The 57,671-nt window shown below is 68.6% G+C and carries 53 protein-coding genes (2 of these 53 running past the window's edge); 50 read left to right on the plus strand and 3 right to left on the minus strand.

Annotated elements, in window-relative coordinates:
• The 8 genes from ACP699_RS02210 to ACP699_RS02245 form a co-directional block, all read left to right on the plus strand.
• A protein-coding gene (locus tag ACP699_RS02210; RefSeq protein ID WP_017830533.1) for a YebC/PmpR family DNA-binding transcriptional regulator crosses the window boundary here: on the plus strand, positions 1–575 show its 3' portion. 187 nt of this gene lie to the left of the window's left edge; only the last 575 of its 762 coding nucleotides appear in the window; the start codon falls outside the window, past its left edge; it ends in the stop codon at positions 573–575.
• Between the two features lie 45 nt (positions 576–620).
• Positions 621–1,208, plus strand: coding sequence for a crossover junction endodeoxyribonuclease RuvC (gene ruvC, locus ACP699_RS02215; RefSeq protein WP_055868053.1), 588 nt, complete (start codon positions 621–623; stop codon positions 1,206–1,208).
• Positions 1,209–1,217: 9 nt separating this feature from the next.
• Entirely contained in the window at positions 1,218–1,838 is a 621-nt protein-coding gene (ruvA, locus tag ACP699_RS02220) for a Holliday junction branch migration protein RuvA (RefSeq protein ID WP_426168826.1), read from the plus strand.
• A complete protein-coding gene (gene ruvB, locus ACP699_RS02225; RefSeq protein ID WP_017830536.1) occupies positions 1,831–2,856 on the plus strand; it encodes a Holliday junction branch migration DNA helicase RuvB in 1,026 nt (341 codons plus the stop codon). Before ruvA ends, ruvB begins: the two co-directional genes overlap by 8 nt.
• 78 nt (positions 2,857–2,934) lie before the next feature.
• On the plus strand, positions 2,935–3,333 hold the full coding sequence (locus ACP699_RS02230) for a preprotein translocase subunit YajC (protein WP_017830537.1): 399 nt from the start codon (positions 2,935–2,937) through the stop codon (positions 3,331–3,333).
• 55 nt (positions 3,334–3,388) lie between these two features.
• The gene (gene secD, locus ACP699_RS02235) at positions 3,389–5,137 is read left to right on the plus strand and encodes a protein translocase subunit SecD (protein WP_426168830.1); all 1,749 of its coding nucleotides are present in this window, start codon (positions 3,389–3,391) and stop codon (positions 5,135–5,137) included.
• Positions 5,137–6,126, plus strand: a complete 990-nt coding sequence (secF, locus tag ACP699_RS02240) for a protein translocase subunit SecF (RefSeq protein ID WP_055872480.1) — start codon at positions 5,137–5,139, stop codon at positions 6,124–6,126. The genes secD and secF overlap by 1 nt, the downstream gene beginning before the upstream one ends.
• A gap of 67 nt (positions 6,127–6,193) precedes the next feature.
• Positions 6,194–8,446, plus strand: a complete 2,253-nt coding sequence (locus ACP699_RS02245; RefSeq protein WP_017830540.1) for a RelA/SpoT family protein — start codon at positions 6,194–6,196, stop codon at positions 8,444–8,446.
• Here the strand turns inward: ACP699_RS02245 and ACP699_RS02250 are convergent.
• Entirely contained in the window at positions 8,433–8,984 is a 552-nt protein-coding gene (locus ACP699_RS02250; protein ID WP_426168835.1) for a hypothetical protein, read from the minus strand. The genes ACP699_RS02245 and ACP699_RS02250 overlap by 14 nt on opposite strands.
• A gap of 64 nt (positions 8,985–9,048) precedes the next feature.
• The gene (locus tag ACP699_RS02255; RefSeq protein ID WP_200935128.1) at positions 9,049–10,401 is read right to left on the minus strand and encodes a DUF349 domain-containing protein; all 1,353 of its coding nucleotides are present in this window, start codon (positions 10,399–10,401) and stop codon (positions 9,049–9,051) included.
• Positions 10,402–10,615: 214 nt separating this feature from the next.
• Here ACP699_RS02255 and ACP699_RS02260 point away from each other — a divergent pair, with 214 nt between their 5' ends.
• Together ACP699_RS02260 and ACP699_RS02265 are read left to right on the plus strand one after the other, a co-directional pair.
• Positions 10,616–12,499, plus strand: coding sequence for an FAD-dependent oxidoreductase (locus ACP699_RS02260; protein ID WP_426168839.1), 1,884 nt, complete (start codon positions 10,616–10,618; stop codon positions 12,497–12,499).
• Positions 12,496–13,257 (plus strand): winged helix-turn-helix domain-containing protein, encoded by a 762-nt coding sequence (locus ACP699_RS02265; RefSeq protein ID WP_164743666.1) that lies wholly within the window; start codon positions 12,496–12,498, stop codon positions 13,255–13,257. Before ACP699_RS02260 ends, ACP699_RS02265 begins: the two co-directional genes overlap by 4 nt.
• Positions 13,258–13,299: 42 nt before the next feature.
• Here the strand turns inward: ACP699_RS02265 and ACP699_RS02270 are convergent, their stop codons facing one another.
• On the minus strand, positions 13,300–13,602 hold the full coding sequence (locus ACP699_RS02270; RefSeq protein WP_229778900.1) for a hypothetical protein: 303 nt from the start codon (positions 13,600–13,602) through the stop codon (positions 13,300–13,302).
• A 100-nt stretch (positions 13,603–13,702) separates the two neighbouring features.
• Here ACP699_RS02270 and ACP699_RS02275 point away from each other — a divergent pair, with 100 nt between their 5' ends.
• The 40 genes from ACP699_RS02275 to gltB form a co-directional block, all read left to right on the plus strand.
• Positions 13,703–15,070 carry a replication-associated recombination protein A gene (locus ACP699_RS02275; RefSeq protein ID WP_426168843.1) on the plus strand — a complete coding sequence of 456 codons (1,368 nt, stop codon included), beginning with the start codon at positions 13,703–13,705 and terminating at the stop codon, positions 15,068–15,070.
• A gap of 182 nt (positions 15,071–15,252) precedes the next feature.
• Positions 15,253–15,882, plus strand: coding sequence for a 30S ribosomal protein S4 (gene rpsD / locus ACP699_RS02280; RefSeq protein WP_017830546.1), 630 nt, complete (start codon positions 15,253–15,255; stop codon positions 15,880–15,882).
• 111 nt (positions 15,883–15,993) lie between these two features.
• Positions 15,994–16,182: a hypothetical protein gene (locus tag ACP699_RS02285; protein ID WP_017830547.1), complete on the plus strand. Its 189-nt coding sequence runs from the start codon at positions 15,994–15,996 to the stop codon at positions 16,180–16,182.
• A 52-nt stretch (positions 16,183–16,234) separates the two neighbouring features.
• Positions 16,235–18,895 carry an alanine--tRNA ligase gene (gene alaS, locus ACP699_RS02290; RefSeq protein ID WP_426168848.1) on the plus strand — a complete coding sequence of 887 codons (2,661 nt, stop codon included), beginning with the start codon at positions 16,235–16,237 and terminating at the stop codon, positions 18,893–18,895.
• The gene (ruvX, locus tag ACP699_RS02295; protein WP_055872485.1) at positions 18,892–19,365 is read left to right on the plus strand and encodes a Holliday junction resolvase RuvX; all 474 of its coding nucleotides are present in this window, start codon (positions 18,892–18,894) and stop codon (positions 19,363–19,365) included. Before alaS ends, ruvX begins: the two co-directional genes overlap by 4 nt.
• 2 nt (positions 19,366–19,367) lie before the next feature.
• Positions 19,368–20,885, plus strand: a complete 1,518-nt coding sequence (gene mltG / locus ACP699_RS02300) for an endolytic transglycosylase MltG (protein WP_151486391.1) — start codon at positions 19,368–19,370, stop codon at positions 20,883–20,885.
• Complete coding sequence (locus ACP699_RS02305; protein ID WP_426168853.1) at positions 20,872–21,702, plus strand: shikimate dehydrogenase family protein; 831 nt, start codon at positions 20,872–20,874, stop codon at positions 21,700–21,702. Before mltG ends, ACP699_RS02305 begins: the two co-directional genes overlap by 14 nt.
• A gap of 64 nt (positions 21,703–21,766) precedes the next feature.
• A complete protein-coding gene (aroC, locus tag ACP699_RS02310) occupies positions 21,767–22,996 on the plus strand; it encodes a chorismate synthase (RefSeq protein WP_055868088.1) in 1,230 nt (409 codons plus the stop codon).
• Positions 22,980–23,498, plus strand: coding sequence for a shikimate kinase (locus tag ACP699_RS02315; RefSeq protein ID WP_055872488.1), 519 nt, complete (start codon positions 22,980–22,982; stop codon positions 23,496–23,498). The genes aroC and ACP699_RS02315 overlap by 17 nt, the downstream gene beginning before the upstream one ends.
• A complete protein-coding gene (aroB, locus tag ACP699_RS02320; protein ID WP_055868093.1) occupies positions 23,495–24,583 on the plus strand; it encodes a 3-dehydroquinate synthase in 1,089 nt (362 codons plus the stop codon). Before ACP699_RS02315 ends, aroB begins: the two co-directional genes overlap by 4 nt.
• Positions 24,580–25,017 (plus strand): type II 3-dehydroquinate dehydratase, encoded by a 438-nt coding sequence (gene aroQ / locus ACP699_RS02325; protein ID WP_127482339.1) that lies wholly within the window; start codon positions 24,580–24,582, stop codon positions 25,015–25,017. The genes aroB and aroQ overlap by 4 nt, the downstream gene beginning before the upstream one ends.
• A 55-nt stretch (positions 25,018–25,072) precedes the next feature.
• Entirely contained in the window at positions 25,073–25,633 is a 561-nt protein-coding gene (gene efp / locus ACP699_RS02330) for an elongation factor P (RefSeq protein ID WP_017830556.1), read from the plus strand.
• Positions 25,634–25,636: 3 nt separating this feature from the next.
• Positions 25,637–26,047, plus strand: a complete 411-nt coding sequence (nusB, locus tag ACP699_RS02335; protein ID WP_055868103.1) for a transcription antitermination factor NusB — start codon at positions 25,637–25,639, stop codon at positions 26,045–26,047.
• Between the two features lie 62 nt (positions 26,048–26,109).
• The gene (locus tag ACP699_RS02340) at positions 26,110–29,067 is read left to right on the plus strand and encodes a DEAD/DEAH box helicase (protein WP_426168862.1); all 2,958 of its coding nucleotides are present in this window, start codon (positions 26,110–26,112) and stop codon (positions 29,065–29,067) included.
• Between the two features lie 81 nt (positions 29,068–29,148).
• Entirely contained in the window at positions 29,149–30,726 is a 1,578-nt protein-coding gene (locus tag ACP699_RS02345) for a Rieske 2Fe-2S domain-containing protein (protein ID WP_055872494.1), read from the plus strand.
• A gap of 82 nt (positions 30,727–30,808) precedes the next feature.
• Entirely contained in the window at positions 30,809–31,339 is a 531-nt protein-coding gene (gene pyrR / locus ACP699_RS02350) for a bifunctional pyr operon transcriptional regulator/uracil phosphoribosyltransferase PyrR (RefSeq protein ID WP_426168866.1), read from the plus strand.
• Complete coding sequence (locus ACP699_RS02355) at positions 31,336–32,301, plus strand: aspartate carbamoyltransferase catalytic subunit (RefSeq protein WP_017830561.1); 966 nt, start codon at positions 31,336–31,338, stop codon at positions 32,299–32,301. The genes pyrR and ACP699_RS02355 overlap by 4 nt, the downstream gene beginning before the upstream one ends.
• Positions 32,298–33,602, plus strand: coding sequence for a dihydroorotase (locus tag ACP699_RS02360; RefSeq protein ID WP_426168870.1), 1,305 nt, complete (start codon positions 32,298–32,300; stop codon positions 33,600–33,602). Before ACP699_RS02355 ends, ACP699_RS02360 begins: the two co-directional genes overlap by 4 nt.
• Entirely contained in the window at positions 33,599–34,111 is a 513-nt protein-coding gene (locus ACP699_RS02365) for a hypothetical protein (protein ID WP_055872495.1), read from the plus strand. Before ACP699_RS02360 ends, ACP699_RS02365 begins: the two co-directional genes overlap by 4 nt.
• Complete coding sequence (carA, locus tag ACP699_RS02370; RefSeq protein ID WP_055868118.1) at positions 34,108–35,286, plus strand: glutamine-hydrolyzing carbamoyl-phosphate synthase small subunit; 1,179 nt, start codon at positions 34,108–34,110, stop codon at positions 35,284–35,286. Before ACP699_RS02365 ends, carA begins: the two co-directional genes overlap by 4 nt.
• A complete protein-coding gene (gene carB / locus ACP699_RS02375; protein ID WP_055868121.1) occupies positions 35,286–38,573 on the plus strand; it encodes a carbamoyl-phosphate synthase large subunit in 3,288 nt (1,095 codons plus the stop codon). The genes carA and carB overlap by 1 nt, the downstream gene beginning before the upstream one ends.
• Positions 38,570–39,415, plus strand: coding sequence for an orotidine-5'-phosphate decarboxylase (gene pyrF, locus ACP699_RS02380; RefSeq protein ID WP_426168875.1), 846 nt, complete (start codon positions 38,570–38,572; stop codon positions 39,413–39,415). Before carB ends, pyrF begins: the two co-directional genes overlap by 4 nt.
• Positions 39,408–40,319: a guanylate kinase gene (gene gmk, locus ACP699_RS02385; RefSeq protein ID WP_288967602.1), complete on the plus strand. Its 912-nt coding sequence runs from the start codon at positions 39,408–39,410 to the stop codon at positions 40,317–40,319. The genes pyrF and gmk overlap by 8 nt, the downstream gene beginning before the upstream one ends.
• A gap of 65 nt (positions 40,320–40,384) precedes the next feature.
• Positions 40,385–40,639 (plus strand): DNA-directed RNA polymerase subunit omega, encoded by a 255-nt coding sequence (rpoZ, locus tag ACP699_RS02390; protein ID WP_017204385.1) that lies wholly within the window; start codon positions 40,385–40,387, stop codon positions 40,637–40,639.
• Between the two features lie 88 nt (positions 40,640–40,727).
• A complete protein-coding gene (gene metK, locus ACP699_RS02395) occupies positions 40,728–41,921 on the plus strand; it encodes a methionine adenosyltransferase (protein WP_141386743.1) in 1,194 nt (397 codons plus the stop codon).
• A gap of 16 nt (positions 41,922–41,937) precedes the next feature.
• Positions 41,938–43,896, plus strand: coding sequence for a hypothetical protein (locus ACP699_RS02400; RefSeq protein ID WP_055868129.1), 1,959 nt, complete (start codon positions 41,938–41,940; stop codon positions 43,894–43,896).
• An 18-nt stretch (positions 43,897–43,914) separates the two neighbouring features.
• Complete coding sequence (gene fmt, locus ACP699_RS02405; protein WP_151486379.1) at positions 43,915–44,835, plus strand: methionyl-tRNA formyltransferase; 921 nt, start codon at positions 43,915–43,917, stop codon at positions 44,833–44,835.
• Positions 44,832–46,331 (plus strand): RsmB/NOP family class I SAM-dependent RNA methyltransferase, encoded by a 1,500-nt coding sequence (locus tag ACP699_RS02410; protein ID WP_426168882.1) that lies wholly within the window; start codon positions 44,832–44,834, stop codon positions 46,329–46,331. The genes fmt and ACP699_RS02410 overlap by 4 nt, the downstream gene beginning before the upstream one ends.
• 4 nt (positions 46,332–46,335) lie before the next feature.
• Positions 46,336–47,016 (plus strand): ribulose-phosphate 3-epimerase, encoded by a 681-nt coding sequence (gene rpe, locus ACP699_RS02415; protein ID WP_426168885.1) that lies wholly within the window; start codon positions 46,336–46,338, stop codon positions 47,014–47,016.
• Complete coding sequence (locus ACP699_RS02420; RefSeq protein WP_017830573.1) at positions 47,013–47,276, plus strand: phosphoribosyl-ATP diphosphatase; 264 nt, start codon at positions 47,013–47,015, stop codon at positions 47,274–47,276. Before rpe ends, ACP699_RS02420 begins: the two co-directional genes overlap by 4 nt.
• A gap of 38 nt (positions 47,277–47,314) precedes the next feature.
• Positions 47,315–48,157, plus strand: coding sequence for an ATP phosphoribosyltransferase (gene hisG / locus ACP699_RS02425; RefSeq protein ID WP_055872502.1), 843 nt, complete (start codon positions 47,315–47,317; stop codon positions 48,155–48,157).
• On the plus strand, positions 48,157–48,918 hold the full coding sequence (hisF, locus tag ACP699_RS02430) for an imidazole glycerol phosphate synthase subunit HisF (RefSeq protein WP_055868143.1): 762 nt from the start codon (positions 48,157–48,159) through the stop codon (positions 48,916–48,918). Before hisG ends, hisF begins: the two co-directional genes overlap by 1 nt.
• A complete protein-coding gene (gene hisI, locus ACP699_RS02435) occupies positions 48,915–49,295 on the plus strand; it encodes a phosphoribosyl-AMP cyclohydrolase (protein ID WP_200942468.1) in 381 nt (126 codons plus the stop codon). The genes hisF and hisI overlap by 4 nt, the downstream gene beginning before the upstream one ends.
• Positions 49,292–49,879 carry a Trp biosynthesis-associated membrane protein gene (locus tag ACP699_RS02440; protein WP_426168891.1) on the plus strand — a complete coding sequence of 196 codons (588 nt, stop codon included), beginning with the start codon at positions 49,292–49,294 and terminating at the stop codon, positions 49,877–49,879. The genes hisI and ACP699_RS02440 overlap by 4 nt, the downstream gene beginning before the upstream one ends.
• Before the next feature lie 47 nt (positions 49,880–49,926).
• On the plus strand, positions 49,927–50,157 hold the full coding sequence (locus ACP699_RS02445) for an HGxxPAAW family protein (protein ID WP_017830578.1): 231 nt from the start codon (positions 49,927–49,929) through the stop codon (positions 50,155–50,157).
• 2 nt (positions 50,158–50,159) lie between these two features.
• Positions 50,160–50,930 (plus strand): indole-3-glycerol phosphate synthase TrpC, encoded by a 771-nt coding sequence (gene trpC, locus ACP699_RS02450; protein WP_174799579.1) that lies wholly within the window; start codon positions 50,160–50,162, stop codon positions 50,928–50,930.
• Entirely contained in the window at positions 50,930–52,198 is a 1,269-nt protein-coding gene (gene trpB / locus ACP699_RS02455) for a tryptophan synthase subunit beta (RefSeq protein WP_055868152.1), read from the plus strand. Before trpC ends, trpB begins: the two co-directional genes overlap by 1 nt.
• Positions 52,195–52,998: a tryptophan synthase subunit alpha gene (gene trpA / locus ACP699_RS02460; protein WP_426168895.1), complete on the plus strand. Its 804-nt coding sequence runs from the start codon at positions 52,195–52,197 to the stop codon at positions 52,996–52,998. The genes trpB and trpA overlap by 4 nt, the downstream gene beginning before the upstream one ends.
• A 10-nt stretch (positions 52,999–53,008) precedes the next feature.
• A complete protein-coding gene (gene lgt, locus ACP699_RS02465) occupies positions 53,009–54,034 on the plus strand; it encodes a prolipoprotein diacylglyceryl transferase (RefSeq protein ID WP_055868158.1) in 1,026 nt (341 codons plus the stop codon).
• Between the two features lie 143 nt (positions 54,035–54,177).
• On the plus strand, positions 54,178–57,671 hold the 5' portion of the coding sequence (gene gltB, locus ACP699_RS02470) for a glutamate synthase large subunit (protein ID WP_157535620.1). 1,030 nt of this gene lie beyond the right edge of the window; 3,494 of the gene's 4,524 nt are visible here — the first part of the coding sequence; the start codon lies at positions 54,178–54,180; the stop codon falls past the right edge of the window.

The following is a 57,671-nucleotide window of genomic DNA, read 5'->3' on the forward strand; positions in this document are numbered from 1 at the left end:
AGGACAACATCGATCGCGCGGTGAAGCGCGGTGCAGGTATCGGCGGCGAAGCCGTCGAGTACCTCTCGATCATGTACGAAGGCTACGGTCCCAACGGTGTCGCGCTCATGATCGAGTGTCTGACCGACAACAAGAACCGCGCGGCCGCCGAGGTGCGCACGGCTCTCAGCCGCAACGGCGGCACGCTGGCCGACCCGGGCAGCGTGGCCTACAACTTCAGCCGCAAGGGCGTCATCGTCGTCGGCTCCGAGGGCACCTCCGAGGACGACGTCATGATGGCAGCGCTCGAGGCGGGTGCCGAGGAGATCGAGCCGCACGCCGAGGGCTTCGAGGTCATCACCGAAGCGACCGACCTCGTGGCCGTGCGCAGCGCGCTCCAGGAAGCGGGGATCGACTACGAATCGGCCGACGTCGAGTTCGTCCCGAACCTCAAGGTCGAGATCGACGCCGACACGGCGCGCAAGATCTTCCGTCTGATCGACGCCCTGGAAGACAGCGAAGACGTGCAGAACGTGTTCACCAACTTCGATCTGACCCCCGAGGTCCAGGCCGAGCTGGAGAACGACGAGGCGTAGGCGCGCCGAGCGGCCGGTGTCGGTCCTGCGGCCTAGCCTGGGGGAGTGACCTCCTCTCTGCGTGTGCTCGGCATCGATCCAGGGCTCACCCGGTGCGGTGTCGGCGTCGTCGACGTCGACGGCTCGCGTCGCGGGACTCTGGTGCACGTCGGCGTGATCAGGTCATCGCCGGACGCGGAGATCGGTGATCGTCTGTCGATCGTCGCCGCCGGCATCCGCGCCGTGATCGCCGAGCACCGTCCGCACGCGGTGGCCGTCGAGCGCGTGTTCGCACAGCAGAACACCCACTCGGTCATGGGAACGGCGCAGGCCAGTGGCGTCGCGCTGCTGATCGCCTCCGAGTCGGGGCTGCCTGCCGCCACCCATACCCCGAGCGAGGTCAAGGCAGCGGTGACGGGATACGGCGCCGCAGACAAGCGACAGGTGCAGACCATGATCGCGCGCATCCTGCGCCTGGACGAGCTGCCGCAGCCGGCCGATGCCGCTGACGCCCTGGCGATCGCCCTCTGCCACGCATGGCGTCGCGGCGGAGCCGCATCATCTTCCGGCCAGGCGGCGCTGACTCCCGCGCAGCGTGCCTGGGCCGATGCCGAGAAGCGTGTCGGTCGAACATACCTACGAGCGACACCGTAGGCTGAGGGGATGATCTCCTCTCTGCACGGTGTCGTCCTGCATGCGACATCCGATCAGGTCGTCATCGACGTGGGCGGGGTCGGATTCGCCGTCGCCGTCCCCGCTGACGTCGCGCACACAGCGGTGGTGGGGGAGAAGCTCCGGCTGCACACCAGCCTCATCGTGCGGGAGGACTCCCTGTCGCTGTTCGGATTCGCCGACCGGGGGGAGCTGGAGATCTTCGGACTTCTCATCAGCGTCACCGGTGTCGGTCCGAAGTCGGCGCTGGGCGTGCTCTCGCACCTCACGGCCGATCAGATCGCCGAAGCCGTCACGGCCGAGGACGACGCCCCGTTCCGGCGCGTCTCCGGCATCGGCCCCAAGACGGCCAAGCTCATCGTCCTGCAGCTCGCCGGAAAGGTGCAGGCCTTCGCGGCGCCGTCGAAGCCGGCGGCCGCGGGCGGAACCGACGTCGTGACGCAGGTGGCCGCAGCGCTGGTCGGGCTCGGCTGGTCCGAGAAGGTCGCCGCGGAAGCCGCGACCCAGACGGCGGCGGAGGCCACGGATGCGGAGCGCGCATCGGTCGCCTCGCTCCTGCGACGCACGCTCGCCCTCCTCGGCCCGGCGCAGGGAGGCCAGGCGCGTGTCTGACCATCTCGACGCCAGCGAGCCGTCCGACGAGACCGAGCTCGCGATCGAGGGCGCGCTGCGTCCGACCAGCCTGGGGGAGTTCGTCGGACAGCAGAAGGTCCGCGGTCAGCTGCAGCTCCTTCTCGAGGCCGCACGCATCCAGAGCCGCCCGGCCGACCACATCCTGCTGGCAGGGCCTCCGGGGCTCGGCAAGACGACGCTCGCGATGATCGTGGCGCACGAGAGCGAGCGTCCGCTGCGTCTGTCCAGCGGTCCGGCGATCCAGCACGCCGGAGACCTCGCCGCTCTGCTGTCGAGCCTGGTGCCAGGCGAAGTCCTGTTCATCGATGAGATCCACCGGATGGCGCGCTCCGCGGAGGAGATGCTCTACCTCGCGATGGAGGACTACCGGATCGACATCATGGTGGGCAAGGGCGCGGGCGCGACGAGCATCCCGCTCGAGCTCTCGCCGTTCACCCTCGTCGGCGCGACGACGCGCTCCGGTCTGCTGCCGAACCCCCTGCGTGATCGCTTCGGTTTCACGGGGCATCTGGAGTTCTATGAGGAGTCGGAGCTCGAACAGGTGATCGCCCGCTCGGCCGCCGTCCTCGGCGTCGATCTGCCGACGGATTCGCTCTCCGAGATCGCCCGCCGCTCGCGCGGCACACCGCGCATCGCCAACCGTCTGCTGCGCCGTGTGCGCGACTATGCCCTGGTGCACACGGGGGGAGTGGCGACCATCCGCGAGGTCCGTGCGGCGCTGGAACTCTACGACGTCGATCCGATCGGCCTCGACCGCCTGGACCGTGCCGTGCTGGAAGCGCTGGTGCGTCGATTCCGCGGGGGTCCGGTCGGGCTCAGCACACTCGCGGTGGCGGTCGGCGAGGAGGCTGAGACGGTGGAGAGCGTGGTCGAGCCCTACCTCGTGCGCATCGGGTTCCTCGGACGCACTCCCCGTGGCCGTGTCGCGATGCCGGAGGCGTACGCGCATCTGGGCGTCGCTCATCCGGACGGGATGCTTACGTTGGATGACCTATAATCGCTGGAGACTTCCCGGTTACCTTCGCGCGCCCAAAGGCTGGAGCGTGCACCTGAGAAAGGCGCTTCCCCCATGCCCATGGAATTCCTGCTCTTCGGCCTTCTTGCCGTCCTCCTCGTCTTCATGATCTTCAACACGCGCAAGCGCACGAAGCAGATGAAGGCAGAGCAGGAGGAGAAGGCCACCAAGACTGTTCCGGGCGCCAAGGTGCTCCTGCAGGGTGGCATCTACGGGACGATCGTCGCGTACGACCCCGAAGACCTCGACACGCCGGCGCTGGTCGAGATCGCTCCCGGCACCATCATCGACGTCCACAGCCAGGCCATCCTGCGCGTCGTCGAGCCCAAGGACGCCGTCGTCGACGCGTCGGCAGATGAGATCGTCGAGGAGCAGGTCGCCGACGAGTCGATCGCTCCGGCCGTCGAGACTCCCGAGGAGACCCGCGCCCGCCTCGAGCGCGACGCCGACGACAAGTAAGCCCGGGGCCGACGCGGCCGCTCGGACCTCCGTCCTTCCAGAAAGCTGAACACACGTGGCTTCATCCTCTCCCGTCCGTCACGCCTGGCGGGTCCTTCTCGGCCTGCTCCTCGTGACGGGCGTGCTCTTCGGCATCAACGCGCTGGGCGTGTACGTCTTCAAGGACAGCAACGGGGAGGCCGCGAGCTCGTGGTCACCCGAGCTCGCCCTCGACCTCCAGGGCGGCACCCAGATCGTCCTGAGCGCGGAGACCGAGGACGGCGCCGCCCCCTCGACCGAGCAGCTCGATCAGGCCGCGGCGATCATCCGTCAGCGCGTCGACGCCTCGGGTGTCGCCGAGGCCGACATCACCACCGAGGGCGGACAGAACATCGTCGTCCAGATCCCGGGTGAGGCCGACGCGCAGACGCGGGAGCGGATCCAGTCGAGCGCTCAGCTCGAGTTCCGCCCCGTTCTGTACACCACGGCGGCGACCAACGAGTTCGTCGGCGAGGACGGCAACTCCACGCCGTACCCGAGCCCGGACCCGGGGCTCAACTCGACGCCGACGGCCGAGCCGACCGACGCGAGCGACCTCTCCTGGGTCACGGACAAGCTGGCCGCGGAGTTCCAGGCGTACGACTGCGCGAACCCCGACAACAACGCCGCGAAGGCGCCGAAGGACCAGCCGCTCATCGCCTGCTCGGCGGACGGGACGGCGAAGTACATCCTCGGACCTGCCGAGCTCGACGGAACCGCCATCACAGACGCCTCGGCCGGTCGCGATCCGAAGTCGGGCGCATGGCTCGTCCAGCTCACGATGAACGGCGACGGGGCCGACGCCTTCGGCAAGGTCAGCACCCGTCTGAACCAGAACCGCATCGACGGGCTCACGCCGCGCGATCAGTTCGCGTTCGTGCTCGACGGCAACGTGATCAGCGCGCCGCGCATGAACGGCCAGATCCTCGACGGAAAGCCGAGCATCTCGGGCAGCTTCACACAGGAGACCGCGACGACTCTCGCGGACCAGCTCAAGTTCGGTGCTCTTCCGCTCAGCTTCACGGTGCAGAGCTCCGACACGATCTCGGCCACGCTGGGCACCCAGCAGCTGCAGATCGGTCTGATCGCCGGACTCATCGGTCTCGCGTTGGTGGCGATCTACTCGCTGATCGTCTATCGCGCGCTCGGGTCGGTGATCATCGCGTCGATCGCGGTGATGGCGATCCTCACCTACATCATCATCTGCATCCTGGCGTGGCGCATCGGCTTCCGCCTGTCGCTCGCCGGTGTCGCCGGTCTGATCGTCTCCATCGGTTTCACGGCCGACTCGTTCATCGTGTACTTCGAGCGAATACGAGACGAACTCCGTGATGGAAAGTCGATCACCTCTGCGGTGGAAGACGGCTGGGGTCGCGCCAAGCGCACGATCTACATCTCGAAGTCCATCAACGTCCTCGCGGCGCTCGTGCTCTACATCCTGGCCGACGCCACGGTGAAGGGCTTCGCGTTCACGCTCGGCCTCACGACGCTCATCGACGTGTTCATCTTCGTGATCTTCACGCATCCGGTGATGCAGTTGCTCGCTCGCACGCGATTCTTCGGCGGAGGCCACAAGCTCTCCGGTCTCGACCCCGAGGCTCTGGGCGCCGTGTACCGCAGCCGCTCGCAGTATCGCGAGGTGACCACGGTATCCGCAGGGCGGGGCGCGAAGAACGCCCGCTCCCGCGGTGAGGCGGATCGCAGACAGACCATCGCCGAACGCAAGCGCGCCGAGGCCCTCGCGGGTGACAAACCCAACAACGCCGGAAGTGAGGGAGACGCCTGATGCCTTCCATGAATGAGTTCGGCAACAACCTCTACTCGGGGAAGACCTCTTTCCCGTTCGTCGGCAAGCGGCGTCTGTGGTTCATCATCGCGATCGCTCTCGTCGTCGGATCGGCACTCGTGCCCCTCATCCGCCCTATCCAGTTCTCGATCGAGTTCACCGGGGGATCGCAGTTCACCGTTCAGGCGCCGGACAGCGTCGAGCAGGACACCGCGACCACCGCGGTGCAGTCGGTCGTGCCCGGAGCGGCGACGAAGGTCGTCGTGGTCAACGGCACGGACATCCGCGTCCAGACCGACCAGATGAGCGCCGCGGAGACCCAGCAGGTCGGCGAGGCGCTGGCGAAGGCCTACAGCGTCGAGCCCTCTGCCGTCACCTCCTCCTTCATCGGCCCGGCCTGGGGCGAGAACGTCACGAAGCAGTCGCTGTGGGGTCTTGCGATCTTCCTCGCGCTGACCTTCCTGATCCTCGCGATCTACTTCCGCACGTGGAAGATGTCGGCCGCGGCCATCATCGGTCTGCTCGACGTGCTCGTGATCACGGTGGGCGTCTACGCGCTGGCCGGCTTCGAGATCTCGCCCGCGGCGGTGATCGGCTTCCTGACGATCCTCGCGTACTCGCTGTACGACACCACGGTCGTGTTCGACAAGATCCGGGAGAACACCACGGAGGACGGGGAGAAGTCCGCCCGACTGTTCGGTGAATCGGTGAACCTCGCCGTGAACCAGACGCTGGTGCGCTCCATCAACACCTCGGTGGTCGCAGCGCTGCCGGTCGGCGCCGTGCTCTTCATCGGCGCTTTCTGGCTCGGTGCGGAGTCACTCACCGACATCTCGCTGTCGATCTTCGTCGGCATCCTGGTGGCGACCTACTCGACGCTCTTCGTGGCTGCTCCGCTCTACTCGCTGTTCCGCGAGAACGAGCCGCAGCTCAAGGCACGCGACGCCCGCATCCGCGAGAGCCGCAGCAAGGCGTCGGTCGAGGTCTGACCGGTCGGCTCAGCGGGAGCTCGTCCCGCCCAGCACGCGTAGGATGAACTGATCGGGAGGTGAGTTGATGGCGGAACCGCAGACGTCATCGCAGGGTTCGAGTCTGCGACGGCTGGTTCCCCGCATCTTCTCCCGCGCGTCCAGGATCAACGACCTCGACAACCTGATCCGCACGGTGCGCGCGAATCACCCCAAGGGTGACTTCTCGGTCATCGAGAGGGCCTACGCGGTCGCCAAGGAGAAGCACGAGGGCCAGAAGCGCCAGAGCGGCGAGCCGTACATCACGCACCCGCTCGCGGTCGCGCAGATCCTCGCGGAGCTCGGCCTCGGACCGCGGGCGATCGCGGCCGCACTGCTCCACGACACGGTCGAGGACACGGGGTATGCGCTGACCGACCTCACCGCCGAGTTCGGCGACGAGGTCGCGATGCTCGTCGACGGCGTCACCAAACTCGACAAGGTCAAGTACGGCGAGAGCGCTCAGGCCGAGACCGTCCGCAAGATGATCGTCGCGATGTCGAAAGACATCCGGGTGCTGTTGATCAAGCTCGCCGACCGTCTCCACAACGCGCGCACCTGGGGTTTCGTCCCGCCCGAGAAGGCGGCGAAGAAGGCCAAGGAGACGCTGGAGATCTACGCGCCGCTGGCCAATCGCCTCGGTATCCAGGCGATCAAGTCGGAGCTCGAGGATCTCTCCTTCGCGGTGCTGCACCCGAAGATCTACAACGAGATCCACAGCCTCATCGCCCAGCGCACCCCGCAACGCGAGAAGTACCTGACCCAGGTCGTCGAGGAGATCGACGAGGATCTGCGCGATCTCCGCATCCGCGGCAAGGTGGTCGGTCGACCGAAGCAGCTCTACTCGGTGTACCAGAAGATGGTCATCCGCGGTCGCGAGTTCGATGACATCTACGACCTGATCGGCATCCGGGTGCTGGTCGCCTCGGTGCGCGACTGCTACGCCGTGCTCGGCGCGATCCACGCGCGCTGGACTCCGCTGCCCGGCCGGTTCAAGGACTACATCGCGACGCCCAAGTTCAACCTCTACCAGTCGCTGCACACCACCGTGATCGGCCCCGCCGGCCGCACTGTCGAGATCCAGATCCGCACGCACGAGATGCACCAGCAGGCCGAGTACGGTGTCGCGGCGCACTGGATGTACAAGGAGCGGATGAACGGCGGTGGCAAGACCGAGGTCCGCGCCTCCGACACCGACATGGCGTGGCTCGCGCACATCTCCGACTGGCAGGCGGAGACCGCCGACCCCGGTGAGTTCCTGGAGTCGCTCCGGTTCGAGATCGGGGCGAAAGAGGTCTACGTCTTCACCCCGAAGGGCCGCGTGATCGGACTCCCGTCGGGTGCGACGCCGGTGGACTTCGCGTACGCCGTGCACACCGAGATCGGCCACCGCACGATGGGTGCGAAGGTCAACGGTCGTCTGGTTCCGCTGGAATCCGAGCTCAAGAGCGGCGACGTCGTCGAGGTGTTCACCTCGAAGAACCCCGACGCAGGTCCCAGCCAGGACTGGCTCGGCTTCGTCGCGAGCACCCGCGCCCGCAACAAGATCCGCGGATGGTTCACGAAGGAGCGCCGCGAGGAGGCGATCGAGCAGGGCAAGGAGGCCATCGCCCGTGCGATGCGCCGACAGAACCTGCCGCTGCAGCGTCTGATGAGTCATGATTCGTTCACGGAAGTGGCGCGGGGCATGCACTACGAGGATGTGTCCGCACTCTACGCCGCCGTCGGTGAGGGGCATGTCTCCACCCAGTCGGTGCTGGAGAAGGTCACCGCTCTCGTGGCGGCGAGCGACCCCACGACGGGTGCCATCGATCTGCCTGGCAGCGCTCCGAGCCGCGAGCCACGATCCGGGGACTCCGGTGTGCTCGTTCGTGGAGCCAACGACATCCTGGTGAAGCTGGCCAAGTGCTGCACACCTGTTCCCGGGGATCAGATCGTCGGTTTCGTGACCCGTGGCAGCGGCGTCTCGGTGCATCGTGCCGACTGCGTCAACGTCAAGGCCCTCGGCAGCGAGCAGGACCGGTTCGTCGAGGTGTCCTGGGCGCCGACCACCAAGAGCGTGTTCCGCGTGCAGATCCAGGTCGAGGCCCTCGACCGCTCCGGGCTCCTCTCGGACGTCACGCGCGTTCTGAGCGAGCACCACGTCAACATCCTCTCGGCGACGGTCACGACCACCGATGAGCGCCTGGCATTGAGTCGTTTCGTGTTCGAGATGGGTGACGCCGTTCACCTGGACCGTGTGCTCAACGCGGTGCGCCGGATCGACGCCGTCTACGACGTCTACCGCGTCACCTCTTCTTGAGCGAGAGTCGCTCCAGCACGGCCATTCCGACGCGACTGCCGGGAACACGGCTCATGTCGCGCAACGCGTCTCCCGCGGCCTCGGGCGCTTCGGGGAACACGATGGCGAGACGGTCCATCCACGTGAGCACTCGGGGGTCTCGGTGCAGCGTCGTGGCGAGGTCGAGCATCGTCCGCATCGGCGTCGACACCAGCACTCCGCCGATCTGCTGAAGGTCGAACGACGGCACCACGGTGTCGTGGAAGACGAGTCGTGAACTGGTGACGGCTCTGATGCGCCTCTCGACGCAGCGCCTGATGTGATGCACGGCGGGCGGGGCGTCACCGGCGCCGTGGATCCAGGCGGCGGTCGGACCCGAGGCTGCGGTTCCGGGCCGCACCAGGGCGGCGATCGTGCTGGCCCTGACATCGGGTCCCTCGATGAGGTCAGCGGGGACGTAGGCGTCGCCCACCTCGACCACGTGGCCGTCGATCCGCGCGGCGCTCAGCTCCGACTGGCTCAACCGCTCACCGGGGACGTAGAGAAAGGCGGGGTGCATCACGCCAGTCTGGCGCAGTGCACCCCGCCTCTTCCGAGCTCGCGGGTGAGCTGTGGAGAACGGATCAGCTGCCGAGGGCGCTCAGCCAGGCGCGTCGCGCTTCGAGTGCGTCGGATGCGGCCTTGGCGGCCTTCTTGTCGCCCGCCTTCTCCGCCGCGGCGACCTCGGCCTCGAGCTTCTCGATCGCCTCGAGCAGCTGCGAACTCATGTCGTTCGCGCGTGCCTTGGTCTCCGGGTTGTTCTTCTTCCAGTCCACGTCTTCGCGGCCCTTCAGAGCCTGCTCGATCGCGCGGAGCTTGTCGTCGAGTGCACGCTCCTTCTCCCGGGGGAAGACGCGGCCGATCTCGTCCCACTGCCGCTGGATGCGCGTGAGAAGTGCACGGGCCCGCTTGATGTTCGACTCGTCCGCGACGGCCTTCGCCTCTTCGAGGAGGGCCTCACGAGCCTCGATCTTCGGCGCGGAGTCTGCCTCTTCCGCAGCGGCCTGCTCGGCACGCGCGGCGTAGAGAGCGTCGCCGGCAGCCTTGAAGCGTGCCCAGAGGGCGTCGTCGGCCTTGCGTCCGGCGCGCCCGGATGCCTTCCACTCGTCGAGGAGGTTGCGATACGCGGGGATGCCGTCCGTGCCACGGGGGGCGAGCGCCTCGGCGCGTTCGACCAGACGGGTCTTCGCGTCGCGCGCTGCCTTGTGCGCATCGTCGAGCTCGGAGTAGAACGCACGGCGCTGCTTGTCGACGATCGCACGGGCGTCGCGGAACCGCTTCCAGAGCTGCTGGGAGATTCCCTTCGACAGGCGCGGTCCGTTCTGCTGCTGCGCCTGCCAGGCGTCGAACAGCTCGCCGAGCTCGGCGGTGACCTGCTTCCACTGCACCTTGCTGAGGTCGCGGGCGGCGATCTCCTCGGCGCGCTCGACGAGGATCGTGCGCTCGGCGATCGCCTTGTCGACGAGCTCCTTGGCCTGCTGCGCCTCCTGCTCGGTGGCTTCCGACAACGACGAGGTGAGCGCGTTGAGCCGATCGCGCAGTCCTGCGAGATCGCCGACGGCGGCGGCATCGGTCGCCTCCTCGATCAGGTGCGCAGCCTGCTTGGCCAGGTCGCCGGCAGAAGCTCCGCCTGCCTGGTGGCGCTGCTCGAGCGTCTGCACCTTGAAGGCGATGTCGTCGAACTTGCGGACGAAGTAGGCGAGGGCCTCGTCGGGAGTTCCGTCGGGGTACTGGCCGACGACGCGCCAGGCATCGCCCTCCTTGACCTCGACGGTGCCGTCTTCGGACACACGACCCCATTCGGCTGAGGTCGAGGATGCGGCCGGCACCGATGCGACGGGCGCGACGGCGGCCGGTGTCGGCGCCTTTCGCGGCATCGGCACGGCGGGGGGTCCGGGGACGGGGGGAGTCGGCTTCGTGGGCTCGTTGGCAGACACGTGATTCTCCTTGCGCGGTCGGGCCGCGGGAGGCGGAAAGGACGAGGCTCAGCCTAGTACGCCGGAGCACCGCGGGTGAGGCCCCGACTTCTCGCGCGACCGTTACCGTTTCGTGACGAGAACGTTCGATCCGGGGAGCACTCCTCGTCATCTGCAGGTAACACGGTCCTCCTATCGTCGCCAGGACGACAGCCTTCCGGTCGACAGGAGCAGCATGAAGGACACCACATCGCCGCCGAGCGACATCCTGGTCGTCGGAGCGGGGATGGCGGCGCACCGCTTCGTCGAGAGTCTGCTCCGCGACCCCGGTGCGGCCGTGCGGGTCACCGTGATCGGCGATGAAACCCACGGTCCGTACGACAGGTCCGCCCTGGTCGATGTCCTCTCCGGGCGCGATGCCGCGGAGCTTCGGCTCGATCGCTCCGTCTTCCGCGACGATCGCGTGCGCCTGATCCGTGATGATCGTGTGCTGCACATCGACAGGTCGGCACGCACGGCCCGCACGCGCTCACGGCGCACGTACCCGTACGACGTGCTGGTGCTGGCCACGGGGTCTTTCGCAGCGCGTGCAGCCGTGTCGGGAGCGCGTCTTCCCGGGTGCTTCGTGCTGCGCACGATCGAGGATGCGGAATCGGTGAGGGAGTTCGTCGACACGCGATCCCGCCGCCTCGGTCGTCCGCTGCGCGGCGTCGTGATCGGCGGGGGACTGCACGGTGTCGAGACCGCCCTCGCGCTCAACGAGGCGGGTGTGGGCACGACGCTCGTGCAGTACGCGGACCGCCTGCTGCCGGGGATGCTGGACGGGGACGGCGCAGGAGTGCTGCAGGAGGGCCTCGAAGCGCGCGGCATCGCCGTGCGCACTCGAACCAGGACGACCCGCCTCGACGCCGACGACTCGGGTGCCGTCACGGCGCTGGAGTTCCAGGACGGCACCTTCCAACGCGCCGATGTCGTGGTCTTCACTGTCGGCGTGCGGCCACGGGACGAACTCGCGCGCAACGCCGGGCTCGACGTGCACCCGCTCGGCGGCGTGATCGTCGACGAGGGTTGCGCCACGTCCGATCCGCGCATCCTCGCGATCGGAGAGGTCGCGAACTTCGACGGGCGCGGCATCGATGCGGCCCCAGCAGCGCGCGCCATGGCGGAAGCGGCGGCGTCGCAGCTGTGCGGGGGAGCGGGACGCTTCTTCGGGCACGTGGACGGCGTGCATCACACCGTCGCCGGAATCGACGTCGTGAGTTTCGGGGAGTCGCAGCCCCACACCGCAGACCGGATCGAGGTCGTCACCGATCGTCGTCGTGGCGCAGGCGTGTACCGCAAGGTCGTTCTCACGGACGACGCGCGCACGCTCCTCGGCGCCGTTCTGGTGGGCGACACGAGTGGTCATGCCTCGCTTCGCCGGCTCGTCGGTGTCGCGTCGCGAGGGCGGCTGGCGGACGAGCTGCGCCGGACGACGCACGACGAAGACGCCGCGGTCTGCATCCACATCGGCATGTCACCGCGGGCGCTTCTCACGGCGCTCCGAGGGGAGGGGCTGCTCACCTTCAGCGGCGTCGGCACGCGCTTCGGTCGGGAGCCGGGGTGCGAGCGGTGCACGCTGGCCGTGGCGCGCGCCCTCACGTCGCTCGCCGGCGAGCTGATCCCGCAGCGCACGCCTCACCGGCAGGAAGAGAGCGAGCGGCCGGAGGAGCACGTCCGAGCAGACACGACTCGTGCCGTGGTCTCGCCGGTGGCAGGAGGAGCCCTCACACCCGAGCAGCTCATCGGCATCGGACGCATCGCGCAGGATCTCGGCCTGCACCCGCGGATCATCCGCTCCCGGATCGAGTTGCAGGGAGTGGGTCGGAGCCAGCTCCTCGCGCTCCGGGACCGGCTGAGCGCTGCGGGGCTCGCATGCCGCACACCCCTCCTCGACAGTGGAATGCGGATCTCCGAGGAACCGCTGCCACTGACGGAAGAGGGTGCGTCGACTGCACGGAGGGGATCCGAGGAGCCGCTCCGGGAACGGGGCGCGACCGGGGCGATCGGCTGGGGCGAGCGACAACGGGACGGTGCGCGGCATCGCCGTTCCCCGCTCCGTGCGGACAACCCCGCATGAGGACCGGGCGTTCGGGGGCGCGCCCGGTCCTCGCAGGATGCAGGATCATCGTCTCGGTCGACACGAGGGCCGCGGACGCCTCTCTCGCCGCGAGTCGTGCGGCCGGCATCGACGACCTCGAACGTGCACTCCGCGCGGGGGGAGCGGATGTGACGCGCGTGCCAGGGCGTCGTGAGGCGGCTCCGTCTCCGGCCGTGCTTCGCCGTGCCGTGCATCGCGCGGGCTTCGGCGGTGCCGACGCGGTGCTCTTCACCGCGTCCGCCGCTTCATGGGTCGGGGCGGCGGTGAGCACAGGGACCCTCGACGCGAATCGCCGAAGGGTCGAAGCGGGGCGGTTGCTCCTGATCGCGATGGACGAGGAGGAGGCGGGTCGGCTTCGGGCCGCCCGCCTGCCCGTGCGATACGTCGCGCCGTCAGCGCCCGGAGGACTGACGAGCTGTGTCCTGTCGCACTATCGAAGCGGAGCACGATCGCTTCTCACCGAGCTCGGGCGTCTCGACGTGCGCAGCGGTGGTGTGGTGCTCGACGGGTGCTTCATCCCCCTGCCCCGTGGAGCCGCCGGAGTGATCGAGGCGCTCTTCCTCGCTCGTGGACGGGTGCTGTCGAGGGCGGAGCTGGCGAGGATGCTCCCCGGCGGCGAACGCAGCGGTCATGCGGTGGAGGCCGCCGTCGCCCGACTGCGTGAGGCGCTGGGCGGGATCGACCTCGTCCAGACCGTCGTCAAGCGGGGCTATCGCCTCGCTGTGATCGAGCCGTGAGCCGGGGAGAACGGCGAGCGCAGCGGCGGAGGGCTCTGCCGATCACTCGGCGGGCGCGTCCGAGGGGACGGGGGCGGGGGTCTCCGTCGGCGCCTCGGTCGGAGCGGTGGACGGCTCGACGGACGGCGTGGGGGTGGGCTCCGGTTCCGGGGCCGTGACCTGGGCGTGCACGACCTGGCTGCCGATCGCCGCGACCACGATGAGGCTGCCGACGATGGCGGCGATCGTGTTGTCGCGGACACGACGGCGGATCTGCCCCTCGTGCCACTGGGTGCGCGCGGCGTGCAGTCGTGCGCGCTCCGCCGACGTGCGCGACTGTGCGTTCTTCGAACCGCGTGCGGCCATGCCCTGGTCTCCCATCCGAACGCCGCTCCACGGCGTCGCCTGAGAGCCTACCGGGATGGCGGAGGTTCGCCGAAGTGTCGGAGACCGCCGTTAGCCTGGGATGATGACGTCCCCTGCCGCGCTGCTCTCCGGGCAGACGCCCCTCGCCGTGCGCATGCGCCCTGTTTCCCTCGCCGAGGTCGCCGGGCAGCGTCATCTGCTGCGCGCCGGCTCTCCGATCGTCGCCCTCGCCGATCCCGAGGCGACCGCGCCCGGGGCCGTGTCGATCATCCTGTGGGGCCCGCCGGGCACCGGGAAGACGACGCTCGCGCAGGCCATCGCCCGCTCGTCGGGTCGTCGCTTCGTCGAGCTCTCCGCGATCACCGCCGGGGTGAAGGACGTGCGCGAGGTCATGCAGGAGGCCGTGACGCAGCGCGACCTCTACGGGCAGACGACGATCCTCTTCCTCGACGAGATCCATCGCTTCACGAAGGCGCAGCAGGACGCGCTCCTTCCCGGTGTCGAGAACGGCTGGGTGATCCTGATCGCCGCGACCACCGAGAACCCGTCGTTCTCGGTGATCTCGCCGCTGCTCTCGCGTTCGCTGCTGCTGACGCTGCAACCGCTCACCGACGACGACATCGGTCTGCTCGTCGACAGGGCGGTGACCGACGCCCGCGGACTCAACGGAGCAGTCGCCCTCAGCGATGAGGCCCGGTCGGCCCTCGTCCGGCTCGCTTCGGGTGATGCCCGTCGCGCCCTCACGGGTCTGGAGGCGGGCGCCGCGGTTGCGCTGTCCCACGCGACGGCCGCCGAGGCGGATGCCGAAGACGCGTCCGAGAGCCAGGGCGTGCCGGAGGTGTCCGCCGACGACATCTCGCAGGCAGTCGACAAGGCGCTGCTGCGCTATGACCGACAGGGCGACGAGCACTACGACGTCATCAGCGCGTTCATCAAGTCGATCAGGGGGTCCGACCCCGACGCCGCGCTGCACTATCTCGCCCGCATGATCGAGGCGGGCGAGGACCCGCGCTTCATCGCCCGGCGTCTGGTGATCTCCGCGTCCGAAGACGTCGGCCTCGCCGACCCGCAGGCCCTCGCCATCGCGGTCGCCGCTGCCGACGCCGTGGCGTTCATCGGCATGCCGGAAGGGCGCATCCCCCTCGCCGAAGCGACGGTCTACCTGGCGACCACCGCCAAGTCGAATGCGGCCTACGTGGGCATCGACGCGGCCATCGCCGACATCCGTGCCGGCGGTTTCGGCCGGGTGCCGCTGCACCTGCGGGATGCGCACTACCCGGGGGCCAAGCGCCTCGGGCACGGTCGGGGATACGTCTATTCGCACGACAGCGAGTTCGGGATCGTGCCGCAGCAGTATCTGCCGGACGAACTCGACGGGCGGCACTACTACGAGCCGAAGAACCTCGGGGCGGAGCGCGACATCGGTGCCCGTCTCGAGCGCATCCGCCGCATCCTCGGCGACCGCTGACCGCGCCGATCCGGCGGATGAGGGCGATCTGCTAGACTTGAGCGGCTCGAAACCGAGTTTTCGGGCATCTCCTCGTTCACACCCCACCTTGCTGGCGCCCCGGCGTGCGCTCCAAGGCAGAACGCGGACGATACGTCCGTGAGTCGTGAAAGACGCGACCACGTCATCGGAAGGAAAACTTCGTGACCACGAAGTCCCAGGACCGCCGCAAGGTGCGTCTCAGCCGCGCCCTCGGCGTCGCTCTCACCCCGAAGGCCGCCCGCTACCTCGAGAAGCGTCCCTACGCTCCGGGCGAGCACGGCCGCACCAAGCGCAAGGCAGACAGCGACTACGCCGTCCGTCTGCGTGAGAAGCAGCGTCTTCGCGAGCAGTACGGCATCCGCGAGAAGCAGATGCGCAACACCTTCAACGAGGCTCGTCGTCAGGACGGTCTGACCGGTGAGAACCTGGTCGAGCTGCTCGAGATGCGTCTCGACGCTCTCGTCGTGCGTTCGGGCTTCGCCCGCACCACCGCGCAGGCTCGCCAGCTCGTCGTGCACCGTCACATCCTGGTCGACGGACAGCTCGTCGACCGCCCGTCGTTCCGCGTGAAGCCGGGTCAGCTCATCCACGTCAAGGCCAAGAGCGAGGGCACCGAGCCCTTCCAGGTGGCAGCAGCCGGCGGTCACGCCGAGGTTCTGCCCCCCGTTCCGGGCTACCTCGAGGTCGAGCTCGACAAGCTCCAGTCGCGTCTGGTTCGTCGTCCGAAGCGCGCCGAGGTCCCCGTGACCTGTGAAGTGCAGCTCGTCGTCGAGTACTACGCAGCTCGCTGATCCAGCGATAGAGCAATCAGGCAGGAGGCGTCGGGATTCCCGACGCCTCCTGTCGTTTCCGCATACGATGGTGACACCGCGCCTTCGCGGATCAAGGGCAAGGATGACGTCATGAAGAGCATGCAGTGGTTCCTGATCGGTGTGATCGGTGGCTTCGTCGCCGCGCACTTCATGAACAAGGACCCCCGCGGCCACGACATCCTCGCCGAGGTTGATGCCCGCATCAACGGGTTCACCGCGATCATCGGCGACGCCTACCGCGAGCAGGAGGCACGGCTCACGGAGCCGGGCAAGAACTGAACCATCGCCGCGCTTCGGCGCAGCATCTTCACGCAAGGACACCCGGCACCCCATGAAAACTGCGGAGATCGCGCAGCGTTACCTCGACTTCTTCGAGAAGAACGACCACCTCATCGTCCCCTCTGCCTCCCTGGTCAGCGACGACCCGTCTCTGCTGTTCACGGTGGCCGGCATGGTGCCGATGATCCCGTATCTCACCGGCGTCGTGCCTGCGCCTCACCCGCGCATCGCCGACGTGCAGAAGTGCATCCGCACCAACGACATCGAAGAGGTGGGACGCACGGCGCGCCATGGCACGTTCTTCCAGATGCTGGGGAACTGGTCGTTCGGCGACTACTTCAAGGAAGGCGCGATCCGGTACGCCTGGGAGCTGCTCACCAGCTCCGAGTCGGACGGCGGCCTCGGCTTCGATGAGAAGGACCTCTGGGTCACGGTCTACGAGACCGACGACGAGGCCGAAGCGATCTGGCGCGACATCATCGGTTTGAAGCCCGAGCGCATCCAGCGCCTCGGACGCGCGGACAACTACTGGAACACCGGCCAGCCCGGGCCCGGCGGTCCCGACTCGGAGATCTTCTTCGACCGAGGTCCCTCGTATGGCAAGGACGGCGGTCCCGCCGTCGACGACTCGAGGTTCCTTGAGATCTGGAACCTCGTGTTCATGCAGGACTTCATCGAGAACATCCGCGGCAAGACGGAGTTCGACATCGTCGGCGAGCTGCCGATGAAGAACATCGACACCGGCATGGGTCTCGAGCGCGTCGCGTTCATCAAGCAGGGCGTCGAGAACATGTACGAGTCGGACCAGGTGCGTCCGGTGCTGGACCGCGCGATCGAGCTGTCCGGCCGCTCCTACGGCGCCCAGCACGAGGACGACGTGCGCTTCCGCGTGGTCGCCGACCATGTGCGCTCCTCGCTCATGCTCCTCTCCGATGGCGTGCGCCCCTCCAACGAAGGTCGCGGCTACATCCTGCGCCGTCTGATGCGCCGCACGGTCAGGGCGATGCGTCTGCTCGGCGTCGACGAGCCCGTGTTCCCCGAGCTGTTCGCCGCCTCGCGCGACGCGATGAAGTCGGCATACCCGGTGCTCGAGAAGGACTGGTCCGTCCTGTCGTCGTCCGCCTTCGCCGAGGAGGAGACGTTCCGTCGCACTCTCGTCGCCGGTTCGACGATCCTCGACCTCGCGCTCGACGAGACCAGGAAGGGCGGCGGGAAGACGCTCAGCGGACCCGAGGCCTTCCTGCTACACGACACCTACGGCTTCCCGATCGACCTCACTCTCGAGGTCGCAGAGGAAGCGGGCCTCGATGTCGACCGTGCCGCTTTCGACACGCTCATGCAGGAACAGCGTCAGCGTGCCAAGGACGACGCCCGCAACCGCAAGCGGCAGCTCGCCGACGTGTCGGTCTACCGTGAGCTGCGCGCCCTGGGCGAGACCGGATTCGACGGCTACACCGCGCTGGAGGTCGAGTCGCGTGTGCTCGGGCTCCTCGTCGACGGTGCTCCGGTGCGCAGCGCATCCGAGGGCCAGATCGCCGAGGTCGTGCTCGCCGAGACGACGCTGTACGCGGAGTCCGGTGGACAGGTGGCCGACAAGGGCACCATCGTCGGTCCCGGTTACGCGCTCGAGGTGATCGATGTGCAGAAGCCGGTCCCCGGCCTGATCAGCCACACCGTCGAGGTCACGCGCGGAACCGTCGCCGTCGACGACATCGCCACGACGGTCGTGGACGCCGCCAACCGCCGTGCCGCGCGTCAGGCGCACTCGGCCACGCACCTCGTGCACGCCGCACTCCGTGACACGCTCGGTCCGACCGCCACGCAGGCGGGCTCGTTGAACCGCGCCGGCTACATGCGCTTCGACTTCTCCTGGTCGCAGGCCCTCTCGGCCGACACCCGCAGCGAGATCGAGGAGATCACGAACCGCGCGGTGCAGGACTCCCTCGAGGTGACCACGCGCATCGTCTCGCTCGACGAGGCCAAGGAAGCCGGAGCAATGGCTCTGTTCGGCGAGAAGTACGGCGACGTCGTGCGCATGGTCGACATCGGCGGCCCCTGGTCGCGAGAACTCTGCGCCGGCACGCACGTGAGCACGAGCGCGGAGATCGGTCTGGTGAGCCTGGTCGGAGAGTCCTCCGTCGGAGCCTCCAACCGACGCATCGAAGCGCTCGTCGGTGCTGACGCCTTCCGCGAGCTGGCGGCGGAGCGGGCGATCGTCTCGCAGCTGACCAGCTCGCTGAAGACCCCGCGTGAGCAGCTTCCCGAGCGCATCGCCGATCTCACGGCGAGCCTGAAGGCGGCGGAGAAGCGCATCGCGCAGTTCGAGGCGAAGGAGCGCGCCGGACAGGTTCCCTCCATCGTCGAGGCGGCGACGCGCGTCGGAGCGTTCCGCCTCGCGGCGCAGAACCTCGGCGATGTCGCCTCCGCGGATGATGTGCGCGACCTCGTGAACGGCGTCCGCGATCGACTGGGTTCGGATGCTGCGGTCGTGGCATTGGGTGCCGTGGTCAACGGGCGTCCGGTCGTGGTCGTGGCCACCAACGATGCGGCACGCACGGCGGGCGCGAAGGCAGGGGCGCTGGCGAAGCGCGCCGCAGGCGTGCTCGGTGGCGGTGGCGGCGGTCGCGACGATGTCGCGCAGGGTGGTGGCGCGGATGCCGCGGCCCTTCCCGCGGCGCTCGACGCCATCTCACAGGAGCTGCACAGCGCGTGAGCGGCTTCCGCCGCGGTGTGCGGCTCGGCATCGATGTCGGCAGGGCGAGAGTCGGTGTCGCACGCTGCGATCCTGACGGGATGCTCGCCGTCCCGGTCGAGACCGTGCCGCGGGATGACGCATCGATCGATCGTCTCGTGCAGATCGCGGGGGAGTACGACCCCCTGGAATTCGTGGTCGGCCTCCCCGTGAACATGCAGGGTGCCGACACGGCATCGACCACGGACGCGCGGGAGTTCGCCGCTGCCCTTCACACGAGAAGCGGTGTTCCCGTGCGGCTGGTGGACGAGCGTCTCAGCACCGTGAGCGCCCACGCCGCTCTGCGTAGCTCGGGGAGATCTCAGAAGAACTCTCGTAGCATTGTGGATCAGGTCGCCGCCGTGGTGCTTCTGCAGCAGGCGATCGACATGGAGAAGAGCACCGGAAACCCGGCCGGTGCCACCATCTCGCCCGACGAGGAGCACGCCTGACGATGTCTGAACGCGACAGCGCCACCCCCCGGAACGACCCCGATTCCCGCCTGGGCGACCTGTTCGAGAATCTGCCCGATCCCACGAGACAGATCCCGACCGTCGACACCAGCGCCCCCGCGCCGGGGTCGCGCCGCGCCGCTCGTGAGGCCGCTGCCGGCGAGGGGAGCGCGACACCGGCCAGGGGAACGGACGGCACACCCGCTGAGCCTTCGCCCGTTCCGGTGCGTGCCTCGGCCGACGACGCGGTCGCCTCGGATGCGGAGGGTCCCTCTCCGACCCCGGTGCGCGCATCGGCCGACGCCGCAGACACCCCGACCCGCGCCATGCCGCAGGTCGCACCCGCAGCCATGCCGGCGCCCGCGACCGATGCGCCGGAACCGGTGATCGGCGGAGGACTCGACGATCTCTTCGCTCCGCACGACGACCACGTCCAGGCGAAGCCGAAGAAGAAGAAGCGCCGCAAGGGATGCCTGATCGCACTGATCATCGTGCTCGCGGTCTTCGGCGGTATCGCCGCAGGTGGCGCCTGGGCATGGAGCACCTACGGTGACAAGATCAGCGACGCCCTGGGGTGGGGCGAGTCGAAGGACTACGAGCCGGGCCTCGCGAACGGTGAGGCTCTCGTCACCATCAAGCAGGGCGACACGGGTGGGCCGGTGTCCACCGCGCTCTACGAAGCCGGTGTGACCAAGACCGAAGACGTCTTCTACGACTACATCGTCGACGAGAACCTCGCGGTCACGTTCTATCCGGGCGTGTATCGCCTGCAGAAGAAGATGACGGCGGAGGCCGCGCTCGCGGCGCTCAAGGACGATGCCAACAAGATGGCGAACGCCGTCTCGGTCGCCGAGGGCGGCACGATCGTGTCGTCGCTGCCCGACATGGCGGAGACTCTCGGGCTTCCGCTGGCCGACTTCGAGGCGGCCGTCCAGGACCCCATGGCCTATGGTGTGGACGCGCCGAGCCTGGAGGGCTGGCTCTTCCCCGCGGTGTACGAGTTCGATCCGGGAGTCACCGCGCCCCAGGTCATCCAGCGCATGGTCGATCGCACCCGCGAGTCGCTGAGTGCAGCCGGTGTGCCCGACGCCGATGCCGAACGCATCCTCACGATCGCCTCCATCATCCAGCGCGAGGGGCGTCTCGAGGACTTCCCGAAGGTGTCGCGGGTCATCCAGAACCGTCTCGACATCGACATGAAGCTGCAGATGGACTCCACCGCGCAGTACGGGTACGGATCCCTGCACGAAGGCGTCGTGTCGAGCTCCAAGGAAGCCCTCGAAGACGACAACGACTGGAACACCTACGTACGCACCGGTCTTCCCGCGACACCCATCGCCAGCCCGAGCGATGCCGCCATCAAGGCGGCGATGCAGCCCGCAGACGGTCCGTGGCTGTACTTCGTCACGATCAACCTCGCGACCGGGGAGACGCTGTTCACCCAGACGCTGGCCGAGCACGAGCAGGGGATCGAGAAGTGGCGCGAGTGGTGCCGGGCGAACCCCGATGGCGGCTGCTGAGACGGTGACGCGCTCTCGATTGGCGGTCTGGGGCGACCCGATCGCGCATTCCAAGTCCCCGGATCTGCATGCCGCCGCCTACCGCGTGCTCGGACTCGACTGGGAGTACGGACGACGCCAGGTGTCGGCCGACGACTTCGCGCCGGTGTTCGCTCAGCTCGACGACACCTGGCGCGGTCTCTCGCTGACGATGCCGCTGAAGGAACAGGCATTCCGTGCCGCGGCGACGCGGGATCGTCACGCGGAGCTCACCCGTGCCGTCAACACGCTGCTGATGGGGGAGCACCCCGCCGGGTTCAACACCGACGTGGGCGGGATCGTCGACGCCCTCGCCGAAGCGCAGGTCACCGACGTCGACCGCGTGCGGATACTCGGCGCCGGGGCCACCGCAGCGTCGGCGCTGGTCGCCGCCTCCGAGATCGGCGCGACACGCGCCGATGTGCGGGCGCGGCGTCCCGCGCCCGCGGCCGCACTGGCGGAGCTGGGGGAGAGGCTCGGCATGGTCGTCGATGTCCGATCCTTCGACGCGCCGTCGGAGACTGTCGAGCTGACCTTGGCGACCCTGCCCAGCGGAACCACGCTCCCCGCCGACACGGCGACGGCACTCGCTGCACAGGGTGGGGTGCTCTTCGACGCCGCCTACGCACCGTGGCCGTCTGCCCTCGCAGCGCGATGGGCCGACGGCGCCACGATCTCCGGGCTCGGGATGCTGCTGCACCAGGCGGTGCGCCAGATCCGTATCTTCCTGCACGGTGATCCCGCCGCCGAACTGCCGGATGAGGTCGCCGTGATCGCGGCGATGCGCGCCGCCATCTGACCCGATCGGCGTCGACGACGAAACGCGGCGCGGTGAGGGTGCGAACCCATGGGAGACTGGAGCAATGCTCCGCGTGCTCACGGCCGGCGAATCGCACGGCCCAGAACTCATCGCCGTCATGGAGGGTCTGCCCTCCGGCGTCCCTGTGTCGTCCGAGGCCATCCAGGCCGACCTCGCTCGCCGCAAGCTCGGCTACGGCCGTGGTTCGCGGATGAAGTTCGAGCAGGACGAGCTGACGATCTCCGGCGGTGTGCGCCACGGCAAGAGCCTCGGTAGCCCGATCGCCCTGCGCATCGGCAACACCGAGTGGCCGAAGTGGATCGAGGTCATGAACCCCGAGCCGGTCGAGCTCACCGACAGGTCCCGCGGACGCAGCGCTCCTCTCACGCGCCCGCGCCCGGGGCACGCCGACCTCGTGGGCATGCAGAAGTACGACTTCGACGAGGCACGTCCGATCCTCGAGCGTGCGAGCGCCCGTGAGACGGCGGCTCGCGTGGCTCTCGGCGCGATCGCCCGCTCGTTCCTCGGCGAACTCGGCATCCGTCTCGTCAGCCACACGCTCTCGATCGGTCCGGTACGCGTGCCTGAAGGCTCGCCTCTGCCCACCCCGGACGACGTGGACGCGCTCGACGCCGATCCGTTGCGCTGCTTCGACGCAGCCACCTCTGCACTGATGGTCGCCGAGGTCGACGATGCGAAGAAGGACGGCGACACGCTCGGTGGCATCGTCGAGGTTCTCGCCTACGGGCTGCCCCCGGGGCTCGGCTCGCACGTGCACTGGGACCGCCGCCTCGACGCACGTCTCGCGCAAGCGCTCATGAGCATCCAGGCGATCAAGGGCGTCGAGGTCGGCGACGGCTTCGAGACCACGCGTCGTCGCGGTTCGGCCGCGCACGACGAGCTCTTCGCCACCGCCGACGGCATCACCCGCGGCTCCGACAGGGCCGGCGGGACCGAGGGCGGCATGTCGACCGGAACCGTGCTGCGTGTGCGCGCCGGGATGAAGCCGATCGCCACCGTCCCGCATGCCCTGCGCACGATCGACGTCGCGACCGGAGACGACGCCACGGCCCACCACCAGCGCTCCGACGTGTGCGCCGTGCCGGCAGCCGGCGTCGTCGCCGAAGCGATGGTCGCGGTCGAGCTGGCCAACGCCGTGCTGGAGAAGTTCGGCGGCGACAGCATCCGCGAGACGCGTCGCAATCTCGACGGCTACCTGGCCGGCATCCCGGCCGAGCTGCGCACGACCCCTGCGTCCGAGGCGGCGCTCATCGCGCATGACGAGCGCGGCTGATCCGCTGACGCTGGTGCTGGTGGGCCCGATGGCCGCAGGCAAGACCAGCGTCGGAAGACGCGTCGCGCGTCGGCTCGGCGTCGCCTTCATCGACACCGACAAGCGCATCGTCGCCGCGCACGGGCCGATCCCCGCCATCTTCGAGGAGCACGGGGAGGCGCATTTCCGCGCCCTCGAGTGCGCCGCCGTCGCCGAGGCGCTGTCCGAGGGCGGAGTGATCTCCCTCGGCGGTGGTGCCGTGACGGAGGCGGCCACGCGAGATCTGCTCGCGGAGCATCCGGTCGTGTTCCTGACCGTCAGTCCCGATGCGGTCGCCGACCGGCTGCGCGGCAGCAATCGCCCGCTGCTGGCGGGAGAGGATCCGCTGGAGCGGTGGAAGAAGATCTTCGAGGAGCGTCGGGGGTGGTACGCCGAGGTGTCATCGGCGACCTTCGACACCTCACGTCGTCCGATGCAGAAGATCGCGGACGAGATCGTGGCATGGAGGAGAGAGCAGCGATGAGCACGACGACCATCAACGTCACCGGAAACGACGCCTACGACATCACGATCGGACGGGGGATCCTCGACCGGGTCTCCGCCGCCGTCGCGCCGGGGGTGCGCAAGATCCTCGTCGTGCACCCGCCGACGCTCGCCGCACGAGCCGCGGAACTGCGCGATCGTCTTCTCGCCGACACCTCCGACGGGCCGCGCGATGTGCTGCTCGCCGAGATCCCGGATGCGGAGCAGGGCAAACGCATCGAAGTCGCGGCCTTCTGCTGGCAGGTCATGGGCCAGGCTGATTTCACACGCAGCGACGCGGTCATCGGATACGGCGGCGGCTCTGTCACCGACCTCGCCGGTTTCGTGGCGGCCACCTGGCTCCGCGGCGTGCAGCTCATCCAGGTGCCGACCACGGTGCTCGGACTCGTCGACGCCGCCGTCGGAGGCAAGACCGGGGTGAACACGGCGGAGGGCAAGAACCTCGTCGGCGCGTTCTGGGCGCCGCGTGCGGTCATCGGCGACCTCGACGAGCTCGCCAGCCTGAGCCCGAACGAGGCGACGGCGGGCTTCGCCGAGGTCGTGAAGGCCGGGTTCATCTGGGCGCCGGAGATCCTCGACATCATCGAAGCAGACCCTGCTCGTGCTGTGGACCCCACGACCGAGGAGTTCCGTCGCGCCATCGAGCTCGCGATCGACATGAAGGCCAAGGTCGTGTCCGACGACTTCCGCGAGGCCGGCCTTCGCGAGATCCTCAACTACGGCCATACACTCGGCCACGCGATCGAGCACGCCGAGAGGTACCGCTGGCGTCACGGCGCCGCCATCTCGGTCGGGATGCTGTACGCCGCAGAGCTCTCCCGCCTCGCCGGCCGATTGTCCGACGAGGCCGCCGAGCGCCACCGCACCGTCCTCGAGTCCTTGGGACTTCCCACCTCGTACCGTGCCGGTGCCTGGCCGCAGCTGCTCGCCACGATGCAGCGCGACAAGAAGAGCCGCGGCGGGATGCTGCGCTTCATCCTGCTCGACGACATCGCCAAGCCCACCGTGCTGCAGGCTCCGGATGAGTCGCTGCTGTTCGCGGCCTACCAGGAGGTCGGGGAGTGAGCCGGCGGATCCTCCTCGTCAACGGGCCGAACCTGAATCTCCTCGGCACCCGCGAGCCCGAGGTGTACGGCACCGCGACGCTCGCAGACGTGGAACGGATCACCGGTACGGCGGCGGCCGAGCTCGGCTTCGAGGTGCGTGCAGTGCAGAGCAATCACGAAGGGGTGCTGATCGACGCGATCCACGCCGCGCGGGACGACTGCGCGGCCATCGTGATCAACCCCGGGGGACTCACCCACACCTCGGTGGTGCTCCGCGACGCGCTCACCGGAGTGTCGCTGCCGTTCGCCGAGGTGCACATCTCCGACGTCTACGCACGGGAGCAATTCCGCCACCACTCGTACCTCGACGACGTCGCCGCCGTGCGCGTCGTCGGGCGCGGTGTCGACGGCTACGCGGACGCCGTGCGACAGCTCGCAGCACTCATCCCTTAGAATCGACTGTCGGTCTCGTCCGACCCCGCAGACACACGAACGGAACTCGCAGCGCATGGCATCTACCGCAGACATCAAGAACGGCGTCGTCCTCAGCATCGACGGGCAGCTCTGGAGCGTCATCGAGTTCCAGCACGTCAAGCCCGGCAAGGGTGGTGCCTTCGTGCGCACCAAGCTGAAGAACGTCGTCTCGGGCAAGACCGTCGACCGCACCTACAACGCCGGCGCGAAGATCGAGATCGAGAACGTCGACCGCCGCGACTACACGTACCTGTACACCGACGGTGACGGCTACGTCTTCATGGACCAGACCGACTTCGACCAGATCACCGTCGGCGCCGCGACGGTCGGCGACGCGAAGCACTTCCTGCTCGAGAACCAGCAGGTGACGATCGCGATGAACAACGGCAACCCGCTGTACATCGACCTTCCCGCGTCCGTGATCCTCGAGGTCACCTACACCGAGCCGGGCCTGCAGGGCGACCGCTCCTCGGCCGGCACCAAGCCCGCCACGCTCGAGACCGGCTACGAGATCCAGGTGCCGCTGTTCCTCGAGACCGGCACCAAGGTCAAGGTCGACACCCGCACGGGTGACTACCTCGGCCGCGAGAAGTAAGGCGTGGGCGCCCGGACGAAGGCGCGCAAGCGCGCTCTCGACATTCTCTTCTCCGCCGATGTGCGCGGTGACGATCTCGCCGTGACGCTCGCCGCCGAGGCCAAGCGCGCCGCGAGCGAGCCCGCGCGTGAGGCCTCCTGGCTCTATGCGCGCGAGATCGTCGACGGCATCATCGACTCCCGTGACGAGATCGACGAGCAGATCACGACGCACAGCAGGGACTGGAAGCTGGAGCGGATGCCCGCGGTGGACCGCGCGCTGCTGCGCATCGCGGTGTGGGAGATCCTGTACAACGACGAGGTTCCGACCGCGGTCGCGATCGATGAGGCCGTCGAACTCGCGAAGGAGTTCTCGACCGACGACTCCGGTGCATTCGTGCACGGTGTCCTCGCACGGGTGGCCCGCTCCGCCTGATCCGTCCGAGACGGGGCACTGTCGGCGGTGTGATTGTCGGCGGTGCCGGAGAGGATGGCAGCATGTCCCTCTCCCGTGATCCGTCCCCTCCGGAGGGATCGGCGGCGGATTGGCGGAGCATCCTCGGTTCCGCGCGCGATGACGCCGACACGGCGCTCGCGCTCGGCGTCGAACTCCGTGTGCGCGATGGTCGCGGGGCCAACCCGTGGGCCTCGCGTCCGCAGCGCACGGCGACCGCCCGTGACGTCGGGAAGCGCACGGGCGAGATCCTGCTCGGCATCCGCCCGCTTGAGCGGAGCGCGTCGACCGGTGCCTGGGTGCAGGGCGCGGCCACGTGGGACGTGGTGCGCCGTTCCCCCACGCAGTACGGGCGCGATCGCTCGCGGTGGTTCGCTGACCTGCTCAGCATCGCTCGCGACACGCTGCTGTCGGGCACGGCCGGTGATTGGCTGGTCGCCGATCTGATCGAGTCCGGGCTCTTCTGGGGGCATCTGCGCGCTGGCGCGGAGGTCGGCATCCCCCTCGTCGCCACGCAGAAGAGCACCACTGTCGTGCTCGCCAGCGATGCCGCGATCCGGGCGACGGTCGGGAGAGACGACGGGGACGGGATCGTCGTGCGTCCCGACATCACGATCGATGGTCGCGGTGCAGAGCCCTTCGCCGTCCAGACGATCGGCCACAGCGGCGTGTACGAGATCGCGCAGCAGGGGAGCAGCATCCGGGTCACCCTCGCCGAGGTGCCGATCAGCGAGCCCGTCCATGCCCTTCTCGCCGCCAGGACCGGGCTGGCGGTGCCGGCCCGTGACGAGGCCGCCTTCTTCCGTGATGCGTATCCGCTGCTCGCGCGCCGCATCGAGGTGCGCCCTGTCGGCCGGATCGAGCTGCCGGCGCTGCCCGCACCCCGAGCGGTGATCACGCTGTCCTTCCGCCGCGGCGACACGGTCACCTACGCCCTCGAGTGGGAGTATCGCGGGTTCGGGCGGGTGCCGTTCTCTCCCAGCGGCGACGCGGTACGCGACGTCGCGGCCGAGGATGCGCTCCGGGACACGCTGCGGTCCGTCTGGAGAGAGCACCTGGGCGAGGAGCTCACCGCGACCGGCTCCTTCCACGACGTCGCCGCCGCCGAGTTCGTCACCCGCACGGTGCCTGCGCTCGAGGCCGAGGGCGTCACGGTCAGCGTCGAGGGCCGTCGCAAGAGCTACCACGAGCTCACGGGCGAGCCGGAGATCACCGTCTCGACCGTCGAGAGCAGCGATCCCGACTGGTTCGATCTGGGGATCCTGGTCAAGATCGACGGGCGCACCATCCCGTTCGAGCCGCTGTTCACGGCGCTCAGCAAGGGGCGCAAGAAGCTCCTCCTGGTCGACGGCAGCTACTTCTCGCTGAATCACCGTGCGCTCGATCGCCTCCGGGAACTGATCGACGAGTCCGGCGCGCTCGACGAGTGGGAGACCGGTCCGCGGATCAGTCGGTACCAGACCGATCTCTGGGAGGAGTTCGAAGACCTCGCCGATGAGGCGATCCCCGCCGTCTCGTGGCGTGCGACCGCCGACGGTCTGCGCGCGGCCACCTCGGTGCCCCCGGTCGCTGTGCCGTCGGGCATCACGGCCGAACTCCGCCCCTATCAGAAGGAGGGTCTCGACTGGCTCGCCTTCCTGTGGAGCCATCGCCTGGGAGGCATCCTCGCCGACGACATGGGGCTCGGCAAGACGCTCCAGCTCCTGGCCCTCATCGTGCATGCGCGAGAGGCGGGGGAGCGGCGACCCTTCCTCGCCGTCGTGCCGACATCGGTCCTCGCCACCTGGCGCAGCGAGGCCGAGCGCTTCGCGCCCACGCTCCGGGTGCGGCTCCGCGGAAACACCCAGGGTCCCTCGGTCGACGCCAGCATCCGCGACGTCGATCTCCTCATCACCACCTATGCCGTCGCCCGGCTCGACGAGGCCGAGTACGCGCGCGTCGAGTGGGCCGGACTCCTCCTGGACGAGGCGCAGTTCGTCAAGAACCCGGCGACCAAGCTGCATCGCGCCATCGCCTCGTTCCGCGCGGATGTGACGTTCGCGGTCACCGGAACGCCGATGGAGAACAGCCTGAGCGAGCTGTGGGCGCTGTTGAAGCTCACCGCTCCGGGTCTCTTCGCCTCGGCGCGGAAGTTCCGCGAGCAGTACATCCAACCCATCGAGCAGGGGAAGGTCCCCGAGAACGAGGAGGGCGGCGCCTACCGTCAGCGTCGCCTCGAGCAGCTTCGTCGGCGGATCCGGCCGCTGCTGCTGCGACGCACGAAGGAGCTCGTGGCACCCGACCTGCCGGCGAAGCAGGAGCAGATCCTCGAGGTCGAGCTCAGCTCCTCCCACCGGGCGCTCTACGACGTCGTGCTGCAGCGCGAACGGCAGAAGGTGCTCGGCCTGCTGGAAGATCTCGACCGCAACCGCTTCATCGTGTTCCGATCGCTCACCCTGATGCGCATGCTCAGCCTGGCCCCGGGGCTCATCGACGCCGCGGATGCGAAGATCGGCTCGCGCAAGCTCGATGTGCTGCTCGAGCGCGTGATCGAGTTGCAGGCCGAAGGGCATCGCGCGCTCGTGTTCAGCCAGTTCACGTCGTTCCTCGACCTCGCCGCGGCCCGCCTCGACGCCGCCGGCATCCCCTACGCGCACCTGGACGGGTCGACGCGCCACCGCCAGAAGGTCGTAGAGAGCTTCACATCGGGAGTGCAACCGGTCTTCCTGATCAGCCTCAAGGCCGGCGGATTCGGCCTCACCCTGACCGAGGCCGACTACGTCTTCCTGCTCGATCCGTGGTGGAATCCGGCGGCCGAGGCGCAGGCCGTCGATCGCACGCACCGCATCGGTCAGGACAGCCAGGTGTTCGTCTACCGGATGATCTCCACCGGCACGATCGAGGAGAAGGTGCTCGACCTGCAGCGCCGCAAAGCGCGGCTGTTCACGGCCGTGCTCGACGATGAGGCGCTGTTCGCGCAGTCGCTCTCCGCCGACGACATCCGTGGCCTGTTCGAGGACTGACCGGATTACTCACGGCCGGGTCGACCGGGCGCACAGGGAGCCGTCGGTACAATCGAACGGTTCACTTTCGGGAGGAATGCAATGCGGATCACGGGACTCGGCCACGCCGGGATGTTCATCGAGACGGTCGGCGGGAACATCATCTGCGACCCGGTCCTCGGACCCTCGTTCTACGGATCCTGGTTCCCGTTCCCCGACAACCGCGGTCTGGACTGGGAGCGCTTCGGACGCGAGGCCGATTTCCTCTGGATCTCGCACCGGCACCGCGACCACTTCGACCCGCGGCTCCTGGAGCGCTACATCCGCAAGGACATCGAGGTGCTGCTTCCGGAGTATCCGACCGACGACCTCGAGAAGGACATCCGCGCCCTCGGCTACACGAACATCACCTACGCTCCTGCCGGCCAGGTGATCCAGCGCGGTGAGCTCAAGATGATGATCACGCCGCTGCGCGCGCCCAGCGACGGCCCCATCGGCGACTCCTCCCTGAGCGTCGACGACGGCACCGGCTCGATGCTGAACCAGAACGACTCGCACCCGCTCGACCTCGAGAAGCTGCTCGACTTCGGCAAGCCCGACGCCTACTTCACCCAGGTGTCCGGTGCGATCTGGTGGCCCATGGTCTACGACCTGCCGCTGGACGCCAAGCAGAACTTCGCCCGGCTCAAGCGCGAGGCGCAGAACAAGCGGGCGATGTACTACATCGAGAAGGTCGATGCCCCGCACGTCTTCCCGATGGCAGGGCCCCCCATGTTCCTGCGTGACGACCTGTTCGACTTCAACGGTCTCGGCAAGAACGGCGAGTCGATCTTCACGGACCAGAAGCAGTTCCTCGCGCACATGAAGGAGCTCGCGCCGCAGTACGACGGTCAGCTCTTCATCCCCGGCACGGTCGTCACGATCGACGGGGGAGAGGTCACGAGTGAGCAGACGCTCTACACCGAGGCCGAGATCGCGCACATCTTCGATGAGAAGTGGGAGTACCTCGAGGAACAGCGCGCGAGCCGACAGCAGGAGATCCGCGACGAGGAGGCGTCTCGCGCCGAGATCATCCCGCCCGCAGAGATGCTCGAGGCGATCAAGACCTGGTGGGAACCGCTGCTGAAGAAGTCCCGCACCATCCGGCTCGGTGTCGGCGGTTGCGTGCGCTTCCGCATCGGCGAGCTCGACATGGTGGTCGACTTCCCCCGCGCGAAGGTCCGCGAGTACGCGGGCGAGGAGTGCGTGTACTGGTACACGATCCCCGCCGACCTGGTCTCGACGAACATCGTCGATCACGAGATCGACTGGTCCAACTCGATCTTCCTCTCGATGCAGTTCTCGGTGGGCCGCAGTGGCAAGTTCAACGAGTTCCTCACCACGTTCCTCAAGTGCCTCTCGGTCGATCGGATCGAGTACGTGGAGAACTGGTACCAGGAGCAGACCGACCAGACCGAAGATACCGAGATCGGCGACTGGGTCGTTCAGCGCCGCTGCCCGCACCTGCGCGCCGACCTCACCCGCACGGGCACGGTCGACGAGGACGGGATCCTCACGTGCAGCATGCACGACTGGAAGTGGGATCTGAAGACCGGCCGCTGCCTCTCCACCGCCGGCCACCCGATCCGCTCGTCGAAGATCGACGAGGTCACCGATCCGGTCCTGCAGGAAGCGAGCTGATCCGCCGGAGCTCGCGCTCCGATAGACTTTCGTCACAAGCAACCTTTAACACCGTCCTGTGAGGCGGAGAAGGGAGCGGCCGATGAGCATGCGCACTGTGCTGCACGAAGCCGACATCTCACGAGCGCTGACCCGTATCGCGCACGAGATCCTCGAATCCAATCGAGGTGCCGAGAACCTCGTCCTGCTGGGCATTCCGACCCGCGGCGTCACTCTCGCCCATCGCCTCGGCCGGCTGATCAGCGAGATCGCGCAGCAGTCCGTCCCGGTCGGCGCGCTCGATGTCACGCTCTTCCGCGACGACCTCGCCAAGCACCCGACGCGTTCCCCGCGGCCCACCGAGATCCCGGTGGGCGGAATCGACGGCAAGACGGTCGTGCTCGTCGATGACGTGCTCTTCTCCGGCCGCAGCATCCGTGCCGCTCTCGACGCCATCCAGTCGATCGGACGCCCCGCCGTCGTGCGCCTGGCGATCCTCGTCGACCGCGGACACCGCGAGCTCCCGATCCGCCCGGACTTCATCGGCAAGAACATCCCCTCCGCCCGCACCGAGCGGGTCAACGTGCGCCTCTTCGAGAACGACGGGGCCGAGGAGGTGACGATCGGCGAATGAGACACCTCCTCGACACCCGCACCCTCGATCGGGCGACCGCCCTGCGCATCCTCGATGTCGCCGAGGACATGTCCGACACGCAGTCGCGTGAGGTCAAGAAGCTCCCGACGCTGCGCGGCAAGACCGTGGTGAACCTCTTCTTCGAGGATTCGACACGCACCCGCATCTCGTTCGAGGCCGCCGCCAAGCGCCTCTCCGCCGATGTCATCAACTTCGCGGCGAAGGGGTCCAGCGTCTCGAAGGGCGAGAGCCTGAAGGACACCGCGCAGACGCTCGAGGCCATCGGCGCCGACGCGGTCGTGGTCCGCCACCCCGGATCCGGCGCCCCGCAGACGCTCGCCACCAGCGGCTGGATCTCCGCCGGCGTCGTCAACGCCGGAGACGGCACGCACGAGCACCCGACGCAGGCCCTGCTCGACGCCTTCACCATCCGCAAGCGCCGCTTCGGCGCCGAGAGCCGCGGTCGCGATCTGAGCGGACTGCGGGTCGTGATCGTCGGCGACGTGCTGCATTCGCGGGTCGCCCGCTCCAACGTCTGGCTGCTCACCACGCTCGGAGCAGAGGTCACCCTGGTCGCGCCGCCGACCTTGGTGCCGCAGAACGTGTCGCTCTGGCCGGTCCGCGTGGTCTACGACCTCGATGAGGCTCTGGCCGAGGACCCGGACGCGGTGATGATGCTGCGTATCCAGCTGGAACGCATGAACGCTGCATATTTCCCGACTGAGCGGGAGTATTCCCGTCGATGGGGTCTGGACGCACGGCGTGTGGCCGGTCTTCCGGCAGGTAGCATTGTCATGCACCCCGGACCCATGAACCGGGGACTGGAGATCTCCTCCGAAGCTGCCGATTCCCCCCGCTCGACGGTGCTGGAACAGGTCACGAACGGGGTCTCCGTCCGCATGGCGGTGCTGTACCTGCTGCTGGCAGGAGAACGAGACGACGAACGAGGGGGAGACCTGTGAACGAGACCCTCGTCATCACCGGTGCACAGCTGCTCGGTGCCGAGAGCGCCGACATCATGATCGAAGACGGCCGGATCGCCGAGATCGGCACCGGGCTCACGCGCTCCGGCGCGCGCGTCATCGACGCGGCAGGGCTGGTCGCCCTTCCGGGACTCGTCGATCTGCACACGCATCTGCGCGAGCCCGGCTACGAGGCTTCCGAGACGATCCTCACGGGAACGAGGGCGGCGGCTGCCGGTGGCTTCACCGCCGTGTTCGCGATGCCCAACACCTCGCCGGTCGCCGACACCGCCGGTGTCGTCGAGCAGGAGCTCGCGCTCGGCGAAGCGGCCGGCTACGCCACGGTGCAGCCCATCGGCGCCGTGACGGTCGGGCAGAAGGGCGAGCGCCTCGCCGAGCTGGGAGCGATGGCCACGTCCCGCGCACAGGTCCGCGTCTTCAGCGACGACGGCTTCTGCGTGTTCGATCCGCTCATCATGCGCCGCGCGCTGGAGTACGTGAAGTCGTTCGACGGCGTCATCGCCCAGCATGCGCAGGACCCCCGCCTCACCGAGGGCGCGCAGATGAACGAGGGCACGGTCTCGGCCGAGCTCGGCCTGGCCGGATGGCCCGCCGTCGCCGAGGAGTCGATCATCGCCCGCGACGTGCTGCTGGCCGAGCACGTCGGATCGCGGCTGCACGTGTGCCACCTCTCGACCGCGGGCTCGGTGGACATCATCCGCTGGGCCAAGAAGCGCGGCATCAACGTCACCGCCGAGGTCACCCCTCACCACCTGCTCCTCACCGACGAGCTCGTGCGCGGGTACGACGCGCGCTACAAGGTCAATCCTCCGCTGCGTAGGGAAGAGGATGTGCTCGCCGTGCGCGAGGGCCTCGCCGACGGCACGATCGACATCGTCGCCACCGACCATGCGCCGCACCCGAGCGAGCACAAGGCGTGCGAGTGGCAGGCCGCGGCGAACGGCATGGTGGGGCTGGAGAGCGCCCTGCGCGTCGTGCACCAGTCGATGGTGCAGACCGGGCTTCTCGAGTGGTCGGACATCGCGCGGGTGATGAGCGCAGCACCGGCACGGATCGGGCGACTGGCAGGTCACGGCACGCCGCTCGAGGTCGGTCAGCCGGCCCAGATCACGCTCTACGACGCCTCGGTCGAGGGCGTGTTCACGGAGGCCGACCTCCACGGTCGGAGCGTGAACTCGCCCTACCTCGGCCGCGCCCTCCCCGGACGCGTGCAGTACACGATCCACGGCGGTGTCCTCACCGTCGACGGCGGAAGCGTCGTCGAGGAGCTTCGCGCATGAGCGCTCGGGACCTCGCCGTCGCGATCACGATCGCGGTCGCGCTCCTGGTGCTGCTGGTGATGCTCCTGGCCTGGCGACGACGAATCCGCCGCGACTCCGTGTTCACGGCCCCGCTGGGGGTTCCGGAGCACGCGGAGGTCTTCCGCCGCGACGAGGTGCTCTACGTGTCAACGACACGGCACGAGCAGCCGCTCGAGCGTCTCGCGGTGTCGCCTCTCGCGTACCGGGCCCGTGGTGAGCTGGCGGTCACGGATCGCGGCATCGCCCTCTGCCTCGATGGCGCGCCGACGGTCTTCCTCGCGAACGACCGCCTCGTCGCCATCGACCGCGCCACGGTCACGATCGACCGCGTCGTGGAGCCCGGCGGCCTCGTGCGCCTCGCCTGGAGCATCGACGACGACACGGTCGTCGACAGCTATCTGCGCCTCGCCACCGGCGACCCTCAGAACCTCATCTCCGACCTGCAGCGGCTCGTCCCCGCCGCCCCCGACACAGGAGCAACGTCATGACCCTTTCGACATCCTCCGGGCAGGCCTCCGCGGCCCAGCTCCCCGATCCCGCCGTCCTGGTCCTGGAAGACGGCACCCGACACATCGGACGCGCCTACGGCGCGCGCGGTCGCACACTGGGCGAAGTCGTCTTCGCGACCGGCATGTCCGGATACCAGGAGACCATCACCGATCCCTCCTACGCGGGGCAGATCGTCCTGCAGACGGCACCGCACATCGGCAACACCGGCATGAACGATGAAGATGCCGAATCGCGCCGCATCTGGGTCGCCGGCTACATCGTGCGCGACCCTTCGCGCGTCGTGTCCAACTGGCGGGCGAACGCCTCGCTCGACGACGTGCTCGTCGAGGACGGAGTCGTCGGCATCAGCGGCATCGACACCCGTTCGATCACCCGGCACATCCGCTCGGCCGGCTCCATGCGCGGAGGGATCTTCTCCGGGGCGGATGCGGCGCTCGACCCGCAGGAGCAGGTGCGCATCGTCCGCGAAGCCCCAGAGATGGCCGGACGCAATCTGTCCGCCGAGGTCTCGGTCGACGTCGCGACCGTGACGACCGCCATGGGCGAGCGCATCGGCAACCTCGCCGTGCTCGATCTCGGTGTGAAGCAGGCGACGATCGACAACCTCGCCGCCCGCGGCTTCGAGGTGCATGTGCTGCCGCAGAACGTGACGATCGACGATATCCGCGCTGTCGATCCCGTCGCGGTGTTCTACTCGAACGGTCCCGGCGACCCCGCGGCCTCCGGCGATCACGTCGAGCTGCTGCGCTCGGTGCTCGATGCGGGGCTGCCGTTCTTCGGGATCTGCTTCGGCAACCAGCTGCTCGGGCGCGCCCTGGGCCTCGGCACCTACAAGCTGCCGTTCGGGCACCGCGGCATCAACCAGCCGGTGCTGGACAAGCAGACCGGCAGGGTCGAGATCACGGCGCACAACCACGGCTTCGCGGTCGAGGCTCCGATCGAGGGCACCTTCGACAGCCCGAACGGCTACGGCAAGGTCGAGGTCAGCCACGTCGGCCTCAACGACAACGTGGTCGAGGGACTCCGCGCCCTCGACATCCCCGCCTTCTCGGTGCAGTACCACCCCGAGGCCGCAGCAGGCCCGCACGACGCCAACTACCTCTTCGACAGGTTCCGCGACCTGGTCATCGCAAGCCAGAAGGACTCCAAGTAATGCCCAAGCGCGACGACATCAATTCCGTCCTCGTCATCGGCTCCGGCCCGATCGTCATCGGTCAGGCGTGCGAGTTCGACTACTCCGGCACCCAGGCGTGCCGCGTGCTGCGCGAGGAGGGCGTCCGGGTCATCCTGGTCAACTCCAACCCGGCCACGATCATGACCGATCCCGACTTCGCCGATGCGACCTACATCGAGCCGATCACGTGGCAGGTCATCGAGACGATCATCGCCAAGGAGCGGCCCGACGCGATCCTGCCGACGCTCGGCGGGCAGACCGCGCTGAACGCCGCGATCGAGCTGCACAACCACGGCATCCTCGAGAAGTACGACGTCGAGCTCATCGGCGCCAGCTTCGAGGCGATCAACAAGGGCGAGGATCGTCAGATCTTCAAGCAGCTGGTCCTCGATGCGGGGGCCGACGTGGCGGACTCGCGCATCGCGCACACGATGGATGAGGTGCTGGCGGCCGCCGATGAGCTCGGCTACCCGATGGTGGTCCGTCCGAGCTTCACGATGGGTGGCCTCGGCTCCGGATTCGCGTACGACGAGGAGGATCTGCGTCGCATCGCCGGCGCGGGCCTGCGCGACTCGCCCACCACCGAGGTGCTCCTGGAGGAGTCCATCCTCGGCTGGAAGGAGTACGAGCTCGAGCTCATGCGCGACACTGCCGACAACACGGTCGTCGTCTGCTCGATCGAGAACGTCGACCCCGTCGGCGTTCACACGGGCGACTCGATCACGGTCGCTCCCGCACTCACCCTCACCGACCGCGAGTACCAGAAGATGCGCGACATCGGCATCGACATCATCCGCGCGGTCGGCGTCGACACCGGCGGTTGCAACATCCAGTTCGCGGTGGACCCGACCAACGGTCGCATCATCGTCATCGAGATGAACCCGCGCGTCTCGCGCTCCAGCGCTCTGGCGTCGAAGGCCACCGGATTCCCGATCGCCAAGCTCGCAGCCAAGCTGGCCCTGGGCTACCGTCTCGACGAGATCCCGAATGACATCACGGGTGTCACGCCGGCGAGCTTCGAGCCGACGCTCGACTACGTCGTCGTGAAGGTTCCGCGCTTCGCGTTCGAGAAGTTCCCGGCCGCCGACGCGACGCTGACCACGACCATGAAGTCCGTGGGCGAGGCCATGGCGATCGGCCGCAACTACGCGACTGCCCTGCAGAAGGCGCTCCGCTCGCTGGAGAAGCGCGGATCGAGCTTCCACTGGGGCGCCGAGGAGCGCTCGGTGGAGGAGCTTCTCGAGATCTCGAAGGTTCCGACGGACGGCCGGATCGTGACGCTGCAGCAGGCGCTGCGCAAGGGCGCGACGGTCGAGCAGGCCTTCGACGCGACGGCGATCGACCCGTGGTTCCTCGACCAGATCGTGCTGATCAACGAGGTCGCAGAGATCGTGCGCACCGCGTCCGAGCTCGACGCGGCGACTCTTCGCTACGCCAAGGAGCACGGCTTCTCCGACGCGCAGCTCGCCGAGCTCCGCGGCATCTCCGAAGCGGAGGTCAGGGGCGTGCGTCACGGCCTCGGCATCCGCCCGGTGTACAAGACGGTCGACACCTGCGCCGGCGAGTTCCCCGCCCTCACCCCGTACCACTACTCGAGCTACGACTTCGAGACCGAGGTCGCGCCGTCGGATCGCACCAAGGTGGTCATCATCGGCTCCGGACCGAACCGCATCGGCCAGGGCGTCGAGTTCGACTACTCGTGCGTGCACGCGTCGTTTGCGCTGTCGGATGCCGGGTTCGAGACCGTCATGGTCAACTGCAACCCGGAGACGGTCTCGACCGACTACGACACCTCTGACCGCCTGTACTTCGAGCCGCTGACGCTCGAGGACGTGCTGGAGGTGCTCGACGCCGAAGCCGCGAGCGGCACCATCCTCGGTGTCGTGTGCCAGCTCGGCGGGCAGACGCCGCTCGGACTCGCGAAGGGCATCGAGGCCGCCGGTTACACCGTTCTCGGAACCAGCCCCGAGGCGATCGACCTGGCGGAGGAACGCGAGCTCTTCTCCCGTCTGCTCGATGACGCAGGTCTCGTCGCGCCGCGCAACGGCACCGCGATCGATGTCGAAGGCGCCGTACGTATCGCGGAGGAGATCGGCTACCCGGTGCTGGTGCGTCCGAGCTTCGTGCTCGGCGGCCGCGGCATGGAGATCGTCTACGACACCGCGTCGCTGCGCGACTACTTCGTGCGCACCGCGGGGGAGGTCGTCATCGAGGAGGGCAAGCCCCTTCTCGTCGATCGCTTCCTCGACGACGCGATCGAGCTCGACGTCGACGCGCTCTACGACGGAACCGACCTGTACATCGGCGGCGTCATGGAGCACCTCGAAGAGGCCGGCATCCACTCGGGCGACTCCAGCTGCACGCTGCCGCCGGTCTCGCTCGGCCGCACCGACGTCGACCGGGTGCGCGAGGCCACACTCGCGATCGCCGAGGGCGTGGGAGTGCGTGGACTGCTCAACGTGCAGTTCGCCATCAGCGCCGGAGTGCTCTACGTGATCGAGGCGAACCCGCGTGCGAGCCGCACCGTGCCGTTCGTGTCGAAGGCGCTCGGCATCCCCATGGCCAAGGCGGCGAGCCGCGTGATGACCGGTTCCACGATCGCGGAGCTGCGCGCGGAGGGCCTGCTTCCCGAGCAGGACGGCTCCCGCGTCCCGCTCGACGCACCGGTGTCGGTCAAGGAGGCCGTGCTCCCGTTCAAGCGGTTCCGCACCGCCGACGGCAAGACGGTCGACTCCGTGCTCGGACCGGAGATGCGCTCCACCGGTGAGGTCATGGGCATCGACCGCGACTTCCCGACGGCGTTCGCGAAGAGCCAGGCGGCGGCCTATGGCGGCATGCCCACGTCGGGAACCGTGTTCATCTCGGTCGCCGACTCGGACAAGCGTGCGGTCATCCTGCCCGCGCACCGCCTTCAGCAGCTCGGCTTCACGATCGTCGCGACCGAGGGCACAGCCGAGATCCTCTCGCGTAACGGCATTGCCGTCACGGTCGTCGAGAAGTACAGTGCGACGCAGGAGTCCGGGGCCAAGAACATCGTCGACCTCATCAACGAGGGCGCGATCGACATCGTCGTGAACACTCCGTCCGGCGGCGCCGCTCGCGCCGACGGCTACGAGATCCGCGCCGCAGCGGTGGCCGCCGACAAGGCGCTGTTCACCACGATGGCCGTGCTCGGTGCCGCGGTGAGCGGAATGGACGCCGCCCACGAGGGCTTCCAGGTGAAGAGCCTCCAGGAGTACGCGCTGGACCGGAAGGCGGCGCTGTGAGCGAACGCTTCGGCGAGCGGGTGCGCTCCGCCCTCCGGGCGAAGGGACCGCTCTGCGTCGGCATCGACCCCCACGCCGCGCTGCTCGCGGCGTGGGGGTTGACCGACGACGCGCAGGGGGTCCGTGAGTTCGGCCTGCGCACGGTCGAGGCAGCCGCAGGGAAGGTCGCCGTCGTGAAGCCGCAGGTGTCGTTCTTCGAGCGCTTCGGCTCTCGAGGCATCGCGGCGCTCGAAGATGTTCTCGCCGCTGCGCGCGCTGCCGGACTGATCGTGATCGCTGACGCCAAGCGGGGCGACATCGGATCGACGATGGACGACTACGCGCGTGCGTGGCTCACGCCGGGTTCGCCGCTGGAGGCCGATGCCCTCACCGTGAGCCCGTTCCTCGGGGTGGGTGCTCTCGACGGGACTTTCGCCGTGGCCGAGAAGAACGGAAAGGGCCTGTTCGTGCTGGCGGCGACCAGTAACTCCGAGGCGGAAGGGCTGCAGCGGTCCACGGACTCCGCCGGCATCACGGTGTCGGCAGCGGTCATCTCCGAGGTCTCTGCGCGCAACGCCGAGTCGTCTGCCGCGGGGGAGTGGGGGAGCTTCGGATTCGTCATCGGCGCCACCGTCGACTGGACCAGGGCCGGTATCGAGCCGTTCACGCCGGCAGCACCGATCCTCGCTCCCGGTTTCGGTGCACAGGGGGCCACTCCGGCTGATCTCCGTCCGCGTTTCGGGACGATGTCGGCAGCGGTGATCGCGAGTGAAAGCCGCAGCATCCTCTCCGCCGGTCCGGCCGATCTGATGGAGGCCATCTCCGTACGTGCGGCCGAGTATCGCGAGGTGGCCGGTGTCTGACGCACAGCGCACGGTCCCCGAGGTCGACAGGGCTGCAGCGGCGCGCCGCGCCGTGGAGCGCCGCCGCGCCAGGGCCTCGGTCAAGCGCGACCTCACGATGCGCGTGGTGACACCGCAGGACGTTCTTCATCGTGCGAGCGCCGACGCCGATTCGGTGGAGGGCTCGATGCGCATCACCGACTTCCTGCTGGCACTTCCCGCGATCGGCGCTGGCAAGCGCGACCGGGTGCTCGAGGAGCTGCACATCTCGCCGGTCAAGCGTCTCGGTGGGCTCGGCGCGCGCCAGCGCCGGGTGCTGGAGTCGTGGCTCGACTCGCGCTTCCCGGTGCCGACGCCTCGTGGTGCCCGGAGCCGGCTGCTGGTCCTGGCAGGGCCCACCGCCGTGGGCAAGGGCACGGTCGCCGCACACATCCGCGAGCACAACCCGGAGATCCACCTGTCGGTCTCGGCGACGACCCGGCCCCCGCGTCCCGGTGAGATCGACGGCGTGCACTACTACTTCGTCGACGATGCGGAGTTCGACCGGCTCATCGCCGACGACGAACTGCTCGAGTACGCCGTGGTGCACAACCGCTCCCGGTACGGCACGCCGCGCGCGCCGATCGATGCCGCGCTGGCCGAGGGCAAGACGGTCCTGCTCGAGATCGACCTGCAGGGTGCGCGTCAGGTGCGTCGCGCCGAACCCGCCGCGACACTGATCTTCCTGCTGCCTCCGAGCTGGGATGAACTCGTCCATCGGCTGGTCGGACGAGGCACCGAAGACGCCGAGGAGAGGGCCAGACGACTGCGCACCGCGAAGGTCGAACTCGCCGCTCAGAACGAGTTCGATCACCTCATCGTGAACGAGGACGTCGCCACGGCGGCTCGCGAGGTCGTAGAATTGTCTACAAGCTCTGCGCGCTGAGCGTCTTCGCGCGCCTTTCGCACCGTCTTCGCGACGATCCCGTCGCCTGATCAGGAGGTCTCACCATGGCCGGACACAACAACGGCATCATCGATCCCCCCATCGACAACCTGCTCGACCGCGTCGACTCGAAGTACGAGCTCGTCATCTACGCCGCCAAGCGCGCGCGTCAGATCAACGACTACTACTCCGACCTGCACGAGGGAAACCTCTTCGACAACGTCGGCCCGCTCGTGGACTCCTCGGTCGAGGACAAGCCGCTCACCATCGCGCTGCACGAGATCAACGAGGACAAGCTCCGCCTTCGTCACGCAGAGTGATATTCGAGACCGCGCCTCCCGTACGTCGGAGGCGCGGTCCAGAATGGGTGCAACACCCTCCATCCGTCCGTCCCGTTCTGGAGTACCGATGAGCGCCCTGCGTCTGTTCACGTCCGAGTCCGTCACCGAAGGGCACCCGGACAAGATCTGCGATCAGATCTCCGACAGCATCCTCGACGGCCTCATCGCGAAGGACAAGGGTTCCCGCGTCGCCGTGGAGACGCTCGTCACCACGGGCCTCGTGCATGTGGCCGGTGAGATCCGCACCGACGCCTACGTCGACATCCCCACGATCGTGCGCCAGGTCGTGAACGGCATCGGCTACACCTCCAGCGACACCGGCTTCGACGGTTCTTCGTGCGGCGTCAGCGTCTCGGTCGGCGAGCAGTCGACCGACATCGCCCACGGCGTCGACAGTGCCCAGGAGCACCGTGACGGGTCATCGGTCGATCCGCTCGACGCTCTCGGCGCCGGTGACCAGGGCATCATGTTCGGCTTCGCGACGAACGAGACACCGCAGCTCATGCCGATGGCCGCCTGGACCGCCCACCGCCTCGCCGAGCGTCTCACCGAGGTGCGCCGCAGCGGAGCGCTGCCTTTCCTGCGACCCGACGGCAAGACCCAGGTCACGCTCGGCTACGACGGCTTCACACCGAAGACCGTCGATGCGGTCGTGGTCTCGACCCAGCACCACCCCGACATCTCGCAGGAAGAGCTCAAGGCACAGGTCCGTGAGCACGTGATCGACCCGGTGCTCGCGACCACCGGGCTCGACCTCGACGACGTCACCTTCTACATCAATCCCGCGGGTCCCTTCGTCACCGGCGGCCCCAAGGGCGATGCCGGTCTCACCGGCCGCAAGATCATCATCGACACGTACGGCGGGGCCTCCCGCCACGGTGGCGGCGCCTTCAGCGGCAAGGACCCGTCCAAGGTCGACCGCTCGGGTGCCTACGCCACGCGATGGGTGGCGAAGAACGCCGTCGCCGCAGGTCTCGCCGACCGCCTCGAGGTGCAGGTCGCCTATGCGATCGGCGTCGCGCGCCCTGTGGGTCTGTACGTCGAGTCCTTCGGCACGGGCAAGGTGTCGGACGAGGTCATCACGCGCGCGATCAACGAGGTGTTCGATCTTCGTCCGCAGGCGATCATCGAGCAGCTCGACCTGTTGCGCCCGATCTACGCCCAGACGGCCGCCTACGGGCACTTCGGCCGCGAGCTCCCCGATTTCACCTGGGAGCGCACCGACCGCGCCGAAGAGCTGCGCCGCGCTGCCGGGCTCTGATGGGACCGCGGTCCTGATGCCTCCGGAGAGCCGGCGCATCGCGCGCGTGCTCCTCGATTCCCCTCTGCCTCAGCTCGATCGGCTCTTCGACTACGCCCTTCCTGCGCAGTGGGGTGAGGTTCCGCTGGGTGTTCGTGTCCAGGTGCCGCTGCGCACCGCGGGGCGCGTGATCGACGGCTACGTGGTCGACATCGACACCGAGGACGACGCCGACCGGGCGCTGTCAGAGGTCGAGAGCGTGGTGTCCACGGTGCCGGTGCTCCCCGAGCGTCTGCACACCCTCGCGCGTCGCGTCGCGGATCGGGCAGCGGGTTCGGCGTCCGACGTGTTGCGCCTGGTGATCCCCAAGCGTCAGGTGCGCGTGGAGAAGGCCTGGACCGCAGACACGCCGGCCGAGACACCCGATGCGGAGGCACTCCTCGTCGCAGAGGAGACCGTCGGCCTGTACGACGGCCTCGGCGAGGTGCTCGACTCGGGCGGGCGCGCGGCTGTGGAGGCGATTCCCCAACTCGTCGACGGCATGCAGGGATGGGCCCGCCTGCTGGCCGCGTCGGCCGCTCGCATGCTCGCCGCCGGCAGATCATCGATCATCGTCGTGCCCGACAGCCGTGACCTGGACCGGCTCCTCGCAGCTCTCGAGTCCCTCGTCCCCGCCGGTGCTGTGGTGCGTCACGATTCCCGGCAGAGCAACCCCGATCGCTATCGCGGCTTCCTCCGCACCCTCGAGGACGCCCCCTGCATCGTGGTGGGAAACCGATCGGCCGTCTATTCTCCCGTCGTGGCGGGACTGGTCGCGATCTGGGACGACGGCGATCCGCTTCTGGGGGAACCGCTGGCCCCGTACGTCAACGCACGAGACGCCGCCCTCCTGCGTCAGGAGCTGGAGGGGTCGGCCCTGCTGTTCGCCGGCCACACGCGGACGACCGATGTCGAGCGCCTGGTCGTCCTCGGCTGGCTGCAGGATGTCAGAGCGGCGCGCCGTGTGCTTCCTCGCGTCGTGCTCAGCACACCGCAGGAGATGGAGCAGCCGACCGCCCAGCGCATGCCGTCCTCCGCCTTCCTCGCCGCACGCACCGCTGCAGCCGAGGGCCCGGTGCTCGTGCAGGTCTCCCGACCCGGCTTCTCGCCCTCTCTCGTGTGCGCGGACTGTCGGGCTCCGGCGCGCTGTGCGCACTGCGGGGGGCCGCTCGGCGCGAAGCACCGTGGTGCCGTGCCGGTGTGCGCCTGGTGCGGCCGGGCCGCCAGCACCTGGTCGTGCCCCTCGTGCTCCTCGACGAAGCTGCGCCTCGCCTCTTCGGGCAGCGAACGCACCGCCGACGAACTGGGTCGCGCGTTTCCCGGCGTTCGGGTGATCGTCGCCGACAGCGCGCACCCGGTGGAGCGCGTCTCGGCGGCACCTGCGCTGGTGGTCGCCACACGCGGTGCCGAGCCCATCGCCGACGGCGGTTATCGCGCTGTCGTACTCCTGGACGGCCCGCGCATGCTCCAAGCCCCCGATCTGCGCGTCGCCGAGTCGTGCCTGCGCTGGTGGTCGAACGCGGCAGCACTGGCGGCGCCGGGCGCTCCGATCCACCTGGTCGGCGTCAACGGTGCCGCAGCCAGGGCGCTGGCGACCTGGAACCAGGCGGGCCACGCCAGGGTCGAGCTCGAGAGCCGCGCTCCGCTGCACATGCCGCCGACGACGCGAGTGGCCCTGGTGCAGGGCTCGGCGTCTGCGGTCGCCGGCGCACTGGCCGCGCTGAACGACCTCGCCCTGCCTGCCGATGCGGTGCTCGGCCCTGTCCCCGTCGAGTCCGACGACATCCCGCCGCGGGTCCGCGCTCTGGTGCGATTCGAGTACGGCGCGGGGGCGCGCGTCGCGACCGCCCTGCGCGCCGCGGTCGTGGCGGAAGCCGTCAGCGGGCGTCGCCGAAAGGGGCGTGCGACCAAGAGCACGCTCTCCGTCCGCCTCGATATCCTCGAACCAGAGCTCTGACCCTTCCGGAGAACCTTCATGCGCCTCGTCTTCGCCGGCACACCCGCTGCGGCTGTGCCCACCCTTCGCCGTCTCGCGGCATCCCACGACATCGCTGCCGTCGTCACTCGACCGGACGCGCCTCTCGGGCGTCGTCGCGTGCTGACCGCGTCGCCGGTGGCTCAGGCGGCCGAGGAACTGGGGCTCCCGATCATCAAGGCCGCCCGGCTCGACGATGCCGTGACAGCCGAGATCACTGCGCTCGAGGTGGACCTCGGCGTGATCGTGGCCTACGGCGGCCTGGTGCGCGAACCCCTGCTCTCGGCGCCGAGAGCAGGATGGATCAACCTGCACTTCTCGCTGCTGCCCGCCTGGCGCGGAGCGGCACCGGTACAGCGCGCTCTGATCGCCGGAGACGCGGTGCTCGGAGCGAGCGTCTTCCAGCTGGTCGCTGAGCTGGATGCCGGCGATGTGTTCGCGACGCACGCGGTCGCTGTTCCAGAGACCGCGACGGCAGGGGAGGCCCTCGAAGCGCTCGCGTCGGAAGGTGCCGGACTCACCGCAGACGTGGTCTCCTCGATCGCGGACGGCACGGCGCTGGCGGTTCCCCAGGAGGGCGAGCCGACCTTCGCCGCCAAGCTCACCCTCGCCGACGGACTGCTCGACTGGAATCAGCCGCTCGACGCCGTGTTCGCCCGCTTCCGCGGCGTGACCCCCGAGCCGGGAGCACACACGACCGTCGCGGGTCAGCCTCTCAAGGTGCTCGAAGCGGCTCCGGCGCCGGATGCCGAATCGCTCGCTCCCGGGCGTCTCCGGGGCACCAAGACCGCCCTCCACATCGGCACGGGCACCACACCACTCGCTGTCACGCGGGTCCAGCCCGCTGGCAAGGGCGCGATGAATGCAGTCGACTGGTGGCGTGGTCTGCGCGGCGGCGACGAACTGGTGGCCGGAGCATGAGCGACGAAGGGCGGAGCCGCCGATCCACGCCATCGAACGGGCGACCGCGTGGCGCGCGAGGTGCGACAGACGGGCGCCGTGGTGGTCAGCGCAGCCCCGTCCGCACCGTGCAGCCCGCCCGACGGGTGGCCTACGACGTGCTGCGCGCGGTGTCGGAGACCGACGCCTACGCGAACCTCGTGCTCCCCACGGCGATCGCTGAGGCGCGACTCACGCCTCAGGATGCGGCTCTCGCCACCGAGCTGACCTACGGCACGCTGAGGCGCCTCGGCACCTATGACGCGATCATCGCCGCCGCGGCAGATCGCTCGCCGGACAGCATCGACCCCGCCGTCCTCGATGCGCTGCGCCTCGCGGTGCATCAGCTGCTCGCCACGCGTGTCGCCTCGCACGCGGCCGTCAACGAGTCCGTGAACCTCGTGGCCACGGAATCCGGACGAGGAGCGTCGAGCTTCGCGAACGCGGTTCTCCGCAGGATCACCCGTGAATCGGGCGAAGAATGGCAGACGCGCATCGAGCAGCACGCGCGGTCCGACGATGAGCGGCTGGCGCTGCGCGCCGCGCACCCGGTGTGGGTGATCCGCGCTCTGCGCCGTGCTCTCGCGGCGGAGGGCCGTGGCGAGGAGCTGGAGGCGCTCCTCGAGGCCGACAACGCCTCGCCGGATGTGACACTCGTCGCCCTTCCGGGGCTGGCCGAGCCGGGGGAACCCCGCCTTCCCTACGCATCGACGGCGTTCGTGTCTCCCGGGGGCGATCCGCGTCGTGCGGTCGAGGGTTCCGGTGGCACGGTGCGCGTGCAGGACGAGGGATCCCAGCTCGTGGCGCTCGCCCTGGCCGGTGCCGCTCCGATCACCGCCGGCGAGCGCTGGCTCGATCTGTGCGCCGGCCCCGGCGGCAAGACCGCTCTCCTGGCCGCAGTGGCGCACGAGCACGAGGTCACTCTGGAGGCGAACGAGATCGTTCCGGTCCGGGCGCGACTGGTGCGCAAGGCGCTCAGAGCCGTACCCGGCGAGATCGTCGTGCACGAGCAGGACGGGCGTGCACTCGCGTCGGCTCGGCCGGGGGAGTTCGACCGTATCCTCGTCGATGCTCCCTGCACAGGCCTGGGCGCACTGCGCCGTCGCCCTGAGGCGCGGTGGCGGAAGTCTCCGGCCGATGTCGCCGAACTGGTACCGCTCCAGGTGGAGCTGCTCTCGGCGGCCCTGGACGCTCTCGCCCCCGGCGGGATCGTCGCCTACGTCACGTGCTCGCCACACCTCGCCGAGACCACAGGGGTCGTGAAGGAGGTGCTGCGCGACCGCGCGGACATCGTCGAGCTCGACGCCCGTGCGGCGATCGCCGACGTCGCTCGCTCGCCGATCGATCTGGCCGACGAAGGCCGGACGGGTTCGGGTAGTGCTCAGCTCTGGCCGCACCGCCACGGGACGGATGCCATGTTCCTCGCGCTCCTGCAGCGCACCGCAACGGAGAACACTCCATCAGGGAAGGAAGACTAGGACCGTGGAACTGCCTCGCGCCCCGCGCATCAACCCGAGCATCCTCGCCGCCGACTTCGTGAACATGCAGGCGGATCTCGCCCGGATAGCGATCGCTGATTTCGCGCATGTCGACGTGATGGACAATCACTTCGTCCCCAACCTGACGTTCGGTCCGCAGATGGTCGAGCGCATCCAGGCGACCAGCCCGATCCCGCTCGATGTGCACCTCATGATCACGGATCCCGAGCGATGGGCTCCCGAGTACGCGGAGATCGGCGCGGCGAGCGTCACCTTCCATCTCGAGGCCGCGGACGACCCCGTCGCGCTGGCGCGCCGGCTCCGCGAGATCGGCTCTCGGGCCGGAGTCGCGGTGAAGCCCGCGACGCCCGTGGAATCCCTCTACGACGTGCTCGACGAGTTCGATCAGATCCTCGTGATGACCGTCGAACCCGGTTTCGGTGGACAGAGCTTCATGCCGGAGACGATGCCGAAACTTCGCGCTCTCGCCGAGGAGGCGCGTCGGAGAGGATCCCAGATCTGGCTCCAGGTCGACGGGGGCATCTCCGATCGCACCATCGAGATCGCGGCCGCCGCGGGTGCCGACACCTTCGTGGCGGGTTCGGCCGTGTACGGCGCCGATGATGTCGAGGCGGCCGTCACCCGGCTGAGAGACCTCGCCAGAGCCGCTAGCCTGGAAGCGTGAAGACTTTCGACGAGCTGTTCGCCGAGCTCAGCGTCAAGGCCGAGACCCGCCCTGAGGGATCGGGAACGGTCGCCGAGCTCGACGGCGGTGTGCACACGATCGGCAAGAAGATCGTGGAAGAAGCCGCCGAGGTGTGGATGGCTTCCGAGTACGAGTCCGACGAAGCCGCCGCCGAGGAGATCTCGCAGCTGCTCTATCACGTCCAGGTGATGATGCTCGCCAAGGGCATCAGCCTGCAGGACGTCTACCGACATCTGTGATGCGCTCCGTTCCGATCACCTCGAACTGAAAGCACTCCATGCTGCGCATCGCTGTTCCCAACAAGGGCTCGCTCTCCGAGACCGCCGCCGACATGCTCGCCGAGGCGGGCTACGCCGGTCGACGCGACCCCAAGACTCTGCACGTCATCGACGCCGAGAACGACGTCGAGTTCTTCTTCCTCCGGCCCAAGGACATCGCGACCTACGTCGGCTCCGGCGCGATCGATGTGGGCATCACCGGTCGTGATCTCCTGCTCGACGCGCGTATGCCCGGCGCTCGGGAGATCGAAGCGCTCGGCTTCGCCGGCTCCACCTTCCGCTTCGCCGCTCCGACGGGGCGCTACACGGATGTGACCGAGCTCGACGGCCTGCGCATCGCCACGTCGTATCCGGGACTGGTCGACGCGTTCCTCGACGAGCGCGACATCGCGGTCGATCTGGTGCCGCTCGACGGCGCCGTGGAATCCGCGGTCCGCCTCGGCGTCGCCGACGCGGTGGCCGATGTCGTCGAGACCGGAACGACGCTGCGTCAGGCCGGGCTCGAGGTGTTCGGTCCCGTCATCCTGGAGTCGGAGGCCGTGCTCATCGCCGGTCCCGTCGATGCCGAGGGCGCGGAGACGCTCCTTCGCCGCCTTCGCGGTGTGATGGTCGCTCGTCGCTTCGTGATGATCGACTACGACCTGCCCGTCGCTCTCCTGGACGACGCCGTGAAGATCGCCGGCGGCGTCGAGTCTCCGACCGTCTCACCGCTGCGCGACCCCGAGTGGGTGGCGGTGCGGGTGATGGTCGCGCGCTCGCGCGTCAACCCCGTGATGGACGCGCTCTACGCGCTCGGTGCGCGGGCCATCCTGGTCACCGCGATCCACAACGCGAGGCTGTGATGACGCTCGCCAGCCGTGTCATCCCGTGTCTCGACGTGGCCGACGGCCGTGTCGTCAAGGGCGTCAACTTCGAGAATCTCCGCGACATGGGCGATCCCGTCGAACTCGCCCGGCACTATGCCGCGCAGGGTGCGGATGAGATCACCTTCCTCGACGTCACCGCGACCGTGGATGCGCGGGCGACGACCTACGACGTCGTCCAGCGCACGGCGGAACAGGTGTTCGTACCGCTGACCGTCGGCGGGGGAGTGCGCAGCGTCGACGACGTGGCACGTCTGCTCTCCGTCGGCGCCGACAAGATCGGGGTCAACTCGGCTGCGATCGCGCGTCCGGAACTCATCGGCGAGATCGCCGATCGGTTCGGTGCGCAGGTACTCGTGCTGTCCCTCGACGTGAAGCGGGCCCCCACCACGCGTTCGGGCTTCGTGGTGACCACGCACGGGGGCCGTACCCAGACCACCCTCGATGCCCTCGACTGGGCGCGCGAGGCCGCGGAACGCGGTGCCGGTGAACTGCTCGTGAACTCGATCGATGCCGACGGCACGCGTGACGGCTTCGACCTGGAGCTCGTCCGCCTGATGCGGGAGGCCGCCTCCGTGCCGGTCATCGCTTCGGGAGGCGCCGGGCGGGCTGCCGACTTCGCTCCGGCGATCAAGGCCGGTGCGGATGCCGTCCTCGCGGCGAGCGTCTTCCACACCGGTGCGCTCACCGTCGGAGACGTCAAGGACGCTCTTCGCGCCGAAGGGGTGCTCGTACGATGACCGACGCAGACATGCAGGCGACTTCCGTGGACGAGCGCATCGCCCAGGTCGCCTTCAACGCCGACGGACTCGCGCCCGTGATCGTGCAGCAGTGGGACACGCACGAGGTGCTCATGCTCGCGTGGGTCGATGCAGAGGCCCTCCGCCGCACGCTCACGTCCGGGCGAGCCACGTACTGGTCGCGCTCGCGTCAGGAGTACTGGCGCAAGGGTGACACGTCCGGTCACATCCAGGTCGTGCGTGAGGCCCGTCTGGACTGCGACGGGGATGCGATCCTGCTCCTCGTGGCGCAGACCGGTCCCGCCTGTCACACCGGAACGCGCACCTGTTTCGACGCCAACGATCTCCAGGCCCTCACCGGGACGGAGCAGTCATGACCTTCGCGCAGCGGGGCCGCTCCCTGTCCGTCTCCGGTTTCCTCCTCGCCGGTGCGATCGGCATCATCTCGTCGACCCAGACATGGCTGACGGTCGAACGCGCCGACGCGGGCGAGGCGATCCTGGTCCCCGGCGCGTCCGCCCTGGTGCTGCTCGCCCCGCTCAGCCTGGCGGTGTTGGCGCTCGGCGCCGCGCTGTCGATCTCCGGCAAGGTCGTCCGTCTGGTGTTCGGCGTGCTCGCGGGGGCGACGGCTCTGTTCCTGGGCTGGTCGACACTCCAGCTGCTGCTCGCCGAGCCCTTCGACGCCGTCGCCGCCACGGTCACCGAGGTGACCGGCCTCGCCGGTGGTGACGCGGTCCGTGAAGTCGTGGTGAGCATCGTGCCCTCGGCCTGGCCTTTCATCGCTCTGGTGGGCTGGGCCCTGCTGCTTCTCGCCTCCGTCGTGGTCCTGATGACCTGGCGTGGGTGGAAGGTCGGAGGCCGGCGTTACCGCACCGACCACGTCGAGGTCGCGCACAATGGCCCCGTCGACGCCGTGGATTCCTGGGACGAGCTGTCCCGGGGAACAGATCCGACCCGTTGACCCCGATAGACTGATTCCGAACTGCACGTCGTCCCCCGGAGGAGAACATGACCAACCCGATCGCCGACCCCGGCCACGGACACTCGCCTGCAGCCTGGACCGCCGTCGTGATCATGCTGGTCGGCGTCGCCGCCGGCACCGTCGCCTTCTGCTTCGAGCAGCCTGCCCTCGTCGTCGCCTCGGTCGCGCTCATCCCGATCGGCGCGATCGTCGGCTGGGTGCTCGCGAAGGCCGGCTACGGCGTGAAGGGTCCGAAGTACGCTCCGAAGGCGCACTAATGGTGCTCGCCGACCTGACGGCCGGCGCTGTCGCAGACGCTGAGCGTCGCGCCCTGTCGCGCCCGCTGGCCGCCCTCGAACGAGAAGCGCTCGCGCGCCCCGCCGCCAAGGACGCACTGTCGTTCCTGGCACCGGCGGATCGTGTCAAGATCATCGCCGAGGTCAAGCGGGCGAGCCCGTCCAGGGGAGCTCTCGCAGAGATCCCCGATCCGGCTCTCCAGGCCTCTCTCTACGAGACCGGCGGGGCATCGGCGATCAGCGTGCTCACGGAGGAGCGCCGCTTCGGCGGCAGCCTCGCAGACCTCGAGGCCGTGACGGCCCGGGTGTCGCTTCCGGTGCTGCGCAAGGACTTCATCGCCACCCGCTACCAGGTGCTCGAGGCACGTGCGGCGGGTGCCGACCTCGTCCTGCTGATCGTCGCGGGGCTCGAACCCGACGTTCTGCGCGACCTCTACGGTTTCATCGGCGAGCTGGGCATGACCCCCCTCGTCGAGACGCATTCCGCCGAAGAGCTCGAAGCCGCGATCGACCTGGGTGCACCGCTCATCGGGGTGAACGCGCGCGACCTCAAGACCCTCGAACTCGACCGCGACCTGTTCGGACGCCTGGTCGAGCGCATCCCCGACACGGCGGTGAAGATCGCCGAGTCGGCGGTGCTCACGCCCGCCGATGTCGTGCACTACCGTTCCGCGGGTGCTGACGTCGTCTTGATCGGCGAGGCGCTCGTGACCGGCGACCCCGTCGCCACTCTCAAGAGTTTCCTGGAGGCATGATGAGCCTGCGCGACCAGCACGGCCCCTTCTTCGGTGAGTTCGGCGGGCGTTTCATGCCCGAGTCGCTCATCGCCGCGATCGATGAGCTGACCGCGGCGTACGAGGAGGCGATCGCCGATCCGGAGTTCCGGTCCGAGCTGGCGCATCTGCTCAGCTCGTACGCCGGCCGCCCGTCCGCGATCACCGAGGTGCCGCGGTTCGCCGAGCACGCCGGTGGTGCGCGCGTCTTCCTCAAGCGCGAGGATCTGAACCACACCGGCTCGCACAAGATCAACAACGTGCTCGGTCAGGCGCTGCTGACCAAGCGCCTGGGCAAGACCCGTGTGATCGCCGAGACCGGTGCCGGTCAGCACGGCGTCGCCACCGCGACCGCAGCCGCCCTGTTCGGCCTGGACTGCACCATCTACATGGGCGAGGTCGACACCGAGCGTCAGGCGCTCAACGTGGCGCGCATGCGCCTCCTGGGCGCTGAGGTCGTTCCGGTGACCTCAGGTTCGCGCACGCTCAAGGACGCGATCAACGACGCCTATCGCGACTGGGTGGCGTCGGTGGAGACCACCAACTACATCTTCGGCACCGCGGCGGGACCGCACCCGTTCCCCGCGATGGTCCGCGACTTCCAGAAGATCATCGGCGAAGAGGCCCGCGCCCAGCTGCTCGACGAGGTGGGTCGGCTTCCCGACGCGGTCGTGGCCTGCGTCGGCGGTGGATCCAACGCGATCGGCATGTTCGACGCGTTCCTCGACGACGAGGGCGTCAAGCTCTACGGCGTCGAAGCTGCCGGCGATGGCGTCGACACCGACAAGCACGCGGCGTCGATCGAGCGCGGGCGCCCCGGCGTGCTGCACGGCGCGAAGACGTACGTCCTCCAGGATGCGGACGGCCAGACGGTCGAGTCGCACTCGATCTCCGCCGGGCTCGACTACCCGGGCGTCGGTCCGGAGCACTCCTGGCTCGCCGACATCGGTCGGGCCGAGTACATCCCGGCCACCGATGACGAGGCGATGCAGGCACTGCGCCTGCTCAGCCGCACCGAGGGGATCATCCCGGCCATCGAGTCGGCCCACGCCCTCGCCGGCGCGCTGCGCATCGGGCGCGATCTCGGCCCCGATGGACTGATCGCGATCTGCCTGTCGGGCCGAGGCGACAAGGACATGGACACCGCCGCCCGCTACTTCCAGCTCTACGACGAGGCTGCTCTGGCACACGACGTCTCCGCGGAGAGCGAAGAGGAAGAACTGGCCGCGAAGGGGGAGCCGCAGCTATGAGCCGTGTCGAACAGGCGATCGAGCGCGCCCAGGACGCCGGCCGCAGCGCCTTCGTCGGATACCTCCCCGTCGGCTTCCCCGACCTCGAGACGAGCATCCAGGCGGCCATCGCCCTCGCCGAGAACGGCGTCGACATCATCGAGCTCGGCCCGCCCTACAGCGACCCTGTGATGGACGGCGCGATCATTCAGGAGGCGACGACCAAAGCACTGGCCGCGGGCTTCCGGATGGCCGACCTCTTCACCGCGATCCGCGCGATCACCGCGGCCACCGACGTCCCCGTCCTGGTGATGACGTACTGGAACCCGGTGATGCAGTACGGCATCGATCGCTATGCGGACGACTTGCTCGCGGCGGGCGGCGCCGGCCTCATCACTCCCGACATCACGCCCGACGCGGCAGGGGAGTGGATCGCCGCGAGTGAGCGGACGGGCCTGGACCGGGTGTTCCTGGCGGCCCCGACCTCCTCCGACGAGCGTCTCGACCTCGTCGTGAAGTCGTCCACCGGCTTCGTCTACACCGTCTCGACGATGGGCATCACGGGGGAGCGCGCCGAACTCGACCGCGCTGCCCGGACCCTGGTCGGACGCCTGCGTGCCCACGGAGCGCACCGCGCCTGCGTGGGCATCGGCATCTCGACCGCCGAGCAGATCGCCGGGGTGTCGGAGTACGCCGACGGCGCGATCGTCGGCACGGCCCTGGTCCGAGCCCTGCGCGACGGCGGCGTATCCGCTCTCGCCGAAGTCACCCGCAACCTGGCCACCGGCACCGCGTCGGTACGCCCCGATCACGAGAACTAGAATCGCACTCATGTCACTCGCGCTCCACAGCACCTTCACGAACGTGCTCGCCAGCATCCCGAGCCCCACGGTCTCCTATTTCGACCTCGGGCCGATCCGGATCCACTTCTACGCGCTGTGCATCATCGCCGGCATCATCGCCGCCACGTTCCTGACCAACCACCGCCTCACCAAGCGCGGTGCGGAGCCGTGGGTGGTCATCGACATCTCGATCCTCGCGGTGCCGCTGGCGATCATCGGAGCGCGCATCTTCCACGTGCTGACGCACCCGAACGACTACTTCGGCGAGGGGATCAACACCTGGAACCCCTTCCAGCCGGGCTCGGTGTGGGCGATCTGGGAAGGCGGAATCGCGATCTTCGGCGCCCTCATCGGCGGTGCCATCGGCGCGTACCTCGGGTGTCGCTGGACGGGCATCCGCTTCTGGACGTTCGCGGACGCCCTGGCCCCCGGACTGCTGCTGGCTCAGGCCATGGGCCGCTTCGGCAACTGGTTCAACAACGAGCTCTTCGGGCTGCCCACCGATCTGCCGTGGGGTCTGGAGATCCCTTCCACGAACTCGGCCTTCCCTCCGGGCCTCCCCGAGGGCACGCTGTTCCACCCGACCTTCCTCTACGAAGTCCTCTGGAACGGGTTGGGCGTCATCGTGCTGCTCTGGCTCGGGCGCAAGCTCTTCTTCCAGTGGGGCCGTCTGTTCGCGATCTACCTGATCTGGTACAGCGCGGGCCGCATCGTCTGGGAGTCGATCCGCATCGATCCGAGCGAGATCATCCTCGGTCTGCGCAGCAACGTGCTCGCGGCGATCATCGGCGTCCTCGTCGGCCTCGCGATCCTCATCGTGCAGACGCGTCGTCACCCCGGCCTCGAGCCCTCGCCGTACCAGCCGGGCCGCGAACGGAAGGACGCGGGCGCTGATGTACAATCGCAGAACAATCCCTCTGACTTCGTAGACGTGAGCGAGCCTCCGACCGAAGAAGTCACCGCAGGAGCCACCGCCACAAGCACTGCTCCCACGAGCGAGGACGGCTCTCGATAACGCCGCCTCGTGGCGGGAGAACCATTGCACTGAACGAGCGGGCCGACGTCGTCCCCGGGTTTCACTCGAAGATCTGAGGACGGTAACTGGTGTACTTCCAGCCCCCTTACGGCGCCTCCGGCGCATACCCCCCGAAGCAGGGCATGTACAACCCGGCGTTCGAGAAAGACGCCTGCGGCCTCGCCATGGTCGCGACACTGCGCGGCGAAGCCGGGCACGACATCATCGCGTTGGCCCTCGAGGCCCTGCGCAACCTGGAGCACCGCGGAGCCATCGGCTCGGATGCGGGCACCGGGGACGGCGCCGGCATCCTGACGCAGATGCCCGATGCATTCCTCCGCGACGTCGTCGGCTTCGAACTGCCGCCCGTGGGGGAGTACGCCGCAGGACTGGCGTTCCTGCCTCGCGATTCGAGCGAGCGCCGCCAGCAGAAGGCCGGGATCGAGAAGATCGCCCGTTCCGAGGGACTCCGCGTCCTCGGCTGGCGCGACGTCCCCACCGCCAACGAGAACCTCGGCAAGCTCGCCGACGAGGCGCGTCCCGCTTTCGAGCAGCTCTTCGTGAGCGCCGGAGGGGCGACGCATACCGATGCCCCCCTCACGGGCATCGCCCTCGACCGGGTCGCCTACCGTCTGCGCAAGCGCGCCGGGCATGAACTCGGCGCCTACTTCGTCTCGCTCTCGGCCCGCACACTCGGGTACAAGGGCATGGTCACGACGCTGCAGCTCGAGCCGTTCTATCCCGACCTGCAGGATGAGCGCTTCGCCTCCGAGCTCGCGGTCGTGCACTCGCGCTACTCCACCAACACCTTCCCGTCGTGGCCGCTCGCCCAGCCGCTGCGCATGCTCGCCCACAACGGCGAGATCAACACGGTCGGCGGCAACCGCAACTGGATGCGCGCCCGCCAGTCGCAGCTCGAGTCCGAGCTCCTCGGCGACATCACGCCGCTGCTGCCGATCTGCACCGACGGCGCCAGTGACTCCGCCTCGTTCGACGAGGTGCTCGAACTGCTCACCCTCACCGGACGCAGCCTCCCGCACGCCATCATGATGATGGTGCCGGAGGCGTACGAGAAGCAGGCCGACATCACGCCGGAGCTGCGCTCGTTCTACGAGTACCACTCCAACCAGATGGAGCCGTGGGACGGTCCGGCAGCGCTCATCTTCACCGATGGCACGCTCGTCGGCGCGACCCTCGATCGCAACGGCCTGCGTCCTGGACGCTGGACGGAGACGACCGACGGTCTGGTCGTGATCGGCTCCGAGACCGGTGTGCTCCAGTTCGAGCCTGAACGCATCAAGCGTCGCGGTCGCCTGCAGCCGGGCAAGATGTTCCTCGTCGACACCTCGCAGCGTCGCATCATCGAGGACAGCGAGATCAAGCACGACCTCGCCACCATGCACCCGTGGCAGGAATGGCTGGATGCCGGCGCCGTCCGGCTCGCCGAGCTGCCCGAACGCGAGCACATCGTGCACCCGCCGGCATCGATCACCCGTCGACAGCGCACCTTCGGATACACCGAGGAAGAAGTCCGCATCCTCCTCACGCCCATGGGGCAGACCGGTGTCGAGCCGCTCGGCGCCATGGGGTCGGACACGCCGATCGCGGTGCTCAGCAAGCGTCCTCGCCTGCTGTTCGACTACTTCACGCAGCAGTTCGCGCAGGTGACGAACCCGCCGCTCGACTCGATCCGTGAAGAGGTCGTCACGAGCCTCAAGCTGGGCCTCGGTCCGGAGAGCAACCTGCTCTCCTGGGGACCGGAGCACACCCGCACCGTCTCGCTCGACTTCCCGGTGATCGACAACGACGAGCTCGCGAAGATCCGCCACATCGACAAGGCGATGCCGGGTCGGTCGAGCGCGACCATCCGTGGCCTCTACCACTTCGACGCGGGTCCCCAGACTCTGCAGGACCGTCTCACCGAGATGTGCGCCGAGGTCGACGAGGCGATCGAGAACGGCGCCGAGTTCATCATCCTGTCGGACCGCGACTCGAACAAGGACCTGACGCCGATCCCGTCCCTGCTCATGGTCTCGGCGATCCACCACCACCTCATCCGCCGCGAGAACCGCATGAAGGTCGGGCTCATCGTGGAAGCCGGAGACGTGCGCGAGGTGCACCACGTCGCGACGCTGATCGGCTACGGAGCCTCCGCCGTCAACCCGTACCTCGCGATGGAGACGGTCGAGCACCTCGTGCGCACCGGCTACATCACCGGCATCACGCCCGAGAAGGCGGTCAAGAACCTGATCTACGCGCTGGGCAAGGGCGTGCTCAAGATCATGTCGAAGATGGGCATCTCCACGGTGTCGTCCTACGCGGGCGCCCAGGTGTTCGAGGCTGTCGGCCTCAGCCAGGAGTTCATCGACGCGTACTTCACCCGCACCGAGTCCAAGCTCGGCGGGATCGGCATCGAGGAGATCTTCGCCGAGAACCAGGCACGGCACGACTACGCCTACCCGGAAGATGCCGCGGCCCGCGCGCACGAGCGACTGTGGACCGGTGGTGAGTACCAGTGGCGCCGCGACGGCTCTCCGCACCTGTTCAACCCGGAGACGGTGTTCAAGCTGCAGCACTCGACCCGCACACGGCGCTACGACATCTTCCGCGAGTACACGAAGCTCGTCGACGAGCAGGCGGCCGAGCTCAAGACGTTGCGTGGACTCTTCAGCCTGCGCACCGGCACCCGCAAGCCCGTGCCGCTGGACGAGGTCGAACCGGTCTCCGCCATCGTGAAGCGCTTCTCCACGGGTGCGATGAGCTACGGCTCGATCTCCCGTGAAGCGCACGAGACGCTCGCGATCGCGATGAACAGCATCGGTGCGAAGTCGAACACCGGTGAAGGCGGCGAGGACCCGGACCGTCTCGTCGACCCCGAGCGTCGCAGCGCGATCAAGCAGGTCGCCTCGGGTCGCTTCGGCGTCACGAGCCTGTACCTGACCGAGGCGGACGACATCCAGATCAAGCTCGCCCAGGGCGCCAAGCCCGGTGAGGGTGGTCAGCTGCCGCCGACCAAGGTCTACCCCTGGGTCGCGCGCACCCGTCACGCGACGGCCGGTGTGGGACTGATCTCGCCGCCGCCGCACCACGACATCTACTCGATCGAAGACCTCAAGCAGCTCATCTTCGACCTGAAGCGGGCGAATCCCGAAGCACGCATCCACACCAAACTGGTGAGCCAGTCGGGAATCGGCGCGGTGTCGGCAGGTGTCGCCAAGGCGCTGAGCGACGTCATCCTGGTCTCCGGCCACGACGGCGGGACGGGTGCGAGCCCGTTGAACTCGCTCAAGCACGCGGGCACGCCCTGGGAGCTCGGTCTCGCCGAGACGCAGCAGACCCTCATGCTCAACGGGATGCGCGACCGCGTCGTGGTCCAGGTCGACGGTCAGCTCAAGACCGGTCGCGACGTCATCATCGGAGCACTCCTGGGCGCGGAGGAGTTCGGTTTCGCCACCGCTCCGCTCGTGGTCAGCGGCTGCATCATGATGCGGGTGTGCCACCTCGACACCTGCCCGGTCGGCGTAGCCACGCAGAACCCGGTTCTGCGTGAGCGCTTCACGGGCAAGCCCGAGTTCGTCGTCAACTTCATGGAGTTCATCGCGGAGGAAGTGCGCGAACTCCTCGCCGAGCTCGGCTA

The organism is Microbacterium sp. DWRC1-3 (assembly GCF_049896645.1).
GTDB classification, from domain to species: Bacteria; Actinomycetota; Actinomycetes; order Actinomycetales; family Microbacteriaceae; genus Microbacterium; species Microbacterium maritypicum.

Coding starts and splice junctions, on each gene's coding strand:
- carB (WP_055868121.1), top strand. CDS start 35,286: ATGCCCAAGCGCGACGACATCAATTCCGTCCTCGTCATCGGCTCCGGC.
- ACP699_RS02340 (WP_426168862.1), top strand. CDS start 26,110: ATGTCCCTCTCCCGTGATCCGTCCCCTCCGGAGGGATCGGCGGCGGAT.
- ACP699_RS02315 (WP_055872488.1), top strand. CDS start 22,980: ATGACGAGCGCGGCTGATCCGCTGACGCTGGTGCTGGTGGGCCCGATG.
- efp (WP_017830556.1), top strand. CDS start 25,073: ATGGCATCTACCGCAGACATCAAGAACGGCGTCGTCCTCAGCATCGAC.
- aroC (WP_055868088.1), top strand. CDS start 21,767: ATGCTCCGCGTGCTCACGGCCGGCGAATCGCACGGCCCAGAACTCATC.
- ACP699_RS02410 (WP_426168882.1), top strand. CDS start 44,832: ATGAGCGACGAAGGGCGGAGCCGCCGATCCACGCCATCGAACGGGCGA.
- ruvA (WP_426168826.1), top strand. CDS start 1,218: ATGATCTCCTCTCTGCACGGTGTCGTCCTGCATGCGACATCCGATCAG.
- trpB (WP_055868152.1), top strand. CDS start 50,930: ATGAGCCTGCGCGACCAGCACGGCCCCTTCTTCGGTGAGTTCGGCGGG.
- fmt (WP_151486379.1), top strand. CDS start 43,915: ATGCGCCTCGTCTTCGCCGGCACACCCGCTGCGGCTGTGCCCACCCTT.
- hisI (WP_200942468.1), top strand. CDS start 48,915: ATGACCGACGCAGACATGCAGGCGACTTCCGTGGACGAGCGCATCGCC.
- alaS (WP_426168848.1), top strand. CDS start 16,235: ATGAAAACTGCGGAGATCGCGCAGCGTTACCTCGACTTCTTCGAGAAG.
- carA (WP_055868118.1), top strand. CDS start 34,108: ATGACCCTTTCGACATCCTCCGGGCAGGCCTCCGCGGCCCAGCTCCCC.
- secF (WP_055872480.1), top strand. CDS start 5,137: ATGCCTTCCATGAATGAGTTCGGCAACAACCTCTACTCGGGGAAGACC.
- hisF (WP_055868143.1), top strand. CDS start 48,157: ATGACGCTCGCCAGCCGTGTCATCCCGTGTCTCGACGTGGCCGACGGC.
- trpA (WP_426168895.1), top strand. CDS start 52,195: ATGAGCCGTGTCGAACAGGCGATCGAGCGCGCCCAGGACGCCGGCCGC.
- hisG (WP_055872502.1), top strand. CDS start 47,315: ATGCTGCGCATCGCTGTTCCCAACAAGGGCTCGCTCTCCGAGACCGCC.
- mltG (WP_151486391.1), top strand. CDS start 19,368: ATGTCTGAACGCGACAGCGCCACCCCCCGGAACGACCCCGATTCCCGC.
- ACP699_RS02400 (WP_055868129.1), top strand. CDS start 41,938: ATGCCTCCGGAGAGCCGGCGCATCGCGCGCGTGCTCCTCGATTCCCCT.
- ACP699_RS02445 (WP_017830578.1), top strand. CDS start 49,927: ATGACCAACCCGATCGCCGACCCCGGCCACGGACACTCGCCTGCAGCC.
- aroB (WP_055868093.1), top strand. CDS start 23,495: ATGAGCACGACGACCATCAACGTCACCGGAAACGACGCCTACGACATC.
- ACP699_RS02250 (WP_426168835.1), bottom strand. CDS start 8,984: ATGCACCCCGCCTTTCTCTACGTCCCCGGTGAGCGGTTGAGCCAGTCG.
- pyrR (WP_426168866.1), top strand. CDS start 30,809: ATGAGCATGCGCACTGTGCTGCACGAAGCCGACATCTCACGAGCGCTG.
- ACP699_RS02285 (WP_017830547.1), top strand. CDS start 15,994: ATGAAGAGCATGCAGTGGTTCCTGATCGGTGTGATCGGTGGCTTCGTC.
- ACP699_RS02265 (WP_164743666.1), top strand. CDS start 12,496: ATGAGGACCGGGCGTTCGGGGGCGCGCCCGGTCCTCGCAGGATGCAGG.
- rpoZ (WP_017204385.1), top strand. CDS start 40,385: ATGGCCGGACACAACAACGGCATCATCGATCCCCCCATCGACAACCTG.
- ACP699_RS02245 (WP_017830540.1), top strand. CDS start 6,194: ATGGCGGAACCGCAGACGTCATCGCAGGGTTCGAGTCTGCGACGGCTG.
- ACP699_RS02270 (WP_229778900.1), bottom strand. CDS start 13,602: ATGGCCGCACGCGGTTCGAAGAACGCACAGTCGCGCACGTCGGCGGAG.
- ACP699_RS02345 (WP_055872494.1), top strand. CDS start 29,149: ATGCGGATCACGGGACTCGGCCACGCCGGGATGTTCATCGAGACGGTC.
- ACP699_RS02260 (WP_426168839.1), top strand. CDS start 10,616: ATGAAGGACACCACATCGCCGCCGAGCGACATCCTGGTCGTCGGAGCG.
- ACP699_RS02275 (WP_426168843.1), top strand. CDS start 13,703: ATGATGACGTCCCCTGCCGCGCTGCTCTCCGGGCAGACGCCCCTCGCC.
- ACP699_RS02305 (WP_426168853.1), top strand. CDS start 20,872: ATGGCGGCTGCTGAGACGGTGACGCGCTCTCGATTGGCGGTCTGGGGC.
- lgt (WP_055868158.1), top strand. CDS start 53,009: ATGTCACTCGCGCTCCACAGCACCTTCACGAACGTGCTCGCCAGCATC.
- ACP699_RS02365 (WP_055872495.1), top strand. CDS start 33,599: ATGAGCGCTCGGGACCTCGCCGTCGCGATCACGATCGCGGTCGCGCTC.
- metK (WP_141386743.1), top strand. CDS start 40,728: ATGAGCGCCCTGCGTCTGTTCACGTCCGAGTCCGTCACCGAAGGGCAC.
- ACP699_RS02440 (WP_426168891.1), top strand. CDS start 49,292: ATGACCTTCGCGCAGCGGGGCCGCTCCCTGTCCGTCTCCGGTTTCCTC.
- ACP699_RS02230 (WP_017830537.1), top strand. CDS start 2,935: ATGGAATTCCTGCTCTTCGGCCTTCTTGCCGTCCTCCTCGTCTTCATG.
- ACP699_RS02355 (WP_017830561.1), top strand. CDS start 31,336: ATGAGACACCTCCTCGACACCCGCACCCTCGATCGGGCGACCGCCCTG.